This window comes from Arthrobacter sp. TJ-238 (genome assembly GCF_058269215.1).
Window position 1 is genome coordinate 1 of record NZ_JBZCNH010000012.1, and the last position, 56407, is coordinate 56407.

Sequence of the window (56407 nt, forward strand, 5' to 3'; positions counted from 1 at the left end):
CGGCGGCGGTCGCGGCGCGGGTGTGGAGGGGTTCGGGGTGCAGGCGGGTGCGCAGGGTGCGGGCTTTGGTCGCGGTCCGGCCGGGTGTGGTGTCCGCGGCGATGGGTAGGAGGTGTTCTTCGAGCAGGGCCGCGGCCGGTTGGGGCAGGCTGGAGCATTCGTGCACCAGGACGGCCGCGTGGGTCCAGGAGATGGTCCCGGCGTGCAGGGCCGCGAGGGTTCTGGGTTGGTGGTTGACCAGGACCCTCGCGTGCTGGACGAGGCGGTGGGCGGTGCGTTCGGGGATCCGCAGCAGGCACGCGAGTTCGGTGGCGGTGGCGGTGTCGGCGAGATTCGTCCGCCGCCGCACGCCCGCTCTTCCACCAGGTTGGTTGCCCGCTCGCCCACCGGGGTGCTCACCGAAACGCCCGCCGGGGTGTGGGCCGGGGTGTGCGCCGGCCTGGTAGTCGAAGAACTCGTCCTCCAGGAGTGTCCGCAGCTCCTCGGTGGCCACCGCCAGGTCCGCGTCGATGCGGGCTTTCTGCGCGGCGAGGGACAGGATACGGGCGTCGATCCGCTCGCATTCCTCCCGGTACTGCGCATTCGTCCTCATACCCGTTATTCTCCCGCCCGCCACCGACACGATAAGGGCCCCCCATATTGCCGCGACACTATGTGGATAACTTGCCGATCAGCAGATCAGGGAACAAAGAAAAGAACTATTCATCGGTAACCGGTCGGCCTCCTTCTCCGGCGGACTTGTCGACGAAAGGATTCGCCGACTCCCTGTGACGGAGGCGCCCGGGCGATAGACTGGAACCATGACTATGCCCGCAGATCCCTTCGCAAACGATCCCCTCGACGCCGGCACGGGGGGCTCCACGGCGACCATCGAGCGTGAGGAACTCCGCCAGGAGGTGGAGCCCGGCGACGCCGAGCGCTTCGCCCACTACGTCCGCAAGGAGAAGATCATGGAGTCCGCCTTCAGCGGCGAACCTGTGATCGCACTCTGCGGCAAGGTGTGGACTCCCGGCCGCGACCCGGAGAAGTTCCCCGTCTGCCCCGAGTGCAAGGAGGTCTACAACGGTCTCCGCCCGGGCAACGACAAGCCCAAGGACTGACGGCAGGCCGACTGACGGCAAGTCCGACGGATGGTAGACCCGACTGACGGTAGACACGGCCAGAGGCAGACCCGACTGACGCTAGACCCGGCCGGCGGCGGAGCCGACGTCATCGAGACGCCGGGGTGAACACCGACTCCGTGTACGACAGGCCGGGCTGACACCGGAGCAACAGCACGTGCGATGCCGTGGGCACACGCCCGGTTACCCGGCGTTCACCGTTCGAGTTCGATGCCCGCCGGCACAGCCGCACGCTCGTCGTCGCAGGCCTGGCTCCGGCCAGGCCCGCGCCGGATCCCACCAGCACCCGCTGATCCAGCAGTCCGGAACACCGTGCGCCGCCATGCGCGATACGCAGCAGAACCATGCGCGATACGCAGCAGAACCATGCGCGATATGCCGAAGAACCACGCCCGATACCCAGCAGAACACAGGTGACATGAGCAAGACCTCCGACAGGGCAGGAGCCGGGACAGCCGGCGCGATGTCGCCCGAGCTGCGCCCACTCACGATCGGCATCCTCGCCATCATCACCTGTGCGGCCTTCGAGGCGATGGCCGTCATCACCGCCATGCCCTCGGTGGCGAAGGAACTTTCCGGCGAGTCGAGCTATGGCCTGGCGTTCTCCATGTACCTGACGGCATCGCTGCTCGGGACCGTCGTCGCCGGTTCCTGGTGCGACCGCAAGGGGCCCCGCCCCGCCCTCGCCGTCGGGCTGGCCCTCATGATCCTCGGGCTCCTCCTGGCGGGAGCCGCCCCGGATTTCTGGCTCGTCACGGTCGGCCGCGCCGTCTCCGGCCTGGGCGGTGGTTCCATGATCGTGGCGGTGTACGTGGTGATCGGGCGGTCCTTCCCGCTTTCGGCCCAGCCGGTCGTGTTCGGATGGCTGGCCGCCGCGTGGGTGCTGCCGGCGCTGATCGGACCCGTGGTCGCGGGGTTCGTCACGCAGAGCGTGGGCTGGCGCTGGGTGTTCCTCGGGGTGGTGCCCGTGGTGATCGCGGCCGTCGTCATCGTGTGGCCGAAAACCCGGGAACTCGGCCCCATGGCAGCCGCCGAAGTCGGCCCGGCGAAGGGACGCGTCCTCCGCGGCGTCGCCCTGGCCGGCGGTGTCTTCGCCGCGCAGTGGGCCGTGGTCCGGCTCGCCGACACGCAGGACCCCGCTGCAGCGACCGTGACAGGCCTCGTGTTCCTTGCCGTCGTGGGCGTCGTCGTCGCCCTCCTCGTCCTGCCTCCGCTCCTGCCCAGGGGCACCCTGGTCCTCGCCCGCGGGCTGCCGAGCATCATCGCCACCCGTGGCATCGTGAACGTGGCCTTCTTCGGTACGGAGGCCTTCATCCCCCTGATGCTCGTCAGTTCCAGGGACATCGACCCCGGCACCGCCGGCCTCACGCTGAGCGCCGGCGCGCTCGGCTGGAGCGCGGGATCCTTAGTGCAGGCGCGCGTGACCTTCAACCGCCGCTGGCTGCTGGTCGCCGGGTCGTCGATCCTCTCGCTCTCACTCGGCGGGTTCGCCCTTGCGACCGCGACTGAAGCTCCGCTGTGGGTGCTCGCCGTGGTGTGGGGGCTGTCCGGATTCGCCATGGGGATGACGCTCTCGAGCACGTCGGTGCTGGTGCTGAAACTCTCACCGCCCACCGAGCAGGGACGCAATTCGGCCGCCCTGCAGATCTCCGACCAGCTCGGCGGCGTGGCCGGGACGGCCGGCGCAGGGGCCCTGTTCGCCCTCCTGCACGACCCCGCGGATCCCGGCCACGTGCCGACCTTTGTTGCGATCTGGCTGGCTCTATGGGTGTTCACGGCAGCGGGTATAGTTTCGGGTCTGAGAGGGGCCAGCTCATCCGATGACGCCCCCGGTCTCCCCAGCAAGTCAATGGAAGGTACTGTCCCGGCGTGAGTAGTGACACCCTGTTCGGTGCCGGCGCAGCCCTGCCCCCCGCATATCCGGAGCGCGCAGCCTGGGGGACCGCCCCCAAGCTGCGCCAGTGGCAGAGCGAAGCGCTGGAGAAGTATTTCCAGGAATCCCCGAGCGATTTCCTCGCGGTAGCCACCCCCGGAGCAGGCAAGACGACCTTCGCCCTCCGTGTGGCGACCGAGCTCGTCGACCGCGGCGTGGTCAACCGGGTCACGATCGTCGCCCCCACGGACCACCTCAAGCGGCAGTGGGCCGACGCCGCCGCGAAGGTCGGGCTCGCGATCGACCCCAACTTCAAGAACGCTGACGGCCGCCACGGTGGAGCCTTCATCGGCGTCGCCGTGACGTACGCGCAGGTGGCCAGCAAGCCCATGCTGCACCGCGCGAAGACGGAGGCCGCGCGTACCCTCGTGATCCTCGACGAGATCCACCACGGCGGCGACGCGCTGTCCTGGGGCGACGGCATCCGTGAGGCCTTCGAACCGGCCGCACGGCGCCTTGCCCTCACCGGCACGCCCTTCCGGTCCGACACCGCGGCGATCCCGTTCGTCGAGTACGCCGAGGACCGCGACGGCATCCGCCGGTCCCGCGCCGACTACACCTACGGCTATGGCCAGGCCCTCCGCGACCACGTCGTGCGTCCGGTCATGTTCATGGCGTACTCCGGCCAGATGCGCTGGCGCACCAGCGGGGGCGAGGAGATGGCCGCGTCGCTCGGCGAGGCCGCCGTGACCAAGGACATCACCGCGCAGGCCTGGCGGACGGCGCTCAACCCGGCCGGCGAATGGATCCCGGCCGTCCTCGCCGCCGCGGACAAGCGGCTCACCGAGGTGCGGCGCACGGTGCACGACGCCGGCGGACTCGTCATCGCCACGGACCACGACGACGCGCGTGCCTATGCGGGACAGCTCAAGCGGATCACGGGGGAGTCCCCGACCGTGATCCTGTCCGACGACGCGAAGGCGTCCTCGAAGATCGAGGAGTTCTCCGCGGGCGAGAAGCGGTGGATGGTCGCCGTGCGCATGGTGTCCGAGGGCGTTGACGTCCCGCGTCTCGCCGTCGGCGTGTACGCCACCTCCACGGCCACCCCGCTGTTCTTCGCGCAGGCCGTCGGACGCTACGTGCGTGCCCGGCGGCGCGGCGAGACCGCGTCGATCTTCCTGCCGTCGGTGCCGAACCTCATGGCGCTGGCCAACCAGCTCGAGCTCGAACGCGACCACGCCCTCGACCGGCCCGAGAAGGACGACGAGGGGTTCGGCCTCGAGGACGGGCTCATGGAGGCCGCGAACCGCGAGGACAAGGCGTCGGACTCCCTGACCAAGCAGAAGTTCGAGGCGCTGGAATCGCAGGCGTCCTTCGACCGCGTCCTGTTCGACGGCGGCGAGTTCGGCACCGGCGGCGAGATGGGCAGCGAGGAGGAGCTCGACTTCCTCGGCATCCCCGGGCTGCTCGACGCCGACCAGGTGGGCCAGCTGCTGCGCCAGCGCCAGCAGGAGCAGCAGACACGCCGCAAGGCGAGGCCTGCGGCGGCGCCTGCCGAACCGCTCGTGGTGGACCACCGCCAGCTCACCGAGCTGCGCGGCCAGCTCGCCAAGAACGTCTCCGCCTGGGCCGCCCGCACGGGCATGCCGCACGGCCAGGTGCACACCGAGCTGCGGAAGCAGTGCGGCGGACCCGCCGTCGCGCAGGCCAACGAGGACCAGCTCCAGCGCCGCCTGCAGAAACTGCAGGACTGGTTCATCGGCAAGAAGTAGGAAGGGTACCGATTCGCTGGGGAGACGGTACCGATACGGAGAAGGCCGGGCTGGTTCGACCAGCCCGGCCTTCGTGCGTCAGAGGACTAGCCCGCCAGCTCGACGCCGGCGGCCTCCAGTTCCTCGAGCACCTGCTCGGCCTTGTCGTCGTGCACGCCCCGGACGAGGTCGACCAGCACCGTGACGCCGTATCCGGCCTGGATCGCGTCGAGCGCGGTCGCCCGCACGCAGTAGTCGGTGGCGAGGCCCGCGATCACGACGTCGTCCACCTCGTGGTCCTGCAGCCAGTCGTCGAGCGTCATCGGGTCCTCGTCGACCTCCGCGGCGCCGCCGCCGAGCTTCTGGTCGCCCGTGGGGACCTCGTCGTCGGGCGCCTTGACACCTTCGAAGCCCGAGTACGCGGCCTCGAACTGGCCCTTCCGGAACACAGCGTCGATGCTCTCGGTGTCGAGGTCGCGGTGGAACTCCGAACCCTTCGTGTCGGCGACGCAGTGCACCGGCCACGAGTCCTTGAAGTCGGGGGCCTCCGAGAAGTGGGCGCCCGGATCGATGTGCCAGTCCTGGGTGGCGACGATGTAGTCGTACGAGGCGGCCTGCTCGTCGATGTGGTCGCTGATGTCGGCTGCGACCTGCGCACCGCCCCTCACGGCGAGCGAACCGCCCTCGCAGAAGTCGTTCTGCACGTCCACGATGATCAATGCGCGCGTCATGATGCTGCCTCCTCGTATTCGGTGGGGATCACGGGTTCGCCGCGCTGCAGGCGCCGCACGGCCCCGGGCAGCTCGGCGATGGAACGGGTGTGCTGCTCGGCGGCGCGGACGACGGCTTCCGGCCCGGTCCAGCCGTCGAGGACGACGCCGTCCTTCACGAACTGCTGCACGAGCGGACGGTCGTCGCCGTCGTTGGCCGGGCTGATGCCGATGCCGACGACCTCGGCCCGGGCGACGCCGTGCTCGTCGAGCCGCCGCATGGCCTGCTTCAGCCCACCGACGGACGCCTTGTTCTTGGCCGCCTTGGCCACGGAGATGAAGGCGCCTTCGTCGTCCTGCCGGCTCACGAGCTTGTAGACCATGCCCGCGGTCGGGGCGCCGGACCCGGTGACGAGGGACGTGCCGACGCCGTAGGAGTCCACCGGGGCCGAGGCGAGCAGCCCGATGGCGAACTCGTCGAGGTCGGAGGTCACCACGATCTTCGTGGTGTGGTTCCCGAGGTCGTCCAGGAGCTGCCGCACCCAGCGGGCCTGCGCGACGAGGTCGCCGGAGTCCAGGCGGACGGCTCCCAGCTCGGGGCCCGCCACCTCCACGGCGGTGCGGACGCCCTGCTCGACGTCGTACGTGTCCACGAGGAGCGAGGTGCCCCGGCCGAGCGCGGCGACCTGCGCCTCGAACGCCGCCCGCTCGGAATCGTGCAGGAGCGTGAAGGAGTGCGCCGCCGTGCCCACCGTCGGGAGGCCGTACCGGCGGCCCGCCTCCAGGTTCGACGTGCTCGCGAAACCGCCGATGATGGCGGCACGGGCCGCGGCGACGGCGGCCTCCTCATGCGTGCGGCGCGAACCCATCTCGATGCAGGGTCGCCCGGCGGCAGCACCGGTCATGCGTGACGCCGCGGAGGCGATGGCGCTGTCGTGGTTGAGGATCGAGAGGATGAGCGTCTCGAGGATGCACGCCTCGGCGAAGGTGGACTCGACCGTCAGGATGGGCGAGTTGGGGAAGTAGGCCTCACCCTCCGCGTAGCCCGAGATGGAGCCGGTGAAGCGGAACCCCGCGAGCCAGGAGAGCGTGGTGTCGTCCACGATGTGGTGATCGCTGAGGAACGCGAGTTGCGCGTCGTCGAACCGGAAGGTGGCCAGTGCCTCCAGCAGCCGTCCCGTCCCGGCGACGACGCCGTAGCGCCGCCCTGCCGGGAGGCGGCGGGCGAAGGCCTCGAAGACCGACCGGCGATGGGCCGCGCCCGAGTGCAGCGAGGCCTGCAGCATCGTGAGCTCGTACTGGTCGGTGAAGAGCGCGCTGTTCGGCGTGTTCGCGGCGGGAGGCGCCGCACCGGCGGCGGGCGGGTCGGTGGTGAGGGCGTTGGTCACCCTTGAAACGATAGCGGGACGTGCGGGGTGTGAGTACCCGGCCAGCAGGCGGGGTGGATGCCACCTAGAATGAGGGGATGACCGTAGGCTTTGCAACCGGCACCGACACCCTGGAAGAGGTGCGGACGGCCGAGAAGACCGATCTGGACCAGCCCTGGGTCGTGGTGGTCTGGAACGACCCCGTGAACCTCATGAGCTACGTGAGCTACGTCTTCCAGACGTACTTCGGGTACAGCGAGGCGAAGGCGCGCACCCTGATGCTCGAGGTCCATGAGCAGGGCCGTTCCGCCGTCGTCTCCGGCAGCCGCGAGAAGGTGGAGCAGGACACCGTCGCGCTGCACTCCTACGGACTGTGGGCCACCTTCGAGAAAAGCGGAAGCGAGTAAGCCCTCCCCATGGCAAAACCGTTCAAATCGACGCGCCGCGGTATCACCGGGGCACTGGAGCCGGGCGAGGCACGCCTCCTCGGCGCCCTGCTCGACGACGTCATCTCGATGCTCGAACCCGAGACGGGCCCCAGCGAGGACCCCCTGGCCGCGATCGTCGGCATGTCCGGCGCGGACGCGGAGTCGACGGCTCCCGACGACTCGGCCGTCCGGCGCCTCCTGCCCGACGCCGTGCGCGGGGACGACGACGAGGCGCTCGCCTTCCGGCGCCTCACCGAACGGTCCCTGCGGGAGCAGAAGATCGGCGCCCTGCGCAGCAGCGCCCTGGCGATCGAGTCGAATCCCATCACGCTGGGCGACGAGCAGGCGCGCCTCCTCGCACAGGCGCTCAACGACGTGCGGCTGGTCCTCGCCGACCGCCTCGGCATCGAGACGGAGGACGACGCCGAACGGCTGCACGACGTCGCGGACTCCAAGGACGTGGACGACGTCGAGTCCTACCTCGCGCTCGTGTACAACTTCGTCACGTGGCTCCAGGAATCGCTCGTGCAGGCCATGCTGAAGGCCGCGCGGCTGCAGCGCTGAGGCACGACGGCGCCCGCTCACGACCGACGGGCGCCGGGCTGTGACAAAACCCACGGATCGGCGAATAGTTTTCGCGGGCGTCAGGTCATATTCTCGGAGGATCATGAGCCCAGAGCCAGCGAACCCCGACCGCAGCGAGGCGCCCATCGGCATCTTCGACTCCGGTGTCGGGGGACTGACCGTCGCCCGAGCCGTCATCGACCAGCTCCCGCACGAGTCCATAATGTACGTCGGTGACACGGCGAACGGCCCGTACGGACCGCTCCCCATCGCCCGCGTGCGCGCCCACGCGCTCGGCGTGATGGACGAACTGGTCGATTCCGGCGTGAAGCTTCTCGTCATCGCCTGCAACTCGGCCTCCGCCGCCGTCCTCCGGGACGCCCGCGAGCGCTACACGGCCCGCTACGGCATCCCCGTGATCGAGGTCATCCAGCCGGCCGTCCGCCGGGCAGTAGCGTCCACCCGCTCGGGCCGGATCGGCGTCATCGGCACGAGCGCCACCGTGGGCTCCCGCGCCTACGACGACACCTTCGCCGCCGCCCCCCACCTCGAGCTCACCTCCGTGGCCTGCCCGGCGTTCGTGGAGTTCGTGGAGGCCGGCATCACCGGCGGTCCGGCGCTCCTGAGGACGGCGGAGGAGTACCTCGCACCGCTGAAGGACGCGGACGTGGACACCCTCGTGCTCGGGTGCACGCACTACCCGCTGCTCACCGGCGTCATCTCCTACGTCATGGGCGACGCCGTGACGCTCGTGTCCAGCGCGGAGGAGACCGCCAAGGACGTGTACCGGGCGCTCGTCTCGCACGACCTCGAGCGGGACACCACGGCGCCCGGCGTGCACCGCTTCATCGCCACGGGGGACGCCGAGGGCTTCGAGGTGCTCGCCCGGCGCTTCCTCGGGCCCGAGGTCCTCAGCGTCCAACACGTCGACCACGTCGCCGCCCAGTACCCGACCGGCAGCCTCGCGCGGATCACGCCCGAGATGATCGCCGCCGGATTCCCACCCGCATGAAACTCACCATCGTCGGCTGCAGCGGGTCCTTCCCCGGCCCCCAGTCACCGGCGTCCTGCTACCTGCTGAGCGCCGAGTGGGAGGGCCGCACCTGGCGCATCCTCCTCGATCTCGGCAACGGCTCCCTCGGGGCGCTGCAGCGCTACATGGACCTGCGCGAGATCGACGCGGTGTTCCTGTCCCATCTGCACCCCGACCACTGCATGGATCTGTGCGGGCTCCACGTCGCCGTCCACTGGGATCCCTCGGGGTGGGGCCTGCCGCGCATCCCCGTCTGGGGTCCTGCAGCGACCGCGGACCGGATGGCCAGCGCCTACGGCCTCGATCTTGATCCGGGGATGCACGAGGACTTCGACTTCCGCTCGTGGGAGGACCGCTCCGGGGTGTCGGTGGGCCCGTTCACCATCACGCCGTATCGCGTGCTGCACCCCATCGAGGAGGCGTACGCGCTACGCGTCGAGGTGACCGAGGCGGACGGGCAGGGAGGCTTCCGTCCCCACGTCCTCACGTACTCGGGGGACACCGACGCGTGCGACGGACTGGTGGACGCGGCCAAGGACGCCGACGTCTTCCTGTGTGAGGCCGCCTTCCACGAGGGCCGCGACGATGCCATCACCGGTGTGCACCTCACGGGCAAGCGGGCCGGCGACGTCGCCACCCGCGCGTCCGCCAAGCGGCTGCTGCTGACCCACCTCCCGGTTTGGAACGATGCGAACGTCGCCGTCAGCGAGGCCAAGGAGAGCTACGACGGCCACCTCGCGGTCGCCGTCGCCGGGGTCTCGTACACGGTGTGACCCGGGGCGGCACTCGCTCCGTGCGCCGGTGCCTCCCGATGGCCGGCATCCCGGCCCCGTCTAGACTGGAAATCATGACCTCCGCGAAATCCACGCCCGTGCCGCCCGCCGACAGTGCCCAGAGTCCCGTGCTGCGCGCGGACGGCAGGACGCCCGACCAGCTGCGCAACATCAGCATCACGCGCGGCTGGTCCAAGCAGGCCGAGGGCTCGGCGCTCATCGAGTTCGGGAACACGCGCGTCCTCTGCACCGCGAGCCTGACGAGCGGTGTGCCCCGCTGGCTCAAGGGCGAGGGCAGGGGCTGGGTGACCGCCGAGTACGCCATGCTCCCGCGCGCCACGAACACCCGCTCCGACCGTGAGTCCGTCAAGGGCAGGATCGGCGGCCGGACGCACGAGATCTCGCGCCTGATCGGCCGTTCCCTGCGGTCGATCATCGACACCAAGGCGCTCGGGGAGAACACGATCGTGCTCGACTGCGACGTCCTCCAGGCCGACGGCGGCACGCGGACCGCCGCGATCACCGGAGCCTACGTGGCCCTCGCCGACGCCATCCGGTACGCCAAGGACAAGAAGCTCATCCCCGCCTCGGCGTCCCCGCTCACCGACACCGTCGCGGCCATCAGCGTGGGCATCATCGACGGCGTCCCGATGCTCGACCTGCCCTACGTGGAGGACGTCCGCGCGGAGACGGACATGAACGTCGTCGTCACGGGTTCCGGGAAGTTCGTCGAGGTGCAGGGCACGGCCGAGGGCGCGCCCTTCGACCGCGCCGAACTCGACGCCCTGCTGGACCTCGCCCTGCTGGGCACCGCGCAGCTCGCGCAGATCCAGGTCGACACGCTCCGGGACTCGCACGGTGGCTGACGCGCCCCGGCTCGTCCTCGCCACCCGCAACCCCGGCAAGCTGCGGGAGCTGCGGGAGCTGCTGCGCGGCCAGGTGCCCGGGCTCGACGTCGACACGCAGGTGGTCGACGCCGCGACCGCCGGGGCCCCGGACGTCGTCGAGAGTGGCGTGACGTTCGAGGAGAACGCGTTGCTCAAGGCGGAGCAGGTGGCCCAGGCCACCGGGCTGCTCGCCGTCGCCGACGACTCGGGCCTCGCCGTCGACGTGCTCGGTGGAGCCCCCGGGATCTTCTCGGCGCGGTGGGCCGGCCGGCACGGGGACGACGCCGCGAACCTCGAGCTCCTCCTGGCACAGCTCGAGGACATCCCGCAGGAGCGGCGCGGCGCCGCCTTCGTCTGCGCCGCGGCCCTCGCGCACCCCGGCGCCTCCGCCGGGAGCCACACCGAGCGCGGGGAACTGCGGGGGTCGTTGCTGACCGTGCCCCGCGGTACGGGAGGCTTCGGCTACGACCCCGTCCTCGTGCCCGCAGGGCTGGACCGCAGCTGCGCCGAGCTCGCGCCGGAGGAGAAGAACGCCATCAGCCACCGCGGTATCGCCTTCCGGGCGCTGCTGCCGCACCTCATCGACGCGCTGCGCTGAGCCCGAGCGGACCACCGCAGGCCATGACCACCTTCCGCCGGCACCCCACGCGCCCCGTCCTCGAGGACGGACCGGTCGGACCACTTGCACCAGACAAGGGACGGACACCACCGTGAGCATCACCCAGACAGCCCAGGCCGCCCAGGCACTCCAGGCCGCGACGGCGACCACATCGTCGGACGGATCGGCGCTCGGCGCCGTCACCGACTGGGCCGTGAGCCTCATGGAGACCATCGGCGCGCCCGGCGCAGGGCTCGCGATCGCCCTGGAGAACCTCTTCCCGCCCCTGCCGAGCGAGGTGATCCTGCCGCTGGCGGGCTTCACCGCGAGCAGGGGGAACTTCTCGCTCTTCGAGGCCATCCTCTGGACCACCCTCGGCTCGGTGGTCGGCGCCTACGCGCTCTACTCGCTCGGGGCCTGGCTGGGACGCGACCGCATGCGGCGGCTCGTGGGGAAGGTCCCGCTCGTCGACATCGAGGACGTCGACCGGGTGGAGGCCTGGTTCGAGCGCCACGGGTACCGGGCCGTGTTCTTCGGCAGGATGATTCCGATCTTCCGCAGCCTCGTCTCGATCCCGGCCGGGATCGAGCGCATGCCCCTGGGCAAGTTCCTGCTGCTCACCACCGCGGGCAGCCTGATCTGGAACACGATCTTCGTCATGGCCGGGTTCTACCTGGGCGAGAACTGGCACATCGTCGAGCAGTACGCGAACACGTTCCAGAAGATCGTGATCGTCGCCGTCGTGCTGTTCGCCGTGTACTTCGTCGTCTCGAAGGTGCGCAAGCACCGGGCGGCCAGGCGCGCGCAGTGACCCACGGGCCGCCGCACGACGGCGCGGACCCGCTGGTGCGCGTGTGGCCGCTGTTCGGGCTCGTCATCGCGACACCCCGCCTCGTCCTGACGCCGGTGCGGGACGAGCACCTGCCGGACCTCGTGGACGCCGTCCTCGCCGGCATCCACGACCCCGCCGAGATGCCGTTCAGCGTTCCCTGGACCGACGCACCGCGGGACGTCCTCATCACCGAGACGGCACGGCACCAGTGGACCACCCGCGCCGGCGTCACACCGGACGACTGGACCCTCAACCTCGCCGTGCTGCACCGCGACCGTATCATCGGCGTGCAGGACCTCAGGGCGCGGCGGTTCCCACTGCTGCGCCAGGTGGGGTCCGGGTCCTGGTTGACGCGATCGATGCAGGGGCAGGGGTTCGGTACCGAGATGAGAGCCGGCGTGCTGCAGTTCGCGTTCGACCACCTCGGTGCTACGTCGGCCGTGTCGGAGGCGGCCGACTGGAACGGCGCGTCGCTCGGCGTGTCCAGACGCCTCGGCTACGCCCCGAACGGCACCGGGCTCGTCGAGGCCCGCCGGGACGAGGTGCAGACGCAGCAGAACCTGCTGCTGGCCAGGAAGGACTTCATCCGGCCGGACTGGACCGCCGAGGTCCACGGGGTGCAGCCGGCACTCGACTTCCTCAGTCCCGGACCGGTTCCCGCCCCAGCAGGCTGACGTCCGCCGCGGCCGGCGTTCGCGCGTCGCCCGTTCCCGGGCCGGCCAGCACCCGCGACAGGTCCGCCGAGGGTTCGAACAGCCGGGCGTCGATCCCGAGCGCCCGGGCGGCCGCGATGTTGGCGGGCGCGTCGTCGACGAACGTGACCTGCGCCGCGTCGGCGGCGAGCTCGGCGAGGACATGCTCGAAGATCGCGGGGGAGGGCTTCACGAGCCTGAGCGGGGAACTGAAGAAGAGGTGCTGGAACAGCCGGGTCCATGGTGCCTGGGAGAGCTGCGACACCATGGCGGCCGGCATGTTCGAGAGCAATGCCAGCTGCTCGCCCCGGGCTTCCATGTCCTCGAGGACGTCGAGGGTGTCGAGGTTCGGGTGTGACCACTGGTTGCCGTCCAGGACGTCGAGCCACGCGGACCTGACCTGCTCCACGCGCTCGCCGCACACCAGCGACCAGTACTCCTCCGACGTGAGGGCGCCGGCGTCGTAGGCGTACCGGTGCTGCCAGTACGCCGAGGTGGAGTCCTGCAGGTCCTGGGTGCCGGTCGCCTCGGCGAGCAGCTCCCAGTCCTGCGGGGTGGGTGCGGTGGAGATCACGTTTCCGTAGTCGATCAGGTACCACCTGCGGGGGGTGTCGATGCGGGCCATGGTTCAGGGTAGGGCCGTAACCCTGCGGACGTGTCGGACCTGCGGTGAACGTTACGTGAACGTGCGGCCGGTGGCGGCGGTAAACTCGTCCCGTGGGAATCGCATTCACGGCCATCGACTTCGAGACGGCGAATGGCTTCCGCGGGTCTCCCTGCGCCGTCGGGCTGACCAAGGTCAGGGACGGCCGGATCGTCGAGGAGGCGTCCTGGCTGATGCGCCCGCCGGTCGGCCACGACTCCTTCGATTCCCGGAACATCGCGATCCACGGCATCACCTCGGCCACGGTCGCCGACGCCCCCCGGTTCGGCGACCTGTTCCCGGAGATCGGCGGCTTCATCGGCTCCGACGTCCTCGTGGCCCATAACGCGGCCTTCGACCTCGGCGTGATCCGCTCGGCCCTCGAGGTGTCCGCCCTTCCGGGGCCGGCCTGGGACTACGCCTGCACCGTCGTCCTCTCGCGGAAGAGCTACTCGCTGCCCTCCTACTCCCTGCCGTTCGTCGCGGAGGCCGCCGGCGTCCCGCTGGTCAACCATCACGACGCCGTCGAGGACGCGCGTGCTTGCGCCGGCATCATGATCGACATCGCCCGCCGGTTCGGCGCGCCGACGGTCGAGGAGGTGCTCGGCCACCACAACCTCCCGCTGTCCCGCGCCGAGCCGTACGCGCCGGGCGTGGACGAGCTGTCGAAGGCCACCCGCACCGCCCTCGAGCGCGGCACGTCGCCCACCAGGTGGGCGGGCTGGCCGGAGGAGGGGGAGAACCCGCACGCCAACGCGCAGGCCGATCCGCGGCACCCGCTCTACGGGCAGACCGTCGTGTTCACCGGGAACCTCGGCATCCCGCGGCCGCAGGCGAAGGAGCGTGCGGCCCGCCTCGGGGCGCAGCCGGCCAGTTCCGTCACCCGCAGGACCACCGTGCTGGTGGTCGGTGACGGGTTCGTCGCCTCGGACCTGCGCAACGGGCGCGTGACCGGCAAGGCGCGGCGCGTGCTCGAACTGCACGAGCGGGGCCAGGCCATCGAAGTGCTGTCGGAGGCCGAGTTCCTGCAGATGACCGGCGGACGGTGGCCGGCGCAGAGCCAGTAAGCCGCGAGCAGTCGCGAGGGCCGATCAGAAGTGCAGGCCGATCCCCGTGAGCGCGGCGGAGAGGTCGATGAGCTTCGACGCGGCATTGCTCTCGCGGGCCCGCGGCTTCGCGGGTACCAGGGCCGGCCTGCCCTTGAGCTGGAACCAGCCGTCGGGTCCGCAGTAGGCGCCGTTCGGGATGCCGGCGTCGACCGTGGCCCGCACGAGCGGCCACGCGCCGTCGTCCTTGCCCTGCGCGACGGGCCCCATGATGCGTTGCCGCCAGGCGGCGGCAGGCTCGTGGACCTCGACGCCGGGCCGGGCGGGGGTGAGCATGCCGAGGGCCAGGCCCGGATGGGCCACGACGCTCGTCGCAGCACTGCCGGTCAGCTCGAGGCGGCGCGCCAGTTCGAAGCCGAACGCCATGACGGCCAGCTTCGACGTCGCATAGGCGCTCGCGTTGCGGTACGACGACGGCTGCAGGGACGACGGCGTGAGCCGTGCCCAGCGGTGGCTGATGCTGCCGAGGTGGACGATCCGGGTGCCGGCGGCGGAGAGCGCCGGCAGCAGCGAGGCGATCAGGGCGTAGTGCCCGAGGTGGTTGGTGCCGAACTGCAACTCGAAACCGTCCGCCGTGGTGCGCCGCTCAGGTGAGCCGACCACGCCTGCGTTCGCGAGCAGACCGGCCAGCGGAGGACCCGCCGCGATGGCCGCCGCGGCAGCCCGCACCGAGGACAGATCGGCCAGGTCCAGGGGCTGGAAGGAGACGTCGGCGCCGGGATGCAGGCCGCGGATGGCGCCGATGGCGCGGCCGGCCCTGTCCCTGCTGCGCGACGCGAGGACCACGCTCGCGCCGGCGGCCGCGAGCTGCTCGCACGCGAAGTATCCGAGGCCCGCATTGCCGCCGGTGACGAGGACCCGCCGGCCTGTCAGTGAGGGAAGGGCCGCCGGGTCCCAGTCCGCCCCGCCCCGCCCGGCGCCCGGTGCGCCGTCCAGCGGGCCCATCCCGTCAGGACCCCGTGGTCGCGGCGAGCAGGGTGCCGGCCATCGTCCGGACGACGGCGGGCATGCCGGGGGCGTCGAGGTAGGCGGGAGGCAGGGCGCCCGTCCCGTGGAGGGCGCCGAGGATCGCCCCCGCCACGGACGCCGCGACCGTCGGGGAGGCATCGGGCCTGCCCGATGCCGCCGCATGGGCCAGTGCGGCCGCCAGCTGTTCCCGGGGCGAGCCCGTCACCGCCGCACCCTCGAGGCTGGCCTGCAGGGCAGCCTCGAAGGTCCCCGCCGCCGTCGGCCTGCCGGTCGGATTGCCCTGTCCTGCGGCATCGCGCTCGGCGGACTCCTCGGGCTGGGCGGCGTCGGGGGCGAGCCTGCGCTCCTCGTCGCGGACCGCACGGACCGCCTCCGGAAGGCCGAGGCCCTCGATGGCCAGGGCCCGGACGATGGTGCTGAAGAGGGCTGCGGTGCCCCTCGCGGCGCCCGAGCCGTGCGTGAGCGCCGCGCCGTCGACCGTCAGCCGCTCCACCATGCTCGCGGGGATGCGGGGCACCAGTCCGAAGGGCGCGGAGCGCATCAGCGCACCGGGGCCTTCGGCCAGCGGATTGAGCGGCCGCGCCCGCGTGCCCATCTCGCCGCTGAGAAGTGCGCGGACGGTGTCGGTATCGGCGTCGTGGACGGGCAGCAGATCGTCCTGGCGGTCGAGCCACCGTGCGGGCGGCGCCGGCGCGCCGGCCGGGAGGTGTTCGCCCTGCCGGCGCAGCCAGCGGAGATAGGCGAGCCACAGGCAGGCCGTCTCGTCCGCGGCCACGCCGTCGTTGGCCCACTCCAGGGCGTCGACCAGGCCGTCCACGGTGTACAGGGTCAGCTGCGTCGCCTCCGAGACGGTCAGCGCCGCGGGGTCGTCGAGGGCGGCGGCCGGATCGTCGCCTGCCACGAAGAGGACGCCGTACGCGTCACCCGCCATCGTCCCGAGGAGGCAGCCGAGCACGCGGTCCCCGTAGCCGGGCGCTCCGTCGTCGGGGGTGGTCGGGGTGGCCGGGGTGGTCGGAGTGGCGGTACTGCGGTCCGCGGTGCTGTCGGTCGTCACCCGTCCAGTCTAGGGAGCCCGCCCGATCCGGGCGCGCTCCCGCTCCCGGCCGACCGGCAGGGCTCCCAGCCACCACGCAGACTAGGATGGAAGGCTCGTCCGCGGTCCGGTGCAGCACCGGACAGTCCCCCCGCAGGCACGACCGAAGGTATCCGCTTCCATGACCCATCCCACGACACCGGCCGCGACGACACCGCCCGGAGCGACGTCAGGCGCCTCCTCCGCCGGCCGCACGTCCGACGACGCGGTGCAGGCTCCCGGCCTCGTGGCCCGCTCCATCGCCGAAGGCGCCGGCTCCTTCCTCGTCGTCCTCGCCGGTCTCGGCGCGACGATGCTCGCCACGGAGACCGCGCTGCAGCCCGTCCTCGTGTTCGGTTTCGCCGTCGTGGCCGCGATGATCGCATTCGGGTACGTGTCCGGCGGGCACTTCAACCCGGCCGTCACCATCGGTTCCGCCGTGGCCGGCCGGACCGACTGGAGGTCCGTGGCCCCGTACGTCGTGGCGCAGGTGGTGGGCGCCGTCGCCGCGTCCGGGCTGATCTGGCTCGTCCTCAGTGCCAACGCGCAGCTCACCGACATCCGGGGCTTCTTCAGTTCGGCCTCGAACGGCTTCGACGAGCACTCCGCGGCACAGTTCCCCCTGACCAGCGCCTTCCTGCTCGAGATGGTCGCCACCGCAATGCTCGTGGCGGTCTTCCTCGGAGCGGGTTCACGACGCGCCCGGCGCGACCTCGCCCCGTTCGCCGTCGGCCTGACCTACGCGGGACTGCTCTCGTTCCTCCTGCCCGTGACGAACGGCGGCATCAATCCCGTCCGCTCGGCCGCATCGGCCGTCTTCGCCGAGCCCTGGGCCCTCCAGCAACTGTGGCTGTTCTGGGCCGCGCCGATCGTGGGCGGCCTGATCGCAGGACTCATCTTCCGCAGCATCGATTCCTCCGTGCCGGGCCGCAAGGACGCACCGGAGGGCGGGGCCCCGGCCGTCGCCCCGGCGACCGGACGTCAGGACCAGGACGACGACGCCGGTTCCGCGGGCGGCAGCCCCGACGGCGAGGGCACGGCCGAGGACGCGCGCCGTCCGTCCGGCGACGCGGCGTCCTTCTTCGACGCGCCCGCATCCGACGGGCCGCAGGCCCCCGGCGGGACTCCCGGGACCTCCGGGACCTCCGGACCGGGTCGCTAGCACCGTCCTGCAGCCCGCCGCATGCCGATCCGGACAATGTCGGCGTGTAGCGGTAGCGTGAAAATCATGAGGATCCTCCACACTTCCGACTGGCACCTGGGCCGTTCCTTCCACGGCACCGGGACGCTCGACGCCCAGCGGATCTTCCTCGACAGCCTCGAGAAGACCGTGCGCGAGGAAGGCGTCGACGTCGTCCTCGTCGCCGGCGACGTCTACGACCGCGCCCTGCCCGCCGTCGACGTCGTCGCACTCCTCGACGAGGCACTGGACCGCCTGACCGTCGCCGGCGCGCAGGTGGTCATCAGCAGCGGGAACCACGACTCCGCCACTCGGCTGGGATTCGGCGGTCGACTCCTCTCCCGCGGGGGAGTCCACCTCCGCACGCGCATCGAGGACATCGCCGTCCCGGTCACCTGGCCGCTCGGGCAGGACGCCGAGCTCGCCGTCTACGGCGTCCCCTACCTCGAACCGCGCGTCGTCGCGGACGGACTGGCTGCGGATGCCGGGACCCACACGGCCGTGACCGGCGCGGCCCTCGACCGCATCCGGGAGGACCTCGGACGGAGGGCGGAGGGCCGGCGCGTCGTGTCGATCGTCATGGCCCACACCTTCGCCGCGGGCGGCGCCCCCACCGACAGCGAACGCGACCTTGCCATCGGCGGACTCGGCGCCGTGCCGCTCTCCCTCTTCGACGGCTTCGACTACAGCGCGCTCGGCCATCTCCACGGCCGGCAGAAGCTCTCCGAGACCGTACGGTACTCGGGCTCCCCCCTCGCCTACTCCTTTTCGGAGGTCGACCACACCAAGGGAGCGTGGCTCCTGGACGTGGACGACACCGGCGTGCATGACATCCGCGCCGTCGACTGGCCCGCACCCCGGGACCTCGCCGTGCTCGAGGGCCGGCTGGACGACCTGCTCGGCCGGGCCGACCTCTACTGGGCGGAGACCGCCTACTGCCATGTCACCCTCACCGATCCCGAGCGGCCGGCGCGCGCCATGGAGCGCCTCCGGACACGCTTCCCCGACACCCTGGTGCTCGCCTTCGCCCCCGAGGGCGGAGCCGGCGCCGACACCCGGACCTACAGCGAACGCATCGCAGGGGCCAGGGACGACGCCGACATCTGCTGCGGTTTCCTCGAGCACGTGCGCGGCCGGAAGGCCTCGGCGGAGGAGCAGGCGCTGGTCCGCCGGACCGTCGATGCCGCCCTGAGCCTCGCCCACGAACGGTAGGAAGCACCCGTGAGACTGCACCACCTCGAGATCCAGGCGTTCGGGCCCTTCGCCGACCGCCAGAGCGTCGACTTCGACGCCCTGTCCGCGCAGGGCCTGTTCCTCCTCAACGGACCCACCGGCGCGGGCAAGTCGAGCGTGCTCGATGCCGTGTGCTTCGTGCTCTACGGCTCGGTCCCGGGCGCACGCCAGGCAGCCAAGCGACTGCGCAGCGACCACGCTGCCGAGTCCGTGGCCCCGGAGGTCTCCCTCGAGTTCTCCGTCGCCGATCGCCGCTTCCGTGTGGTGCGGTCACCGGCCTGGGAGCGGCCCGCACGGCGGGGCAGCGGGACGACGACCGAACAGGCCCGGACTCTCCTCAGCGAACGCGTCGGTGCCGACTGGGTGCAGAAATCGGCCCGCAACGACGAGGCCGGGCTCGAGCTGCAGGCGCTGCTCGGCATGGACAAGGAGCAGTTCACCAAGGTGGTGATGCTGCCCCAGGGCGAGTTCGCGGCCTTCCTCCGCGCGGACGCCAAGCCGCGGCGGGAACTGCTCCAGAAACTCTTCTCGACCACGCGCTTCGAGGATCTCGAGAGACTGTTCGGCGAGGAGAGCCAGCGGGTCGGGCGCGAGCTCGCCGAGCAGGAGGACCTGCAGCGGCATCTCCTCCTCCGTGCCATCGACGAGGCCCAGCGCCATGACGTCGGTGGCACCGGGGATGCCCTCGACGGGGGGACGGACGGGTCGGCGTCGATGCAGGCGATGACCGAGGCCCTCTCGAAGCAGCGGGGCGCGGCAGCGCTGGAGAGCCTCGACCTCGCCGAGCAGAGTGCCCTCGCCGACGGTGCGCTCGCGGACATCCGGCGACGGCGCGGCAGCTTCGCCTCCCTCGCGCAGCTCCGAGCCCAGCGGGAGGAGCACGAGGGCCGCGCCGGGACGATTGCGGATCTGGTCGGCGTCCTGCGGCAGCACGATCAGGCGCAGGGGCTGGCGGGCCTCCTCGGACTGGACGACGACGGAGTCGCCGCGGTCGAGCGCGCCCGTTCCCTGCACGGGAAAGCCCTCGACGGCGTGCGGGACGACACGACCGCCGGCGAGTACTTCGATCTCGAGCGACTCTCCGACGACGCCGTGCCCCGCGACGCACTGGCGGACGCCTGCGCGGCGTCGTCGTCCGCGCTGGGCATCCTGCGCGCCGCCCTGCCCGACGAGCGACGGCTGCTGGACGTCCGGACCGCGCTGCAGTCCGGGATGTCGGCGGTCGGCGACCTCGACCGGCGCATCGAGGAGGCGGTCGAGTCCGTGGCCCGGCTGCAGCGCACCCGCACGGAGGACACCGAACGCCTCGTCCCGCTTCGCCTCGCGGCCGACGGGCTGGAGCACCTCCGCACCGATCTCGCCGCGGCCGTCGCGGCCGAGGACGTCGTCCGGCAGTACCGTGCGGCCGCGGAGCGCCGCACCGCGGCGGACACCGCGCATGCGGCGGCGGCCGAGCGCTTCCTCCGGCTGAAGGAGGAGTGGCTCCACATGCTCGAGCTCCGGCTCGAGCAGTCCGCCGAGGAACTCGCCGAGCGGCTGGAGGATGGGCAGCCGTGCCCGGTCTGCGGCAGCCCCGAGCACCCGGCTCCCGTCACGTCACCCGGCGGGAGTCGGATCACCCTCGAGGAGGAGCAGTCCGCGCGCCGCCTGCAGACCGAGGCCGAAGGCGCCCAGGACGACGCCCGGGAGGTGCGGGACAGGGTGCGGCTCGAGGTCGCCGACCTCGCGGCCAGGGGCGGTGACATCCCGCCCGAGGACGCGGCCGCTGCGACGCGCGCAGCACGCACGACGCTCGATGCCGCGGAGGCGGCGTACAGGGAATGCTCGGCCGTCGAGGAACGGATGCGGGCCTCCGTCGAGGAGGAGGACCGGGCCGGCAGGCTGCGGGACGCGCTCCGGGAGGAACGGGCCGCCGCGGAGTCACGGAGGGCCTCGCTGCTGGACCAGGAGGACCTCCTCGTGCAGCGGCTCGCCGGTCTCCAGGCGGGGGCGCCGTCGCTGGCGGAGCGCATCGACGTGGTGCAGCGTGCCCAGGACCGCCTCGAAGCCGTCCGTGACACGTTCGACGACGTGATGCGCGCCGTCGCGCGCCAGGCGGACAACCGGAAGCGCCTCGACGAGGCCCTGCTCGCCACGTCGTTCGCCTCGGCCGAGGAGGCACGGACCGCGCTCATGCCCGACGACCGCCACGCGCAGGTGTCGCGGGAGGTCAGGGACCACGAGGTCCGTGGCCATCGCCTGGACGCGGCGTGGGACGACCCGGTGGTCCAGGAGGCCCTCCGTGAGGAACGGGACGGCATCGAGCCGCCCTCCGAGGAGGACGAGCAGCGCGCGGGTGCCGCTGCCGAGGACCTCAGGATCCGGGCGCACCGGGCAGGAATCCGGGCGGAGGTGCTCGGTCAGTCCGTGGCCCAGCTGGAGACGTACGCGCGGCAGCTCGAGGACCTCGAGCGGGACGTCGCACCCCTGCGTGAGCGCGCCCACCTGGTGGCAGCCGTCGCCGACACCGCCCGCGGGGGAGGGGAGAACCTCTACAAGATGTCCCTCGCCACCTACGTGCTGGCGTCACGGCTCGAGCAGGTGGCCGCCGCGGCCACCGAGCGGCTGCTCCAGATGTCCGACGGCCGGTACCAGCTGGTGCACAGTGACGCCACCGCCGGCAACAAGCGGTCGGGACTGGGCCTCAACGTGATCGACGGGTGGACCGGCAACCGGCGCGACACCTCCACGCTCTCGGGTGGCGAGTCTTTCATGGCATCCCTGGCGCTGGCGCTCGGGCTGGCGGATGTGGTGCAGCAGGAGGCGGGCGGACTCGACATCGAGACCCTCTTCGTGGACGAGGGATTCGGCTCCCTCGACGACCAGGCCCTCGAGCAGGTCATGGATGCGCTCGAAGGCCTGAGGAGCGGGGGGCGTGTGGTGGGGCTGGTAAGCCATGTGCCCGAACTCAAGCAGCGGGTGAGCGCGCAGCTGCAGGTCGTCAAAGGGCGGCAGGGCTCGATCCTGCGCCTCGTGGAGCAGCCCGCCAGCGTGTAAACTTGGTGGCGTTCACGGGTCGGGCGCATCGGGAGGGGGGACGATGCGCGTTCGACGCACCCGGAAAGCGCATGTACAAGAACCCGACGCCCGCCTCGGCGGACTCCCTCCCGTCCCCGACATCGTCCCCCGCACCACACCCCGACAGCCCTGAGCGGTCCCGCCTCGGCAGGTTCGGCGTGCTGCCGCGACTCTCGGGTACCTCCTTCCTCGTGCTCGGCCTCTTCGCCCGGCTTCCCCTCGCGATGCTCACCGTCGGAGCCCTGACGCTCGTGACCACCGCCAGCGGCTCCTACGCCGCCGGCGGATTCGCGGCCGGCGCCGTCGGCGTCGGCTCGGCTCTCGGCGCGCCCCTCCTCGGCGTCCTCGCGGACAGGCTCGGCCAGCGGATCGTGCTGCTCGTCTCGGCGGTCCTCAACACCCTGGCCATCGCGGCCCTGCTGGTCGTGACCCTCACGAGCGAACGCTTCACGGGAGGAGCCCTCGCCCTCGTGCTCGTCGCGGCCTTCGCGATGGGCTTCACGTGCCCGCAGATCGGGCCGCTCGCCAGGGTCCGCTGGATGGCGATGACCCGGGGTCGCGGCGCGGACCTCGACACTGCGCTGTCCTACGAGGGGACGGCCGACGAACTGACCTTCGTTCTCGGCCCCGCCCTCGTGGGCCTGCTTGCCGGCCTGATCGCGCCATGGCTCCCGCTGGCTCTGGCCGCCGCCCTCACCCTCACCCTCGTCAGCGCCTTCGCCGTGCACCGGACGGTGGCGTTCAGCGATGCGCCCCCCGCGCCCGCGGGCGAGGACGGCACCACCGGCGGGGACGCGCCCGGGTACCGGACGTGGCTCGTCCTGCTTCCCGTGGCGGGCATGATCGCCATGGGGACGTTCTTCGGGTCCACGCAGACGTTCCTCACGGCCTTCACCGGACACTTCGGCTCGCCCGAGTCCTCGGGGCTGCTGTACGCCGTGATGGGGCTCAGCTCCGCGCTCGCCGCCCTGTCAGTGGCCTATTGGCCCCGGCGTTTCGGCCACACGGCCCGCTGGATCGCGTCGGCCGCGGCGATGGCGGCCGCCGCCGTGGCGCTGGCCCTCCCGGACACGATCGGCGCCATGGTCCTGGTGCTGCTCGTCCTCGGCCTCTTCGTGGGACCCACCATGGTGACCATCTTCTCCATCGGCTCGGACGTCGCTCCGGCGAACAGGCTCGGCACGGTCATGACGCTGCTCGCCAGCGGGATCGTCGCAGGGACGGCGATCGGCTCGGCGCTCGCGGGGACGCTCGCCGAATCGGCCGGAGCCGCAGGCGCTGCGGCGGTCCCGGCATCGTCGGCAGCCGTCCTGCTGCTCCTCGGTGTCCTCTCCGCCGTCGCCCTGCGGCGCGCGAGGAGTGGACGGGGCATGTCCCCGAGTGCCTGCTGACGCGCCCCATAGCATGCCGGCCGTGACCGGTCGGCGCGCTGTCGCTTCCCCCTCGCCGCGCATAGGATCGTAGGACATCCGAGCTGCAGGAGGACTGACATGAGTACCGAAGGCACCGAACACGAAGGTACCGGACACGACGGCGCCGAGGACGCACAGGGCGTCGGCCCCGAGGGGACCATCCCCGCGAGCGAGGATGGCGTGGCGGCGGGATCGACCGACGAGCCGAGCAACTTCGAGCCGGAAGAGGACGACGGCGACGGGTCCTGACCCGGAACCGACACGGAAGGGCCCGGGTCATCGGCAGTGCCGGTGACCCGGGCCCTTCCGCGTCGATGCGCCGGTCGTCGGAGCAGGGGGCACGGAGCGGGACCTCCGGGTCAGGCGCCGGATGCAGTACTCAGGCGATGCTGGGAGCGCGCCGGGGCGGATCCGGCAGGCGGACGTTGCCGGCGAGGACACCGCCCGTGACGGATCCGCCGGTGACGAACCCGCCCGTGATCACGCCCCCGGTGGCGAGGCCGGCGTCGTCCGCGGCGCGAGCGCCCTGCGCGGTCCGCTGTCCCGGCACTGCCGGAGCCGGCACCCGCGGGTGGTCGCCGGTCCGGCTGCGCAGCTGGAGGGCGACATCGTGCGCGCGCGGTCGGCGGGCCGGGTCCCTCGACGTCATGCGGCGCAGCAGGTCCGCCCAGTCCGGTCCGAGCGAATCGGGCACTTCGGGGTCGCGGAGGAGCCGCGCCAGGGCCGCCTCGACCACCGGCCCCGGGAACGCCTTCTCACCGGTCAGGCATTCGAGGAGGACGAGGCCCAGCGAGTAGACATCGCTCCGATCGTCGACGGGGTCGCCCTTGGCCTGCTCCGGACTCAGGTAGTTCGCCGTGCCGATCGTCGCCCCGGCGGCCGTCGCCATGGTGGCCTCCACCATGCGGGCTATCCCGAAGTCCGTGAGCTTGGCGTACAGGCGCGTACTGTTGTCCGCGCTCTGGAAGAGCAGGATGTTGGCGGGCTTCACGTCACGGTGGACCACGCCCTCGGAGTGGACGTAGGCCAGGGCATCGGCCAGGTCCGCCCCGAGTTGAGCCACGTCCTCCGCGCTGAGCGCGCCGCGCTTGAGGCGGTGGCGAAGGTCCTCACCGTCCACGAGTTCCATGACCAGGAAGCCGGTGGTCCGGCCGTCCTCGTCCACCTGCATCCCTGCGTCATGCAGGGCCACGAGACCGGGATGGTTGAGTGTGGAGAGCAGCATCGTCTCGGTGTGCTGGCGGCGGTAGTCGTCGTCGTCGGACGTCGCGGGATTGAAGATCTTGATCGCGACCGTCCGGCCGAGGGTGCGGTCGACCGCACGGTACACCGAGGCGGCTCCTCCGACTCCGAGCAGTTCCGTGGTCTCGTACCGGTCGGCAAGGACCCGCATGCGTGTCCTCCCGCGACAGTTCGTGATGATCGGTTCGCACGGCCGTAAGGGTGCTGATCAATTGTCAGTATAACGTCCGTGGATTCCGCCCCTGCGCGCCCGATGAGGCGTTACCGAATCTTGATCAGCGTCCTCCGTCGAGGAATCCGAGGGCCGCGTCCTTGAAGAGTCGCGAGGTGATGGCATTCGAGTGGTTCCGTCCCGGAAGCATCGCCACGGCGGCATCCGGTGCCCACTCCCTGAGGTCCTCGATGCCGCCGGCGTAGTCGTCCTGGTCGCCGGCGACCAGGAGCAGCGGCATGCGGGGCACGGCGCCCTGCGGGTCGAACGGCTCCGTCTTGATGGCCGTGACCATCGCCAGGAGCGCGGGGACGTCCGCGTGATCGCCCGCCTGGGCCATGCGCAGGAGGTCGGCGGTGGTCGGGTCCTCCGGGGGCGCGCCCCCGGCGAGGAAGCGCTCCGCGCCCTCGAGGTCGAAGGAGGCGAGGGGGTCGGCCGTCCCCGGCCCACCCAGCACCATGCGCCGGACGATCTCCGGCTGTGTGGCACCGAACTCCCAGGCGAGGCGGGATCCCAGGGAGTAGCCGACGACGTCCACGCCGGATGCCGGGTCGCCCTCGCGGAGCGGCATCACACGCTCGTCGAACAGCGCCTGCAGGATGTCCGCGCGCATGCGGCTCGGCGTGTAGGCGCCGCCGTCGTCCGGCGCCGCGCTGTCGCCGTGCGCAGGGAGGTCCACCATGATGACGCTGCGGCCGGCGTCGTTGAGGAAGCGGACCCAGCCCGTGTCCGTCCAGTTCTGCCGCGACGAGGAGCCGAAGCCGTGCAGCAGGAGGATCGGCGGCAGGGGGAGCGGGGATGCCGCAGCGCTGCGCGTGATGGACAGGTGGGGGTCGATGCCCTCGACGTCGTGTACGGCGTGGTGGTCCATGTACCCCATCGTAAGGGCGGCAGGGACGTGTGCTCCGTCGAACACATCCCCGCCGGCGGCCCGGAGGCCGACGCCTGAGACTTTAGACACTTCCCGCCGGGGGTTTGACCCGGCGCCGCGAGGCGCCCGGCCGGCGGGACGACGGAGCCTTCCGTGACCCCCATCGATGAGTTATAGTCATTTCGACCCTAAGTGGCGTCGCGCCTCATCGGACGGAAGGACCGGGTATGTACGGCTCGGCCAACGTCTCGGAGCGCCAGGCCCAGGCACCGGCGCTCGCCATCTCGACGGTGATCTTCGCCCTGCGCTCCGATCCCGTGTCCGGTCGGTCGGAGATCTGGCTTCCACTCGTCCGCAGGATCCGACAGCCGCATCTCGGCCGGTGGGCGCTTCCCGGCGGACCGCTCGGCGGGAGCGAATCCCTGCAGGACGCCGCGGCGAGGAACCTGCGGGAGACGACGGATCTCGAGCCCACGTACCTCGAGCAGCTCTACGCGTTCGGAGGGCTCGATCGTGCGGCCGCGCAGCGCCTGGTGTCCATCGTGTACTGGGCGCTCGTCCGTCCGGACCAGGCCGATCTCGCACGGGAGTCGGAGAACGTCCGGTGGTTCCGCGCATCCGAGGCGGAGGGCCTCGCCTTCGACCACGACGAGATCGTCGCGTACGCCCTCGAACGGCTGCGCGGCAAGATCGAGTACGGCTCCGTCGCCTATCACTTCCTGGGCGACCGGTTCACGCTCGCGCAGCTGCGCCGGGTCTACGAGGCCGTCCTCGGCCGGCAGCTCGACCCGGCGAACTTCCGGCGCCAGTTCCGGTCGGCCAAGGACATCGCCGCCACCGACGACGTGCTGCAGGGTGTGCGCAACCGCCCGCCCAGGCTCTACCGCTACAGCGGACAGCCCGCGCCCGCAGCCCCGACCGACCCCGGGCAGACAGCCGTCCGGCCCTGACCCGTCCCGATCCGTCCCGATTCCGCCGCCGCCCGTCCGCCGGTCGGCCCCACTGCAGGGAGAAGCCCATGTCCGTCACCACCGCCATCCAGCTCGTCAGCCGAGGAGAGGCAGCGGCCGCCGCAGGAGCCGGGACCTGCTCGCCCGACCTCGTCCGCGACCCCTGGGCGTTCGATGCCCTCCCCATGCCGAGCTACGGCCCCGGCGCCTCCGTGCACGACCAGGCCCCACCCGCCACGCCCCGGCAGGGCGAACTCCCGGAGGACTACAGGACCGCATCGCCCGAGGACCTCGACCGCCGCATCCTCGCCGCCAAGGACGCGCTCGGGGAATCGGCGGTCATCCTCGGCCACTTCTACCAGCGCGACGAGGTGGTCCGGTACGCCGATTTCGTGGGCGACAGCTACCAACTCGCCCGTGCCGCCACGGAACGCTCGGCCGCGCGATCCATCATCTTCTGCGGCGTGCACTTCATGGCGGAGACGGCGGACATGCTGTCGACGCCCGAGCAGTCCGTCATCCTGCCCAACCTCGCAGCGGGCTGTTCGATGGCCGACATGGCGGACATCGACTCCGTCACCGAATGCTGGGAGCAGCTGACAGCGCTCTTCCGGAGCGAGCGGGACACCGATGGCCGCCAGCCCGTCATCCCCGTGACGTACATGAACTCCTCGGCCGCGCTGAAGGGGTTCTGCGGCGAGAACGGGGGGATCGTCTGCACGTCGTCGAACGCCGAGGCAGTGCTCCAGTGGGCCTTCGAACGCGGTCGGCGCGTCCTGTTCTTCCCTGACCAGCACCTCGGCCGCAATACCGCCAAGGCCATGGGAGTGCCCCTCGAGCAGATGCCGATGTGGAACCCGCGCAGGCCCTGGGGAGGGACCGACGAGCAGACGCTGCGCGACGCCCGCGTGATCCTCTGGCACGGTTTCTGCTCCGTGCACCGGCGCTTCACCGTCGCGCAGATCGAGAAGGCGCGCGCTGAGCACCCCGGTGTCCGGGTGATCGTGCACCCGGAGTGCCCCATGCCCGTGGTGGATGCCGCGGACGAATCGGGCTCCACCGACTACATCCGCAAGGCCGTCGCTGCGGCTGCGCCCGGCAGCACCTTCGCGATCGGCACGGAGATCAACATGGTGAACCGGCTCGCCGCGCAGTACCCCGAGCACACCATCTTCTGCCTCGACCCCGTCATCTGCCCCTGCTCCACGATGTACCGGATCCACCCGGGGTACCTCGCCTGGGTGCTCGAAGGGCTCGTGCAGGGGCGGGTGGTCAACCGGATCACGGTGCCCGACAGCGTCGCCGTCCCGGCGCGGGTGGCCCTGAACCGCATGCTCGCGGTCCAGCCGTGACGCCGCCCGCCGGCGCCGCGCCGTCGACCGATGGCGGGCGCACCCGGGCGGTCGTCGTGGGTGCCGGCGTCGCGGGCCTGCAGACCGCGCTGGTGCTGCGCCGCCTCGATCCGCGCCGCGAGGTCGTCCTGCTCGCCAAGGCGGCGCTCGCCGAGAGCAACACCCGGTACGCGCAGGGCGGGATCGCCGCCGTCGTGCCGGCCCGCCCCGACGAGCGGGCGGCCACCACGAAGGCGAGCGCCCCGGATTCGGTGGCGGCGCACATCGCCGACACGCTCGCTGCGGGTGCCGGGCTGGCCGACCCGGATGCCGTCGCCGTCCTCTGCCGCGGAGCCGAGGCCGGCATCGAAGCCCTCGAGCAGGCAGGGGTCGTCTTCGACAGCGCAGACCGTGCAGACACCGCAGACCGTGCAGACTCAGCGGATACCGGCACCGCGGCGTCGCTGGCCCGCGGCCGCGAAGCCGCCCATTCCGCGCCGCGGATCCTGCATATCGGCGGTGACGCTACCGGAGCCGGGCTGGTGGAGGCGCTGACCGCCGCCGTCCGGGCCGACGGCGACATCCGCGTGCTCGAGAGCGCCTTCGTCACGCGGGTGCTGCTCGACGGCGCACCAGGCGGCGTGCGGCGGGCCGAGGGCGTCGAGGTGCTCACGGAGCGGGGCTCGCAGCAGGTCCGGGCCGACGCCGTCGTCCTGGCGACAGGAGGCGCCGGCCAGCTCTTCGAGCACACCACCAACCCGGGCATCAGCACGGGCGACGGCGTGGCCCTGGCCTGGCGCGCAGGTGCCACGGTCGCGGACCTCGAGTTCTTCCAGTTCCATCCCACGTCGCTCGACGTCCCCGGGAACCCGCTCATCTCGGAGGCCGTGCGCGGCGAGGGGGCCCGGCTCGTCGACGCCGACGAGCGCGCCTTCATGACCGATGTCCACCCCGCCGGCGACCTCGCGCCGCGCGATGTCGTAGCCCGCGGTATCGCCCGGCAGATCGCCCGACATCCTGCTCCGGGCCGCGTCCCGGACCCCGCCCGGCATCCCCGCCCGGCCGGCCCGCGGCCGGGGGTCCGGCTCGATGCGACCGCGCTCGGAGCGGCGTTCCTCGCCCGCCGGTTCCCGTCCCTCACCGCGCTCACCGCACGGCACGGATTCGACTGGGCGGCGGACCCGGTGCCCGTCGTCCCCGCCGCCCATTACTGGATGGGCGGCGTCCGGACGGACACCGACGGGCGGACCACGGTGCCGGGCCTCTTCGCCGTCGGGGAGGTGGCGTGCACCGGGGTGCATGGTGCCAACAGGCTCGCCTCGAACAGCCTGCTCGAAGGGGTGGTATTCGGAGCGCGCTGCGCGGCCACGATCTCCGCGGGAGGGGGAGAGGTGCCCCGGTTCGACGCCGAGCCGCTGGACCTCGAGGCCGGCGGGACCCCCACGCAGTCCTTCACGCGGCGCGACCTGCAGGCGCTGATGTCCGACCACGCCGGGATCCTGCGCACGCAGGACGGACTCGATCTCGCCCGGAAACACCTGGCCTCCTACCGCTCCGATAACGCGCCCGAGGACGCCAACCTCCTGCTGTGTGCACGGCTCCTCGTCCACGCGGCCGCCTCCAGGGCCGATTCGTGCGGAGCCCACTTCCGCGCCGACCAGCCCGACACCCTGCCCGGGCCTCCCGCCCCGAGCCGGTCCTACGTCCGGGCCGTACGAGCCACCGAAGGAACAACACCATGACGAACACAGCCGCCACCCTGCCCGTCACCTCTTCGACTGCGTGGACCGCCCCGCCGCCGCAGCACCTCATCGACGCCGTCGTCGCCGCCGCACTCGCGGAGGACGCACCCTGGGGTGACATCACCTGCCAGGCGCTGATCCACCCCGAGCTGCGCGCGACGGCGTCCATCACCGCCCGCGAGCCCGGCATCCTCTGCGGGACCGCCGCCGTCGAGGCGGCGATGCGCCTCACCGACGCACGCATCCGCGTCGACTTCCCGCAGGCGGACGGCGCGCGGTTCGACGCAGGCACCGTCCTCGCCGAGATCAGCGGGCCGGCGGCGGGCATCCTCACAGCCGAACGGACCGCGCTGAACATCGCCCAGCGCCTGAGCGGGATCGCCACGCTGACGCGTGCGTTCGTGGACGCTGCGGGCGGCACCCGGGCACGCATCACCGACACCCGGAAGACGACGCCCGGCCTCCGTGTCCTGGAGCGGTGGGCGGTCCGCTGCGGCGGGGGCTCCAACCACCGGTCCGGGCTGTCCGACGCGGTCATGGTGAAGGACAACCACCTGGCGCTACTCGCGGTGGACGGCCCCGAGGCGCTCACCGAAGCGCTGCTCACCGTGCGGTCCAGGGTGCCGCACACCGTGCACGTCGAGGTGGAGGTGGACCGGCTGGACCAGCTCGACCCGGTCCTCGCCGCGGGCGTGGACACCATCATGCTCGACAACTTCGACCTCGACGACCTCGCTGCGGGTGTGCGCCTGATCGGCGGCCGCGCGCTGGTCGAGGCGAGCGGCAACGTCCGCCTCGACACGGTGGCCGGCATCGCTGCGACCGGCGTGGACATCATCTCCGCGGGGGCCCTGACCCACAGCGTCCGATCCCTGGATCTCGGGCTGGACTTCGGTCCGGGCGTCGGGCCCGGGGTGTACCCGGAGGTACGGGGCGGCCGGTCCGGTGGACGCCATGATGTATCTTGACGCCGCCGCGACCGCGCCCGCACGGCGTGAGGTCCTCGAAGAGATGTGGCCCTTCCTGACCACGACCTTCGGCAACCCCTCGAGCCACCACACCTACGGCGAGGCGGCCGCGGCCGAGTTCTCGCGGGCCCGCGCACGGATCGCGGCGCTGCTCGGCTGCCGTCCGGCGGAGATCGTCTTCACCTCGGGCGGCACCGAGGGGAACAACCTCGCGCTCAAGGGGATGGCCCTGGCGGCCCCGCGGGGACGCCACATCGTGACGAGCGCGATCGAGCACCCGGCGGTACTCGAGGTGCTCGGCTACCTCCGCCGCTTCCACGGCTTCCGCATCACGACCCTGCCCGTCTCAGGTACGGGCCTCGTCTCGCCGGACGCGCTCGCTTCGGTGGTCGACGACGCGACGACGCTCTGCACGGTGATGTATGCGAACAACGAGGTGGGCACCGTGCAGGACATCGAAGGACTCGCCGGCGTGTGCCGTCGTGCCGGGGTCCCGTTCCACACCGACGCCGTGCAGGCTGCGGGCTGGCTCCCCCTGGACGTCGGCGGCCTGGGCGTGACCGCCCTCACCCTGTCGGGCCACAAGCTCGGCACCCCGAAGGGCACCGGATTGATGTACCTCCGCGCCGGGACGCCCTGCGAGCCGGTTCTGCACGGCGGCGGGCAGGAGCGCGGGCGCAGGTCCGGGACGGAGAACGTGGCCGGCGCCGTGGGCCTCGCGCGGGCCCTCGAACTCGCGCAGGGCTCGTTGCCGGCGGCGGCGGTCACGGCGGCGACGGCGCGGGATGCCTTCATCTCCTCGGTCCTCGAGCGAGTACCCGGGGCGATCCTGACCGGTGACGCGGAGCAGCGGCTGCCCGGGCTCGCCTCGTTCTGCTTCCCGGGCGTGAACGGCGAGACGGTCCTCCTCGAACTCGAGCGCCGCGGCGTCGTCTGCTCCAGCGGATCGGCCTGCGCGGCGGGGTCCGCCGAGCCCTCGGCCGTCCTGCTGGCACTCGGCCTCGACGAGGAGACCGCCTCCACGGCGGTGCGGCTCTCGTGGACGCAGGGCACACCGTCCGGCGACCTCGAGGCCGCCGCCCGCGCCGTCGTCGCGTCCGTGCTCACCGTCCGGGCGCTCGGCGCGGCACACCCCGACGCCGCGCCCGCCGAAGCCTAGACTGGCGGCACCGGACGACACCAGCGATACGAGAGCACACGGGGCACTACGAGAGCGATACCGAAGCAACACACCTGAGCAGCACCTGAGCGACACCGGAGCGACACCGGAGGGGGAGACGTCATGATGCACACCGGGATCATCGGGCGGAAGGCCCGACCGACACCACGGCTGCGCCGCGCGGCCCTCGGTGCGGTGCTCGCCGGGCTCCTGCTCACGTCGTGCTCCGCGCTGCAGGGCGGCGCCGGCTCGGCCTCGCCGTCGCCCTCGGGGTCCGCCTCCGGTGCGGCCCAGCCGACGGCGGCGCCCCTGCGGGAGGCCCGGGAGGGGTGGAAGGTGTTCACGGACCCCGGGCGGCTCGTGAGCTTCGAGCTGCCCGAGGCGTGGCTGGTGCAGCCGCTCGAACCGGCCGCGGGCACCTATGCGCCGGGTTCGCTGCACTACGCGGTCCGCACGCCGGAGGGCGTCACGACCGCCGAGCTGCATACGGGCATCCTGACACCCGAGACCCCCTGCCCGGAGGCGGAGCGCACGCCGTACCACGTCATCGGCAGCGAGCCGCTGGACCTGACGGGAGGAGCCCGGGCGGTTACCGACATGGAACCCCGCTTCGTGGTCCGGCTCATCACGGGTTTCCGCTTCTTCGGCTCCTACGGCATCACCGACCAGGTCGGCGGAGCGGACGGGCTCGCGTGCTCGCTGCCCAATACGGTCCAGGGAAGCGAGGCCCTCGGCCGGTTCAGCTTCGGCGACCTCGAGGTGCTCGTGCCGAAGGTGCCGGCGGAGACGGGGCCCTCGACGGTCTCGTTCGGCACCATCGGTGAGGCCGAGGCCTATTACGCCGCCCCGGAGTTCGCCACGATCCGCGAGATGGTCCTCTCCCTGCGGTTCGGGGCCGGCCCGGCCGGCTAGGCACCGGACCGCATCACGCAGCGGGCTGGAGGGCTCCGTAGTCGACGCCGGTCAGTTCGACGCTGCGGTTCCAGAGCCGCACCGCGATGTCCCGGTCGAGTACCCGGGGCACGGGGGCGACGAGGCGGGGTGCGCCGCGGGTCTCGCCGGGACCGGACGGGCCGTAGTAGTCGCCGCCGCGCACCTCCGACGCGGTCGCCGCGTACAGCGTGGGCAAGGCACCAGCGGCGTCGGACTGACCCATGAGCCTGAGGAAGCCGCCGAAGGCGTCGAGCACGGGAGCCTGCATGCCTGCGGTCAGGTTGGTGTTGGCCAGCCCGGGGTGGGCCGCGACGGAGGTGAGGTCCCAGCCCGCGGCGCGTGCCCGCCGGTCGAGTTCCACCATGAAGTAGAGGTTCGCGATCTTGCTCTGGCCGTAGGCACTCCAGCGGCGGTAGCGGCGCTCCGACTGCAGGTCCGCGAAGTCGATGCGTCCCCGCTTGTGGGCGAGGCTCGAGAGGGTGACGACGCGGGGGGAGGCCGCCTCCCGGAGGTTCGGCAGCAGCAGGCCGGTGAGGGCGAAATGTCCGAGGTGGTTGGTGCCGAACTGCAGTTCGAAACCGTCCGCCGTCGTGGCCTTCGGCGTCGCCATGACGCCGGCGTTGTTCACGAGGAGGTGCACGGGGCCGTCGAGGTCCGCCGCGAACTCCCGCACGGAGGCGAGGTCCGCGAGGTCCAGCACGCGCGTCTCGACGCCCTCACTGCCGGTGAGGGAGCGGACGCGTCCTTCGGCCTGGCGTCCGCGCTGTTCGTCGCGGCATGCGAGGACGACGTCGGCGCCCTTCCGCGCGAGCGCGACGGCGGTCTGCAGCCCCAGCCCGCTGTTGGCGCCGGTGATGACCGCGCGCCTGCCCGTCTGGTCGCCGATCGCATCCGCTGTGAAGTCGCTCATGGTGGTGCCTCTCCTGCGTGGGTGCCTGCCCGGCCCGGGGTGCCCGTCCGGCGTCGAAGGTGCCGCTTCCGCCCCAGCATAGAGTTGGGGACGAACGAATCGCCTACCGGGAGCAACGAACCATGCAGCGTACTGTCTCCGCCGACCTCGGTGCCACGACGATCGCCGGGACGGAGGTGGTGCTGTCCGTCGCGGTAGCAGCCCCGGAGGGCTACGCATCGGTCGACGAGCAACTGACCGTGCTGGTGGACGGGGAGCCGACCGAGGTCCGCACGCGGCAGGACAGGGACGGCAGTCGCCTGCACCTTCTCACCACACCGCGGGCCGCCACGGTCGACGTGCACTACCGGGCCACCGTCACCGGGCAGGCTGACTCCGCGCCGCGGGACGACGTCGACCTCGTGCGGTACGTGCGCCCGAGCCGCTACTGCGAGTCCGACCGCATCCTGCCGACCGCCTACTCCCTGATGCCCGATGACCGGGGGAGGGACCTCGTGCAGGGCCTGCGGGACTGGGTGGAGGCGGAGCTGTCCTATGTCTCGGGCTCCTCCCGCTTCACCGACGGCGCGGTGGACACGCTCCTCGCCCGCAGGGGCGTGTGCCGCGACTACGCCCACCTCCTGATCGCGCTCCTGCGCGCGCGGGACGTCCCCGCGCGCCTGGCGTCCGTGTACGCGCCGGGGCTCAGCCCGATGGACTTCCACGCCGTCGTGGAGGCGTGGGTCGACGGCGCCTGGCACCTGCTGGATGCTACGCGCCTCGCCCCGCGGGCAGCGATGCTGCGCATCGCGACGGGCAGGGACGCCACGGACACGGCGTTCGTCTCGACCGTGGGGGGTGCGCTGCAGCTCACCCACCTGATGGTGACCGCGACGGTCGACGAACTGCCCGTCGACCGGCCGCACGAACCGCTGTCCCTCCGCTGATCCGGCGCTGATCCGGCGCTGATCCGGCGCTGATCCGGCGACACGGGGGTGGGGGTGAGCTCCGACGGGCTGCGCGGCCCCTACTGACCGAGGCCCGCGTTGATCTTGTCGGTCAGGGCCTTGAGCTGTTCCATCTGGGTCGCGTCCAGCACGGGTGCGAGGACGTCCTGGATGCGGTGCACGTGGGCCGACCCGATCCGTCGCTGGAGGGCCCTTCCCTCGTCCGTCAGCGCGAGTTCGACGCCTCGCTGGTCGGCCTCGGCAGGGCGCCTCCGCACGAGGTTCCTCGCCTCGAGGCGGTCCACCATGCGGCTGAGGCTGGGCTGGCTGATCAGGAGATGGTGGTTGAGCTCGTTCAGCCGGGTCCAGCCGCCGGGGCAGCGGCTCAGGTTGAAGAGGACGTCGTACTCGCCGATGGGCAGTTCCCGGAACACGGGGTCCTGGCGGATCCGGCGCATGACGCCCACCTGTGCACGGAAGAGAGATTCCCAGGTCTCGGACGCCTGGCGGACCGAGGCGCCGGCAGCGCCCTCGCCGTTCTCACGGACCGGCTCGGGGTGCCCCGCGGCGGTGCTCGACTGGCCCATGGCTGCTCCCCGGCTTCCCGCCGGGTCCACCGGCTATTGGATACGTTTGCATCCATCATACGCGCGCCGGATCATCCGCGGCCGACGTCACCGACGCTGGACAGGCGCCGCCCGGCGACGTCAGTCGGTGGCGGCAGCCGCGTGCAGCGACGTCCGGGAAGGGTCGACGGTGGCGGTGGCGGTGGCGGCGGCAGTAGCGGTCGCGGTCGAGGTCGAGGTCGCGGTCGCGGTCGCGCTCGCGGCCCGGCGCCGGGCGCGCTCCTCACGGCGCCCCTCGACGAGCCGGTACAGGACCGGGACGAGGACGAGCGTCAACGCCGTCGACGAGACGAGCCCGCCGATCACGACGACGGCCAGCGGCTGCGAGATGAAACCCCCTTCGCCAGTGAGGCCGAGGGCCATCGGCGTGAGCGCGAAGATCGTGGCCAGGGCCGTCATGAGGATCGGCCGGAGGCGCTGCCGGGCCCCCTCGCGGATCGCGTCCGCCACGGGCAGGCCCGGCACGCCGTTCCGCGGGAGCCGATACTGGTTGATGAGGTCGATCAGCACGATCGCATTGGTGACGACGATGCCCACGAGCATCAGCATGCCGATGAGCGAGGGCAGTCCGAGCGGGATCCCCGTGATCAGGAGCAGCGCGATGGCGCCCGTGGCCGCGAAGGGGATGGAGACGAGCAGGATCAGGGGCTGCACGAGGCTCTTGAACGTCGCGACCATGATCACGTACACGATGGCGACGGCCGCCCAGAGCGCCAGGAACAGCTGGTCGAAGGACTCCGCCTGCTGGCTCGACGCGCCGCCGACGGTCGCGGTCGCGCCCGCGGGCAAGTCGATGCCGGCCAGTCGCTCGTTCACGGCGGTCGTCAGGCTTCCGAGGTCGTCGCCGGAAGGCGTGATGGACACGCGTGCCGTCCGCTCGCCGTTGGAGCTCGTGACCGTGAGCGGCACCTGCACCTCCTCGACGGACGCGACGTCGGTGAGGGGGATCGGTCCCCGGGCCGTCGGGATCCGGAGGGTGCGGAGCTGATCGAGGCTCGTGATCGGGGTGCCCTCGCCGATCAGGACCGGGAAGTCGTCCGCGTCGAAGCGCACGGACCCGGCCGGCACGGCGCTGATGCTGCCGCCGAGGAGGCCTGCGATCTGCCCCTCGCTGAGCCCGGCCCTGACGGCGGCCGCACGGTCCACGTCGATCTGCACCTGGGGCTGCGCGGCCGACAGGTTGCTCGTGACCTCCCCTGCGCCCTCGAGGCCCCGCATGCCGTCGAGGACCGCGACGTTGGCGGCCTCGAGGTCCTCGGGAACGGGAGCGGTGATGTCGACGTCGATGGTGCTCGACGTCCCGAAGCCGCCCTGCTGACTCGATAGCGAGAAGGTCCCTGCGTCCTGCATGCCCTCGAGGTCCCGGCGGACCGACTCCTGGAGCGCCTCCTGGTCCGCCTCCTCGTCGGTGATGACGGTGAAGGTCGCGACCGATGCCCCGCCGGAGAACTGGGCGGCGAAGCCGCCCTCCGCATTGCCGACGGTGAGCTGTACGTCCCGGATCTCCGGGTTCTCGGCGAGGAGGTCCTCGGTACGGCCGGCGGCCTCCGCCGTCGTCGCGAGACTGGACCCGGGCGCCAGTGTCTGAGTCAGCGAGAAGCTGTTCTGGCCCGAGCCGCCGAGGAGGTTGGTCGGCAGGAACGGGACCATGGCCGCCGTCGCGCCGAGCACGATGAGCCCGCCGACGAGCGTGACCACGGGGTGCCGTTGCGTGCCGCTCAGGATCGGCAGGTAGCCGCGCTGCAGCAGGGACGGCCGCTCGGGTGTCGGAGCGTCCTCGGTGTCGGACGATGCTGCGGCGGTGTGGCGTGCGGCGCGGCGCGAGGGCGTGGTCGCGGGGAGGAACCAGTAGGCCAGCACCGGGATGATGGTCAGCGACACGGCGAGGGACGCCAGCAGCGCGATACCCGTCGTGACGGCGAAGGGACGGAACAGTTCACCCGCCAGACCGCCGACGAACCCGATCGGCGCGAAGACGGCGACCGTGGTCAGGGTCGAGGCCGTGATGGCGCCTGCGACCTCCCGGACGGCCGTCAGGATGGCCTCGCGCTTCTCCTCCCCGTAGCCGAGGTGCCGCTTGATGTTCTCGATCACGACGATCGAATCGTCCACCACGCGTCCGATGGCGATGGTCAGCGCGCCGAGGGTTAGCAGGTTCAGCGAGTAGCCCGCGGCGTAGAGCCCGATGAACGTGATGAGCAGCGAGAGGGGGATGGAGATGGCCGTGACCAGCGTGGAGCGGACCGAGAGCAGGAAGACGAGGATGATGAGGACGGCGAAGCCGAGACCGAGGATGCCCTCGGTGGTGAGGTCGTCGATGCTGCTCTCGATGAAGGGTGCCTGGTCGAACACGACGGTGATGTCGGCGGCGTTGCCGAGCTCGGCCTCGAGCTCGGGCACGAGGGCGACGATCTGCTGGGAGATCTCCACGGTGTCGCCGTCGGGCACCTTGGTCACGGCGAGGGCGAGGGTCTCCACCCCGTTGGTGCGCGTGATGGAGGTGGCCTCGTCGTCGGCCAGGCTGACGTCGGCGACACCGCCGATGGTGACGACTCCGCGCGGAGCGGGCGACGGGGACGGCGACGAGGACGAGGACGACGGGAGGACCGGGAGAGCCTCGATGTCCTCGAGCGACCCGATCTGGCTGCCCGCCTGGATGGTCAGCGACCGCGGGTCCTCCTCGAGGGTCCCGACCGGCAGCAGCGCGCCGTTGTCCTCGAGCGTGCTGGTGAGGTCACCGACGGTCAGCCCTGCGGCTTCGAGGGCGCCGGCCCGCGGCAGGATCGCGACGTGCTGCGTGGCTCCACCGGAGACGTCCGCGGTCCGCACGCCGTCGATCTTCTGGAGCCTCGGGACGGTGAGGCGGGCGAGGTCGCCGTTGAGTTCGCTGAGGGACTGGTCCGAGGACACCGCCATGAAGACGATGGGCAGGTCGCTGATGCTGCCCGCGAGGGCCTGCGGCTCCACATCCTCCGGGAGGGTGGGGCGCACCGTGGAGATGGCGCGGTCCACCTGTGCCCTCGCGCGGTCGAGATCGGTCCCGTACACGAACACGAGGCTCACGGTCGAGACGCCCGTGCGTGAGGTGGAGGACGACGACTCGAGGCCCTCGACGCCGCTGAGCGCGGCTTCGAGGGGTTCGCTCACCTGCTGGTCGAGGTACGCCGGGGACGCGCCGGGCACGGTGGACAGCACCGTGATCTGGGGGAACTCGAGGGACGGGATGAGTTCCTGCTTGAGGGAGCCGAGGGTGATGACCCCGAACACCGACGCGAGGATGGTGATGAGCGCGATGAGCGCACGGTTGCCGAGGGAGAGATGGGCCAGACGGAACAAGGAACCTGCCTTCGCTGCTGGCGGGCGCCCGGTCGTCCGGCACCGCCGTCGTTATTTGAGCTTGAGCACCCGATCGGTGAGCGTCTGCACCTCGCCGGCCAGGGCGGGGGTCTCGTTGAGACGGACCCCGTACCCGGGCAGCATCTCCTTGAGCTTCGGCTCCCAGCCGGTCATGCGGTCGGGGAAGCACCGCTTGAGCAGTTCCACCATGATCGGAGCGGCCGTGGACGCACCGGGGGAGGCGCCGAGCAGGGCGCCGACGGTGCCGTCCGCCGAGGTGATGACCTCGGTGCCGAACTGCAGCACGCCGCCCTTCTTGGGAGCCTTCTTGATGACCTGTACACGCTGGCCCGCCGAGATCAGTTCCCAGCTGCCGCCGTCGGCGGAGGGGAGGAAATCGGTGAGCGCCTCGTTCTTGGCGTCGCGGTTCTTCAGCACCTCGGTGACGAGGTACTTGGTCAGGGACATGTTGTCCTTGGCGACCGCCAGCATCGGCACGAGGTTCGAGGTGCGGATGGAGGTGGGGAGGTCCAGGTAGGAGCCGCGCTTGAGGAACTTGGTGGAGAACCCGGCGTACGGGCCGAAGAGGAGCGAGCGCTCGCCCTTGACGAAGCGCGTGTCGAGGTGCGGCACGGACATGGGCGGTGCGCCCACCGACGCCTGGCCGTAGACCTTGGCGTTGTGCTGGCCGACGACGTCGGGATCGGTGCAGCGGAGGAACTGGCCCGAGACGGGGAAGCCGGCGAAGCCCTTGCCCTCCGGGATGCCGCTGCGCTGCAGCAGGTGCAGGGCGCCGCCTCCGGCACCGATGAAGACGAACTTCGTGGTGACGGTGCTGGTCTGGCCGGTTGCCCTGTTCCTGACCTTGACGTCCCAGCGGCCATCGGTGGCGCGGGCGACGTCGAGCACGTCGAAGCCGTAGTGGAGGTCGACCCCCGTGCCCTCCAGGTACTCGGTGAGCTGGCGCGTCAGGGCGCCGAAGTCGACGTCGGTGCCACCCTCGACCCTGGAGGCGGCGACGGGCTGCGAGGGGTTGCGGCCCTTCATCACGAGCGGGGTCCAGCCGGCGATCGTGTCGTGGTCCTCGCTGTGCTGCATCGTCTGGAACAGCGGCTGCGCGCTGAGCGCCTCGTAGCGCCGGCGCAGGTACTCGGCGTTCGCCTGCCCCCAGACGAAGCTCATGTGCGGCACGGGGTTGATGAAGGTGCGGGGATCGCCGATGTGACCCTCGGACACCATGTGCGACCAGAACTGCCGCGACACCTGGAACTGCTCGTTGATCGCGACGGCCTTGGCCGGGTCCACGGAGCCGTCCTTGCCCGCGGGGGAGTAGTTCAGTTCGCACAGGGCGGAGTGGCCGGTGCCGGCGTTGTTCCAGGGGTCGGAGCTCTCGAGTCCGGCGACGTCGAGCCGCTCGAAGAGGGAGATGTCCCACTCGGGCTGGAGCTGCCGGAGGAACGCGCCGAGCGTTGCGCTCATGATCCCACCGCCGATCAGCACGACGTCGGTGGTCCTGGCGGGGGTGCCCAGATTACTAGTGGTCAACGTTGTCTCCAGTCACGAGGTCGTAGCAGGGAAATCCTAGCCGCTGACAGCGACACTCCCTAAATCCGCGGGGTCCGGTGGAGCGGGAAGCGCCGCGCCTTCGGCCGCCCGTCCGTCCGGCGGGTCCGCCCGGCCCGCCCGCTCAGTCCGTGGGCTCGGGCAGGAGCTCGACGTCCGCGAGGTCGATCCGGTTGAAGACCTCCCGCATCACCGGGCTGACGGGGTAGGACGTCACGCGGGCGCTCATGGCCAGGGCCGAGATGGGGAAGGCCAGGGGCACGGCGGGGATCCGTCCCGAGATCTGGGAGCTGATGCTCGCGTAGGCCTCCGACCGGTCCTCGCCGTCCGGCAGTCCGCGGGCCCGGTTGATCTTGCTGAACAGCTGCGGGTCGTCGTAGCCGAATTCGTCGGTGCGGTTGCCGAAGAGCGCGCCGACGAAGTTGTCGGGGTCCTCGTAGCTCCCGCTCCAGCCGAGGAGATGGAAGGCCCGGTCGCCGGGTGCCTGCACCGTCTCCACGTAGCCGTCGCTCCACTCGACGGGCATGGGCTTGATGTTGAAGCCCGCCTCCGTCAGCTGGCGGCTGAGTTCGGCGTACGCCTTCTCGGGGGAGGGCAGGTAGGCCCGCGAGACGTTCCGGGGGTAGTAGAAGGGGAGCTCACGCCCGTCGTACCCGGACTCCTCCAGCAGCTCCTTGGCGCGGTCCAGGTCGTGCCCGTAGTTCTGCACGGAGTCGTTGCTCACCCCGAGCTTCTCGGGTATGAACTGTCGCGCCGGCTTGGTCCCGTTGAGGAAGCGGCCGTCGATGAGGGCGTCCTTGTCCACGGCGTGCGCCACCGCCCGGCGGAAGAGGGCGTCGTCGACCCCCGGGAACGCCTGGTTCAAGCCGAGGTACAGCACGGAGTACGGGTCACGCTGGAGGAACTGGAGTCCGTTGCGGGCCAGGTCGACGGCGCTGTCCACGCTGACGAAGTCGTAGCCGTCGATCCGCCCCGACGTGAGGGCCCGTGCCCGGGAGTCGGGGTTCGGAATGGTGGTGAACGCCACCTTCCGGACCTCGCCGCGTTCCCCCCAGTACTCCCCGAAGGCGTCGAGGTCGACCGCGCCGGGCAGCCAGGAGACCAGGCGGAAGGGCCCGGTGCCCACCGGGGCCAGGCCGTACCGGGAGATGGCCGTCCCGTCCCGGATCTCGCCGAGCTCGTCCGCCGCCCCCGCCTGGAGCGCTGCGGGGGAGGACATCGCGAACGCCGGGGCGGCGAGGGCCGGGATGAGGTCGGTGATCCTCCCCTGCAGCCGCAGGTCCACCGTGTACCGGGACGTCGCGGTGCAGCCCTCGTAGAGGCTGACGTCCGGCCGGTCCGAGAACGCCTTGAACACGTTCTCGAACGGCAGGCGGGAGGTGCCGGCGCGGGTCGCGGCGGGCAGGTTGTACCAGCGGTCGAAGTTGGCGCACACGGCCTCGGCGTCGAAGGGCCGGCCGTCGTGGAAGACGACGTCCTTCCGGAGCGTGAACTCGTACGCCCGGCCGTCGTCCTGTTCCTCCCACGCCTCGGCCAGGAGCGGCGTCGGTTCGGACGTCAGGGGGTCGACGCCCACGAGGCCCTCGAGGATCTGCTGTGACACGCGGTAGGACTCCGTGTCGTTGGCGAGCGCCGGATCGAGGGTGCGGGGGTCGGCCGCCGTGCCGAACGTGAACGTCGACGCGTCCTCGGCAGGGGCCGTCGTCGCGGTCGCGGAGGGCTGGGGAGGGGAGACCTCGCCCGCCGTGCAGGAGACCAGGGAGACCGCCGCCGCGAGGCCGGCCGCCAGGGGCAGAGCGCCGCGGCGGACGCGTCCGTGGCGGATGCGACGCGGGGCAGGGGTCTTCACAGTCAGGGTCTCCGAAGGGCGGTGGATCCCGGTCCCACACGGTCCGGGTTTCTGAGCCTCAAGTCTAGGCGATGGTGCTGCCCGCCCGGCCCGGGACCCCCGAGCGGGCCGGAGACACGGACGGACCCCCTCACGAGGTGAGGGGGTCCGTCCGTTGCCCTGAGCACGTCAGAGGTGTGCGTCAGGGACGTGTTCGGTCCTTAGCCTGCGGGAGGCGTGAGGACACCGTCGACCAGGTAGACCACGGCGTTGGCGGTCTGGACGCCGCCGCAGACGACGTTGGCGTCATTGACCTTGAGCGCATCGCCGGAGCCGGTGACCTCGAGGGTGGCGCCCTGAGCGGTGGTCTGGGTGGTGCCCTCGAGCTCGGCCGGCTGGATCTTGCCGGGCACGACGTGGTAGGTGAGGATGCTCGAGAGCATCGCCGAGTCGGTCTTCAGGGTCTCGACCGTTGCGGGGTCCAGGGCCTTGAAGGCGTCGTCGACCGGCGCGAAGACCGTGAAGTCACCGCTGTTGAGGGTGTCCACCAGGTCGACGTCGGGGTTCAGTCCGCCCGTCACCGCAGCGGTCAGCTGCGTGAGGATGGGGTTGTTCGAGGCAGCCGTGGTGACCGGATCGAGGGCCATGCCCTCGACCGAACCGGCGCCGGAGGGCACCGTCTCGGCGTAGCCCGCGCAGCCGGGACCGACGAGGTTCGCTGCCGGGTCCATGGCCGCGTCGGCCGAGGCGGACGGGCTCATGCTGGCCTCCGGCGTCGCGGACTCGCTGGCCATGCTGCTCTCGCCGGCCATGCTGCTCTCGGTGGCGGAGCTGCTCGCCGGGGACTCGGACGCTGCCTCCTCGCCGCCGCCGCAGGCCGCCAGGCTCATCATCGAGATTGCTGCGATGCCGAGGATCGAGAGGTTCCTGCGCTTGGTGATTTCCATGAGATGTCCTCCGTACGGGGCACCCTGGAAGGGCGCCTGTGGTCTGTGGTTTTCGGTGAAACACATCGTGTCGATGTCTCGGAGGTACTTCGGATGCCCCGGAGGGACGGATGGGTGCGATCTTGGCGGGAAGCCTGCCCGGGCACGCAGGAGCCCCGCCGGGTCGGGCGCCCGGCGGGGCTCTTGGGATGGTGCTGCTACTACCGATGGTGCGCAAGAGGGGACTTGAACCCCTACGTCCGAAGACACTGGAACCTAAATCCAGCGCGTCTGCCAATTCCGCCACTCGCGCGCGGCGGCCCGAGGGCCGTTTCGTCTCCTCCACTGTATCGCCGATGGAGGGCTGGATCACTGCCCTCCATCGGCGGTCGCGGGCGCCTAGCCGTCGATGCCGAGATCCCGCCGCAGCTTCGCGACGTGACCGGTCGCCCGGACGTTGTACTGCGCGAGCGCGACCCTGCCCTCGCCGTCGACCACGACCGTCGACCGGATGAGGCCCTCGTAGGTCCTGCCGTAGTTCTTCTTCTCGCCCCAGGCGCCGTACGCCTCCGCGACGGCGTGGTCCTCGTCCGACAGCAGGGGGAAGGTCAGCGACTCCTGCTCGGAGAACGCGGCCAGCTTCCCCACCGGGTCCGGGGAGATGCCGAGTACCCGGTACCCGGCCGCACCCAGCGAGGCCAGGTTGTCCCGGAAGTCGCACGCCTCGGTGGTGCACCCGGGCGTGGCCGCCGCCGGATAGAAGTACACGACGACGTCCCCGCCCCTGAACGAGGAGAGCGTCACCTGGTTGCCTTCGGCATCCGAAAGCGTGAAGTCGGGGGCACGATCACCGGTGGCGAGTCGTTGCGTCATGCATACTCCTGAGGTTCGACGGGGTGGCGTGCCGACGGACGGCAGGAGGGGCGGACCAGCCTCCTGCAAGGACCGTCGTCGCCGGCCCGGATAATACGGGTGGCCGGCCTAGCTATCATAGGGTGAGATCCGGCGCAGAAGATGGCACCGGATCTGCGAGCGAGAGGAAGTGCACCGTCCATGCCCGATCTGGAGCAATGGCCCACGGGCCGCCTGCTGACCACGGCGGCGCGTCTCGTCGAGCATGCCTGGAACGAGCGGCTCGTCGGTATCGGCGTGACGCACGCGGGCGTGATCGCCCTCGGGGTCCTCGCGGACCAGGGGGCCATGACGCAGGCGAGTCTCGCCCAGATCGTCAGGGTGCAGGCGCAGACGATGGGCAAGACACTCTCACGCCTCGAGGTCCGGGGGCACGTGACGCGCGTGCGGAACGACCTCGACAGGCGCTCGCACACCGTGTCCATCTCCCCCGCGGGACGCCAGGTCCTCGACGCGGCGGCGGACATCGAGCGCACCCTCGTGGCCGGCGGCGGGCTCGTGTCGGAAGAGCTGCGCAACCACCTGCAGAGGGTCATCCGGGAACTCGGCGCGCCCCGCTTGAACTGGACCGCGGGAGGTGCCGGCGCCCAGGAGAGCGTGGCACTCGAGGGCCCGGGCGCCGGGGGCCCGGCAGCGACCCTGCTGACCTGACCCCTCCTAGCCGGAGCTGTTCTCCGAGCCCCTTGCCGTCCGGCAAGGGGCTCTTTCCGTTCCTGTCCGCCACCGATACCGAGGCGTTCTTGTACCTGTCCCGCCCGGGGATGGGAAGACCCCCCGCGAAAGCGACCGGGCCGAAGAAAGGGCTTGCGTACTAAGCAGACTGATGTTTTGTTGAGAGGCGTGAGTGTCCAACGCCTGACGGAGAACAGCATGCCCACTACCGCCGCCCCGCAGCCCGCGACCGACGGCGACGAGCCGGGCCATGCGTACCCCGGGCGTCCGCTCAAGGCGGCACTGCAGGACGACATCGCCCTGCGGCACATGGACATCGCCGAATCGGTCGCACGCTCCTTCGCGTCCTCGGGGCCGGAGGCCTCGGACATCCGGCAGGTCGCGTACCTCGGGCTCATCAAGGCCGTCCAGCGCTTCAACCCCGGACGGGGCGTTCCGTTCGCCTCCTTCGCCGTGCCGACCATCACCGGCGAGATCAAGCGCTACCTCAGGGACTCCTGCTGGGTGGTCCGCCCTCCCCGCGACGTCCAGGACCTCCGCACCGAGATCGCCCGGGCGGCTCCGGCCATGGCGCAGCGCCTCGGGCGCGATGCGACCGCGCGCGAGCTGGGACTGGAGCTCGGCTGGCCGGAGAGCAAGATCCTCGAGGCGCAGGCCTCCTCCTCGAGCCTGCGCCCGGACTCGCTCGACGCCCCCTTCGAGGGACGCAGCTGGGCCGACACGCTCGCGACCGACTCGAACGGCATGGAGCGCAGCGACGACATGATCTCCCTGCGCGGCGCAGTCAACGAACTCGACGCCGGCGAGAAGGAGCTCCTCTACCGCCGCTACTTCATGGAGCAGACCCAGCAGGGCATCGGCGACGAGCTCGGGATGTCGCAGATGCAGGTCTCGAGGACCCTCGCGCGCATCCTGGTCAAACTGCAGAAGCGGCTCCTCGGCGCGCCCGCCGCGCCGGAGCGGCGCGCCCCGCGTACCGGCATCGCCTGAGCCCCCGCCCTCGCCCGGGCCCTCCAGCGCGAGCGCCGTCCGGCGTCGCGCTCCGGCCGGGACCAGGAGATGCCGGCTAGGAGATCCCGTGGTCGGCGGCCGCCGCGAGCACCTGCTCCACCGTCACGGCCATCAGGGCAGGGTCCGGGGTGGGTGAGAACGTCTCGCCGACCCGGAGCGACTCGTCCGTGAGCACGGTGTGCGGACCGGGCGGCGGACCCCACTCGGACGCGGGGGCCGGCCCGAACAGCACCACGGACGGCCGCGCGTAGGCCGAGGCGAGGTGGGCTGCGCCCGTGTCGGCGGAGATGACGAGGGACGCACCGGAGATCAGGCCCGCGAACCGGTCCAGCGGCAGGTGCCCCGCCGCCACGGCCTCCTCGGGCAGGCCCGCCGCGTCGGCGACGGCGAGCGCCCGCGGACGCTCCTTCGCGCTGCCCGTGAACAGCACCTGGTGCCCGGCGGCGGCCAGCGTGCGCGCCACCTCGGCGAACCGCTCCACGGGCCAGAGACGGCTGCCATAGGCAGCCCCGACGTGGATGACCACGGCGTCGGGTGCCGGGCTCCCGCCATCGGGTACGCGGAGGCGACAGTCGAGCGGGTCCGCGGGGATGCCGTGCCAGGAGACGAGCGACGCCCAGCGTTCGCGTTCGAGGATGCCGTCCCGCCACTCGGGCCCGTCCCAGCCGGGGGAGCGGTGGCCCATCCGCCGTTTCGCGCCGATCTCCTCGAGGCGTCCCCGGCTCTCACCCCCGCTGCCGTGCAGGTTCACGGCCAGGTCGATCCGCCCGTGCTCGATGGGCAGGGGATCGTCGAGCCCGTGCGTGGGCAGCAGGTCGTCGATGGCGTCGGTGAGGCCGACGACGGGCCGGAGCCATTCCTGCGCGGCGTAGAGGATGCGGTGCTCCGGGAACGCGCGGCGCAGTCCCTTGAGTGCGGGCACCGCGACGAGGAGGTCGCCGAGCTTCAGGGCGCGGAGGGCCAGGATCTCGGGACGCCCGTCCGGTGCCGGCGTCGAGGCGGGGATCGCGATGGATGCGGCGGGCCGGGTGCCCGTGGCGGTGGTGCCCTCGGAAGTCATGCAAATCATCCTGCCAGAGGTTCAGGCATCACCCCGCGGCCGGCATCGCGGGGGGCCGAGGAGAAGAAGTTCGGCCTGAAGTGTTTAGTACTGCTTCTTCTCGGGCACTAAGCCTGTATGCATACTTCGGCCGGACTCCCGCGGACAGCCCCTCAGGCGGTCCTGTTCGACCGCGACGGGACCATCGTCGTGGACGTCCCGTACAACGGCGACCCCTCCCTCGTGCAACCGATGCCGGGTGCCCGTGAGGTGCTCGACGGCCTCCGCTCCCGCGGCATCCCGCTGGGCGTGGTCACCAACCAGTCGGGCATCGCCCGCGGCTACGTCACGCGGGAGCAGGTCGACGCGGTCAACGCCCGCGTCGAGGACCTGCTCGGCCCCTTCGCGGTGTGGGAGGTCTGCCCGCACGGTGCCGACGACGGCTGCGCGTGCCGCAAGCCCGGCCCGGGCATGGTCCTCTCCGCCAGTGCACGGCTGGGCCTCGACCCCACCGACGTCGCCGTGATCGGCGACATCGGGGCGGACATGGGCGCCGCCGCTGCCGCCGGTGCCCGCGGCGTGCTGGTGCCGACCGACATCACGCTCGAGGAGGAGATCCGGGACGCCCCCGCCGTCGCCCGGGACCTCGCGGAGGCCGTCGAGACCCTCTGGGCGGGCACCCCGTGAGGCGGCGCGTCCTCGTCGCCCGCCTCGACAGCGCCGGCGACGTCCTGCTCGCCGGGCCGGCCGTCCGCGCCGTCGCCGCCGGGGACCACGGCGACTCCCCGAACGACGTCGTCATGCTGTGCGGCCCGCAGGGCGCCGCCGCGGCCCGCCTCCTGCCGGGCGTCGTCGAGGTGCTCACGTGGTCCGCACCCTGGATCATCGACCCCGCGCCGGAGCCCACGCCGGAACTCGTGCGTGAGCTGCACGACGCCGTGGTGGCTCTCGGCGTCGACGAGGCGGTGCTGCTGACCTCGTTCCACCAGTCGCCCCTGCCCCTCGCCCTGCTGCTCCGGCTCGCGGGCGTCCGCCGGATCGCGGGTGCCTCGGTGGACTACGCCGGCTCGCTCCTCGACGTCCGGCTCAAGCCCGGCGAGGACTTCCCCGAGGACCAGCCCGAGGCCGAGCGCGCGCTCGGCATCGCGGAGGCCGCGGGCTACGCCCTGCCGGCCGACGACGACGGCCGGCTCCAGGTCACCGGTCTCACCGACGCGTCCGGACTCGTGGGCAAGGGGCCGTACGTCGTCGTCCATCCCGGTGCGTCGGTGCCCGCACGCGCGTGGCCGCCGCTCCACCACGCCGCCGCCGTCGAACTCCTCACCGCCGCCGGGTTCCGCGTCGTCGTCACGGGCGGGCCGGGAGAGACCGACCTGACCTCCACCGTCGCCGGCCCGGAGGCCCTCGACCTCGGCGGCCGGACCGACCTCGCGGCCCTGGGTTCCGTCCTCGCGGGAGCCTCGGTGGTGATCACGGGGAACACCGGCCCGGCGCACCTCGCCGCGGCGGTGGGGACCCCGGTGGTCTGCCTGTTCTCGCCGGTCGTGCCGGCGATCCGGTGGGCGCCGTACCGCGTCCCCGTCGAACTGCTCGGCGACCAGGACGCCGCCTGTGCGCTCAGCAGGGCCCGGATCTGCCCCGTCCAGGGGCATCCCTGCCTGTCCACCGTCTCGCCCGAGGACGTCGTCGACGCCGTGCTCCGGCTCAGCTCCGGAGTGTCGTCACTCGGCTCACGCCGCAGCATCGGCCGCACCGACGGCCGCAGAACAACGAGGGGAAACCGATGAGGATCCTGTTATGGCACGTCCACGGAGGGTGGACCGACGCCTTCGTCAGGGGTGAGCACACCTATGTGCTGCCCACCACGCCCGACGGCGGGGCCTGGGGACTGGGCCGGGCGGGCCGCGACTGGCCCGCGTCCGTCATCGAGGTGGCACCCCACGACCTCGCCGACGCCGGCATCGACGTGGTCGTGCTGCAGCGCATCGAGGAGATCGCGGAGTGCGAGCGCCTCCTCGGCCGCACGCCGGGACGCGACCTGCCGGCCGTCTTCCTCGAGCACAACACGCCGCGCCGCGACATCGTCGGCACGGTGCACCCCCTGGCCGAGCGGACGGACATCCCGGTGGTGCACGTGACGCACTTCAACGAGCTGTTCTGGGACAACGGCGTCGCGAGGACCACGGTGATCGAGCACGGCATCGTCGACCCCGGCTACCTCTACACGGGGGAACTCGAGCAGCTCGCCGCCGTCATCAACGAACCGGTCCGGCGCGGCCGGGTCACCGGCACGGACCTGCTCCCGCGCTTCGCTGGAGTGGCCCCGCTCGAGGTCTTCGGCATGGGCACGGACCGGCTCGCCGACGCCCTGGACCTCGGCCCGGGGGAGCTGCGGATCGGCGGCGACCTCCCCATGGCACACCTGCACGCCCGGCTCGGGCGCTCGCGGGCCTACGTGCACCCACTCCGGTGGACCTCCCTCGGACTCTCCCTCCTCGAGGCGATGCACGTGGGACTCCCCGTGCTGGCGCTCGCGACGACCGAGGCCGCCCGCGCCGTGCCACCCGAGGCCGGGGCGATCTCGACGAGCATCGACGACCTCGTCCGGATGGCCGCGCGCCTCATCGAGGACCCGGACGAGGCCAGGGCCCGGGGACTCGTCGCACGGGAAGCGGCACTCGCACGGTACGGACTCGCCCGGTTCCTCGCGGACTGGGACGACGTCCTGGCGCGGGTGCCCCAGCGGCACCGGGTCCTGGCCGCAACAGAAAGGAAAGCGCTGTGAGGATCTCGATGGTGTCCGAGCACGCCAGCCCGCTCGCAGCACTGGGCGGCGTCGATGCAGGAGGGCAGAACGTGCACGTGGCCGAGCTGTCCCTCGCACTGGCGCGGCGCGGCCACGACGTCACGGTGTACACGCGCCGGGACGACGCCGCCCTGCCCGACCGGGTGCGGACGCAACCCCGGTTGGAGGTCGTCCACGTCACGGCCGGTCCGGTCCGGAGCGTCCCCAAGGACATGCTGCTGCCCTACATGAGCGAACTCGCCGAGGGCATCGTCGAGGACTGGGGCGAGGACGCACCGGACATCGTCCACGGGCATTTCTGGATGTCCGGCATCGCTGCGCTCGACGCCGCCCGCCAGTCCCGCAGCGCCGGCCGCCCCGTGCAGGTGGTCCAGACGTTCCATGCGCTCGGAACTGTCAAGCGCCGCCACCAGGGCGGTGACGACACCAGTCCGTCCGAGCGGCTCATGCTCGAGGCGATGGTGGGCCGCAGCGCCGACCGGATCGTCGCTACCTGCTCCGACGAGGTCTTCGAGCTCAAGGCCATGGGGGTGCCCGGCAGCCGCGTCTCGATAGCCCCCTGCGGCGTGGACCTCGAGCTGTTCAGCCCGCAGGGCCCGGTCGAGGAGCGCGGGCGCGCCCACCGGATCGTCAGCGTGGGACGGCTCGTGCCGCGCAAGGGCATGGACCTCGTCATCCGCGCGATGGCCGACCTCTCCGCCCGGGGACGCGACGACGTCGAGCTCGTCATCGTGGGCGGCTCCGGCAACTCGGCGAGCCTCGAGGAGGATCCCGAGGCGCAGCGGCTCACCGCGCTCGCGGCCGAACTGGGCGTCGGCGACCGCGTGGTGCTGCGGGGGCAGGTCTCGCGGGCGGAGATGCCGGCGGTCCTGCGGAGCGCCGACGCCGTGGTTTGCGCTCCATGGTACGAACCGTTCGGGATCGTGCCGCTCGAGGCGATGGCGTGCGGCGTCCCCGTGATCGCCGCCGCCGTGGGTGGCCTCGTCGACACCGTGGTGGACGGCAAGACCGGCCTCCACGTCCCGCCGCAGGACCCGGCGGCCATCGCGGCGGCCGTCGGCGACGTGGTGTCGGACCCCGAGTGGGCCCGTGAACTCGGCGCCAACGGCTACCGCCGCGTGAAGGCCCGCTACTCGTGGAGCCGGATCGCCGCCGACACGGAGAAGGCATACCAGACGGCCCTGGGCGCGGCAGCGCCCGCACAGCCGGCCACAGCGCGGCGGAACGCCGCGCGTCGACTCGAAAGCACGGGAGGCAGGGCACTGTGACCACCACTCAGATCACCGACGTCAGCACCGTCAGCACCGTCAGCACCGACAGCACCGCGGATCCCGCGGTGCCCGTCCGCAGTCCGCACGCCGCAGGCGCGCAGGGGGGCCCGGCGCACCCCGATGCGGAGTCCCGCCGCATCGTGACCGACCACCTGCGGTCCGTCGCCCCCGCCATCGAGTCCCTCCTGCAGAACGTCGGCACCCTCGCCGGCTGGGGTGTCGAGATGGCGGACCGGCTGATGGCGGGCCGACGCCTGCTCGCCGCCGGTAATGGTGGATCCGCAGCCGAGGCCCAGCACCTCACCGCCGAACTCGTGGGCCGGTTCGACGGCGAACGCGAGCCGTTCTCCGCGATCGCCCTCCACGCGGAGAGCTCCGCCGTCACGGCGATCGCCAACGACTACGGGTTCGACCACATGTTCGCCCGCCAGGTGACCGCGCACGGGCGCCGGGGCGACATCCTCCTGCTGCTGAGCACGAGCGGCAAGAGCCCCAACCTGCTCCATGCGGTGGACGCGGCCCGGGCGGCCGGTGTCACCACGTGGGCGCTCACGGCTGCAGGCCCGAACCCGCTGACCGAGCGGGTGGACGACTTCGTGGCCATCGACGCGAAATCCGCCAACGCACAGGAGGGCCACCTGATCGCGCTCCACGCCATCTGCCGGGCCTTCGACGCCGAGGTGCGCCGCCGCCGCCAGGAGGAGCAGCGATGAGGATCGTGGTGGTCGGGGACGTCCTGCTCGACACGGACCTCTCGGGCGATGCAGGGCGCCTGTCACCGGACGCGCCCGTGCCGGTCGTGGACGTCGACGCCGTACGGCGCCGCGCCGGCGGTGCGGGGCTCGTGGCGCGCATGCTCGAGGCCGACGGCCACGAGGCGGTCCTCGTCACGGTGCTCGGGGAGGACGACGCCGCGGGACTGCTGCGCGCCGAACTCGAGGGCATCACCGTGGTGGCGGGCCCCTCCGGCGCCCCGACCCCCGTCAAGACCCGCGTGCGGGCGTCCGGACAGCCCGTCGTGCGGTTCGACGAGGGCTGCGCGACGCCCCCTGCCCCGGACTGCACGGAGGACATGCTGGCGGCGCTCGACGGCGCCGACGCCATCGTCGTCGCGGACTACGGGCGCGGGCTCCTCGCCAACGAGGCACTGCGTACGCGGCTCGAAGCACTTGCCGGGACCACCCCCGTGGTCTGGGACCCGCACCCGGCGGGTGTGCTGCCCGTCCCGGGTGTCGCCGCGGTGACCCCCAACATCGGCGAGGCGCTCCGGTTCGCGGACCTGCAGGGGTCGGGCACGCGTGCCGCCGCGGCCGCCGCCGACGTCCTCCTCGCCTCATGGCGCAGCCTTGCCGTACTCGTCACCATGGGGGAGCACGGGGCGCTCGTCGCCGCGGCGGGCCTCCTGCCGCAGGTGGTCCCCGCTCCGAAGGTCAACGCCACGGACCCCTGCGGCGCGGGTGACCGGTTCGCCTCGGCGCTCGCCGTCGGCCTCGCCGCAGGCGATCCCATCGACGCCGCAGCCCAGCAGGCCACGGAGGCCGCCGCGCGCTTCCTCGGCTCCGGGGGCGTGAGCGCGATGGGCCGTCGGCTGGAAACGCCGCAGCAGCTGCCCGTCGACGGGATCGACGCCCTGGACGTCGCGCGCCGCACGCGGGAGGCCGGCGGGACGGTCGTCGCGACGGGCGGCTGCTTCGACCTCCTCCACGCGGGGCATGCCCGCACCCTCGCGGCCGCCCGGCAGCTCGGTGACTGCCTGATCGTCCTCCTCAACTCCGACGAGTCCGTCCGGGGCCTGAAGGGCGAGAGCCGGCCCATCATCAAGCAGGAGGACCGGGCCGAACTGCTCTCCGCCCTCGAATGCGTGGACGCTGTGCTCGTCTTCGGCGAATCGACGCCGGAGAACGCGATCTCCCGCCTCCAGCCCGACATCTGGGTCAAGGGCGGGGACTACGCGGCCGAGGACCTGCCCGAGGCCGCCCTCGTGAGCAGCTGGGGCGGCAGGACGGTCACCGTCCCCTACATCCCGGCCCGCTCCACCACGAAACTTGCAGCCGCGCTCGCCCGAGTCGGCTGACGCGCTGCAGAGACGCCCTCGGCCCGATCCAGCCGGCCGGGAGCAACGCAACGAAAGGAACAGCATGACCGAGAACACGACAGCAAGCCCGGCAGGCAGCGGCTTCAACCCGGGACGCGTCCTGGTGACCGGCGGGGGCTCCGGCCTCGGCGCGGCCATCGTGCAGGGCGTCCTCGCTGCGGGCGGCACCCCCGTGGTGCTCGACCGCGACATCAGCCGCGTGACCGGCGTCAAGGCGTTCGAGGTCGACGTAGCCGACCGCGAGGCCGTCGAGGCGGCCGTCAGGGAGGCCGCGGAGACGATGGACGGGCTCGACGCCGTCGTCACCGCCGCCGGCATCGACCGCTGCGGGGCGCTCGACACCGTGCCCGCGGACCAGTGGGAGAAGGTGATCGGCGTGAACCTGATGGGCACCGCGTCGACCGCGCGCGCGGCCCTGCCGTACCTGAAGCAGACGCACGGGCGGGTGGTCACGATCGCCTCCACGCTCGGCATCAAGGCCGTGGGCGACGCGACGGCCTACTGCGCCTCGAAGTTCGGTGTCATGGGCTTCTCGCAGGCACTGGCCGCCGAGACCGCGGGACAGATCGGCGTCACCACGATCATCCCCGGCGGCATGAAGACCCGGTTCTTCGACGACCGCGACGAGCAGTACAAGCCGCAGGACGACTCACGCCTCAACGACCCCGAGCGCGTGGCCGAGGCGATCCTCTTCGCGCTCTCGCAGCCCAAGAGCTGCGAGATCCGCGAGATGGTCATCGCCCACGCAGAAGAAGGCTCGTGGCCCTGAGTTCGGCCACGTCCGCGTAGACGGCGCCGGGCTGGACGGTCGCAACGAACGAGTCGTCGTGCTCGCAGCGTTCGGCCGTCCAGCCCACCTGCGTGACGTCCACCCCGCACACGGGGCACTGCGTCACCCAGGAGAAATGCACCCGGTGGAGGCTGCGCCCCATCGCCCCGGCGTTGATCACGTTGCCGATCCAGTAGACGCCCACCGTCGGGGTGCCGACGGCCTGTGCCAGGTGCCGGGGTCCGCTGTCGTTGCCGACCATCACCGCGCTGCGTGCCAGCACCCCCGCCAGCTCGCCGAGGCTCAGCCGGCCGGCGAGCGAGCGGACGTCCGCCGTCGGATCCTGCTCGAGCGCCAGGCGCACGATCTCCTCGGCGGCCGGGACATCCGTGGAGTCCCCGACCACCACCACCTCGCAGCCGTCCGCCGCGGCGCGCACCGCGACCTCCGCGAACGACGACGACGGCCACCTCCTGCGCGGATCCGTGGCCCCGGGATGCAGGGCGACGACGGCGCCCCCGCCCGTGAGCTCCGCGGCCCGGGCGATCTCCGCCGGAGTGACCTCCACCCGCGGTTCGAGGTCCACCGGCACCGCACCGGCCAGCCCGACCACCTCCAGGGCACGGAACACCTCGTGCTGGTAGTAGACGTAGGGGATGGTCCGCTCCAGCGCCACGGCGTCGGGCGTGCGCGTGCCGATGGTGTGCCGGGCCCCGAGCCGCAGGAGGAACGGATTGGAGTTGCGGCCGCCGCCGTGGAGCTGCACGGCGAGATCGAAGGTCCCGCGGGTCGCGGCGAAGAACCCCTCGACGGCCTGCGGATTCTCGTCGCCGGGGCGGACACCGCGGGAGACGGGCAGCTCCAGGACCGTCGACACCGGGCCGGGCCTGCCCTCGAGGAGCGCTGCGTGGCCGGGCATGCCGAGGAGGGTGATCGCGGCCTCCGAGTAGCGCTTCTTCAGCGCCGCGATGGCGGGCAGGGCGAACATGAGATCGCCGAGGCCGCCGCCGCGCAGGACGGCGATCCTCCGGACGCCCTCGAACGGCGCGAGCACCGGACCCACCGCCCGCGCCGCATCCTGCCGCCCGCCGAAGTCCGCCGTCGTGTTCCCTTGCCCTGTCACGTTCTCCCCGTTCCCGTCGCTGATCGCGGTCCCTGCGCGGCGGGCCTTCCCGTAGCACGCCACCGGCAGGCGTGATCCGCGCTGTCAATGCCGCCGCCGGGAACAGGAGACCCGCTGCTCATCCTCGTGCCACCATATGCTAAGCGTGCTGATGACCGCACGGAGGCGGTGCAGAAATCGGCGGGGGCCCTGTGTGAAAGCACCGGAGGCGGGTACGGGACCAGTAGGCGTGCCGCCGGAGAACGCCGCGGCGGTACACGACACGACACCAAGGAGCGCAATGTCCATCAACTCCGAGGCACACCCCCTGCTCGACGTGCAGGACGAAGGCTCCCTCACCATCCTCGACCCGCGCGACGGGACCGAGGTGGGCACGCTGCCCTCCGCGATCCGGGACCAGGTGGCGCTCGCCGTCTCCCTGGCGCGGACCGTGCAGCCCGAGTGGGCAGCCACGAGCCCCGCCGACCGCGGGGCCGCCCTCAGGGCCGCTGCGGCGGCACTGCGCGCCGGTGCCCGCGAACTCGCCGAACTCAATACGCGGGAGACCGGCAAGCCGTTCGGCGACGCCCTCGGCGGCGTCGAGGCAGGGGTCGCCACGCTCGAGCAGTACGCGGAGCTCGGCCCCGTGCATCGCGGGCTCAGCCTGCGCGGAGCCGTCACCGCCACCGACTACACCGTCGCCGAGCCGCGCGGGGTCGCCGCACTCCTGACGCCGTGGAACGACCCCGTGGCCGTGGCCGCCGGGCTCATCGGCGCCGCTCTCGTCACCGGCAATACCGTTCTCCACAAGCCCAGCGAGCGGTGTCCCCACGTGGGGGAGCTGCTCGGGCGCCTGCTGCAGCCGGCCTTCCCCGACGGCGTGCTCACCACCCTGACCGGCGGTGCCGGCGTGGGCCAGATGATCACCATGGAGACGGGCGTGGACGTCTTCGCGCACGTCGGCTCGAGCGCCACCGGGGAGCGCATCGCCCGGGCGGCCTCGCTCACCGGGGCGCACGTCATCCGGGAGAACGGCGGTAACGACCCCCTGATCGTCGACGCCGACGTCGACCCGGTATGGGCCGCGGGCCAGGCTGCGCTCGGTGCCTTCGCCAACAGCGGGCAGATCTGCACGTCCGTGGAACGCATCTACGTGCACCGGGCCATCGCCGAGCCCTTCCTCGCCGCCCTCACCGAGGAGGCACGGCACCGCAACACGAACGGCGACTTCGCCCCGCTCGTGGACCGCCGCATGCGGGATCTCGTGGACGGGCAGGTGTCGGAGGCGCTCGGCCTCGGCGCGCAGTGCCTCGAGGGCGGGCACGTGCCGGACGGCCCGGGTGCCCACTACCCGGCCACCGTGCTCACCGGTTGCACCGACGCCATGACCGTCATGACCGAGGAGACCTTCGGCCCGGTGGCACCCGTGACCGTCGTCGACAGCTTCGAGGCGGGCCTGCGCCTCGCCGCAGCCGGCCCGTACGGTCTCGCGGCCTCCGTGCTGACCGGTGGCATCGCCCATGCGCAGCAGGCCATCGCCGGACTGTCGGTCGGCACGGTCAAGGTCAACGCCGTCTTCGGCGGCGCGCCCGGCGGATCGGCACAGCCCCGCGGCATCAGCGGAGCGGGCTTCGGCTACGGTCCCGAGCTGCTCGACGAGTTCGCCCTCGTGAAGGTGGTCCACATCAGCTCCCCTCCGCAGCAGGGCCTGTGATGGACGACGCGCTGCAGGACCACCCCGACCGGACGGGAGGCACCGCGCCCCGGGCCGACCACGCCGCGGACGACCTCGCGGAGGTCCGCGGCCTCGCCGCCTGGGTCCCCGCGGCCATCGCCGACCGCGCGCCGGCCGTCACGGTGATCGGCGACGCGATGCTGGACGGCTGGTGGAGCGGCACCATCGAGCG

Annotated in this window: 52 protein-coding genes and 1 tRNA gene (1 of these 53 cut by a window edge); 35 read left to right on the plus strand and 18 right to left on the minus strand. The window is 71.9% G+C overall.

Annotated features, from left to right (window positions below; genetic code table 11):
* A partial coding sequence (locus tag AC4D2O_RS18280) for a DUF222 domain-containing protein (protein WP_490908811.1) occupies window positions 1-592 on the minus strand: 592 nt, incomplete at its 3' end.
* Window positions 593-800: 208 nt separating this feature from the next.
* Between AC4D2O_RS18280 and AC4D2O_RS18285 the strand changes: the two genes are divergently transcribed.
* From AC4D2O_RS18285 to AC4D2O_RS18295, 3 genes are all read left to right on the plus strand, one after another.
* On the plus strand, window positions 801-1100 hold the full coding sequence (locus AC4D2O_RS18285; RefSeq protein WP_490908813.1) for a DUF3039 domain-containing protein: 300 nt from the start codon (window positions 801-803) through the stop codon (window positions 1098-1100).
* A 439-nt stretch (window positions 1101-1539) separates the two neighbouring features.
* Entirely contained in the window at window positions 1540-2994 is a 1455-nt protein-coding gene (locus AC4D2O_RS18290; protein WP_490908814.1) for an MFS transporter, read from the plus strand.
* Entirely contained in the window at window positions 2991-4766 is a 1776-nt protein-coding gene (locus AC4D2O_RS18295; RefSeq protein WP_334210360.1) for a DEAD/DEAH box helicase, read from the plus strand. Before AC4D2O_RS18290 ends, AC4D2O_RS18295 begins: the two co-directional genes overlap by 4 nt.
* A gap of 86 nt (window positions 4767-4852) precedes the next feature.
* Here the strand turns inward: AC4D2O_RS18295 and AC4D2O_RS18300 are convergent, their stop codons facing one another.
* Both AC4D2O_RS18300 and AC4D2O_RS18305 read right to left on the minus strand, forming a co-directional pair.
* Window positions 4853-5476: an isochorismatase family protein gene (locus AC4D2O_RS18300; protein WP_490908816.1), complete on the minus strand. Its 624-nt coding sequence runs from the start codon at window positions 5474-5476 to the stop codon at window positions 4853-4855.
* Complete coding sequence (locus AC4D2O_RS18305) at window positions 5473-6843, minus strand: nicotinate phosphoribosyltransferase (protein ID WP_490908817.1); 1371 nt, start codon at window positions 6841-6843, stop codon at window positions 5473-5475. Before AC4D2O_RS18305 ends, AC4D2O_RS18300 begins: the two co-directional genes overlap by 4 nt.
* Before the next feature lie 77 nt (window positions 6844-6920).
* Here AC4D2O_RS18305 and clpS point away from each other — a divergent pair, with 77 nt between their 5' ends.
* From clpS to AC4D2O_RS18345, 8 genes are all read left to right on the plus strand, one after another.
* Window positions 6921-7229: an ATP-dependent Clp protease adapter ClpS gene (clpS, locus tag AC4D2O_RS18310; protein WP_104051287.1), complete on the plus strand. Its 309-nt coding sequence runs from the start codon at window positions 6921-6923 to the stop codon at window positions 7227-7229.
* A gap of 9 nt (window positions 7230-7238) precedes the next feature.
* On the plus strand, window positions 7239-7814 hold the full coding sequence (locus AC4D2O_RS18315; protein WP_490908818.1) for a DUF2017 domain-containing protein: 576 nt from the start codon (window positions 7239-7241) through the stop codon (window positions 7812-7814).
* 103 nt (window positions 7815-7917) lie between these two features.
* Window positions 7918-8826 (plus strand): glutamate racemase, encoded by a 909-nt coding sequence (gene murI, locus AC4D2O_RS18320; RefSeq protein ID WP_490908819.1) that lies wholly within the window; start codon window positions 7918-7920, stop codon window positions 8824-8826.
* Entirely contained in the window at window positions 8823-9620 is a 798-nt protein-coding gene (locus AC4D2O_RS18325) for an MBL fold metallo-hydrolase (RefSeq protein ID WP_490908820.1), read from the plus strand. Before murI ends, AC4D2O_RS18325 begins: the two co-directional genes overlap by 4 nt.
* Before the next feature lie 74 nt (window positions 9621-9694).
* The gene (gene rph / locus AC4D2O_RS18330) at window positions 9695-10486 is read left to right on the plus strand and encodes a ribonuclease PH (RefSeq protein ID WP_490908821.1); all 792 of its coding nucleotides are present in this window, start codon (window positions 9695-9697) and stop codon (window positions 10484-10486) included.
* A complete protein-coding gene (gene rdgB, locus AC4D2O_RS18335) occupies window positions 10479-11105 on the plus strand; it encodes an RdgB/HAM1 family non-canonical purine NTP pyrophosphatase (protein WP_490908822.1) in 627 nt (208 codons plus the stop codon). The genes rph and rdgB overlap by 8 nt, the downstream gene beginning before the upstream one ends.
* Window positions 11106-11328: 223 nt before the next feature.
* Window positions 11329-11916, plus strand: coding sequence for a DedA family protein (locus AC4D2O_RS18340; protein ID WP_490908869.1), 588 nt, complete (start codon window positions 11329-11331; stop codon window positions 11914-11916).
* Window positions 11913-12611: a GNAT family N-acetyltransferase gene (locus tag AC4D2O_RS18345; protein WP_490908823.1), complete on the plus strand. Its 699-nt coding sequence runs from the start codon at window positions 11913-11915 to the stop codon at window positions 12609-12611. The genes AC4D2O_RS18340 and AC4D2O_RS18345 overlap by 4 nt, the downstream gene beginning before the upstream one ends.
* Here AC4D2O_RS18345 and AC4D2O_RS18350 read toward each other — a convergent pair.
* On the minus strand, window positions 12577-13254 hold the full coding sequence (locus tag AC4D2O_RS18350) for an HAD-IA family hydrolase (protein WP_490908824.1): 678 nt from the start codon (window positions 13252-13254) through the stop codon (window positions 12577-12579). The two genes, AC4D2O_RS18345 and AC4D2O_RS18350, sit on opposite strands and share 35 nt — an antisense overlap.
* Window positions 13255-13346: 92 nt before the next feature.
* On the opposite strand from AC4D2O_RS18350, the gene AC4D2O_RS18355 reads away from it, so the two are divergent.
* Window positions 13347-14339: an exonuclease domain-containing protein gene (locus tag AC4D2O_RS18355; RefSeq protein WP_490908825.1), complete on the plus strand. Its 993-nt coding sequence runs from the start codon at window positions 13347-13349 to the stop codon at window positions 14337-14339.
* Between the two features lie 24 nt (window positions 14340-14363).
* Here AC4D2O_RS18355 and AC4D2O_RS18360 read toward each other — a convergent pair whose 3' ends face one another.
* Both AC4D2O_RS18360 and AC4D2O_RS18365 read right to left on the minus strand, forming a co-directional pair.
* Entirely contained in the window at window positions 14364-15323 is a 960-nt protein-coding gene (locus AC4D2O_RS18360; RefSeq protein ID WP_490908826.1) for an SDR family NAD(P)-dependent oxidoreductase, read from the minus strand.
* Window positions 15324-15327: 4 nt separating this feature from the next.
* Window positions 15328-16401: an ADP-ribosylglycohydrolase family protein gene (locus tag AC4D2O_RS18365; RefSeq protein WP_490908827.1), complete on the minus strand. Its 1074-nt coding sequence runs from the start codon at window positions 16399-16401 to the stop codon at window positions 15328-15330.
* Between the two features lie 160 nt (window positions 16402-16561).
* Here AC4D2O_RS18365 and AC4D2O_RS18370 point away from each other — a divergent pair, with 160 nt between their 5' ends.
* The 5 genes from AC4D2O_RS18370 (at window position 16562) to AC4D2O_RS18390 (ending at window position 23550) form a co-directional block, all read left to right on the plus strand.
* The gene (locus tag AC4D2O_RS18370) at window positions 16562-17581 is read left to right on the plus strand and encodes an aquaporin (RefSeq protein ID WP_490908828.1); all 1020 of its coding nucleotides are present in this window, start codon (window positions 16562-16564) and stop codon (window positions 17579-17581) included.
* A gap of 66 nt (window positions 17582-17647) precedes the next feature.
* Entirely contained in the window at window positions 17648-18811 is a 1164-nt protein-coding gene (locus AC4D2O_RS18375) for an exonuclease SbcCD subunit D (protein WP_490908829.1), read from the plus strand.
* A 9-nt stretch (window positions 18812-18820) separates the two neighbouring features.
* On the plus strand, window positions 18821-21868 hold the full coding sequence (locus tag AC4D2O_RS18380) for an AAA family ATPase (RefSeq protein ID WP_490908830.1): 3048 nt from the start codon (window positions 18821-18823) through the stop codon (window positions 21866-21868).
* Between the two features lie 71 nt (window positions 21869-21939).
* Window positions 21940-23280 (plus strand): MFS transporter, encoded by a 1341-nt coding sequence (locus AC4D2O_RS18385; RefSeq protein WP_490908831.1) that lies wholly within the window; start codon window positions 21940-21942, stop codon window positions 23278-23280.
* Between the two features lie 99 nt (window positions 23281-23379).
* Complete coding sequence (locus AC4D2O_RS18390) at window positions 23380-23550, plus strand: hypothetical protein (protein ID WP_490908832.1); 171 nt, start codon at window positions 23380-23382, stop codon at window positions 23548-23550.
* A gap of 130 nt (window positions 23551-23680) precedes the next feature.
* Here AC4D2O_RS18390 and AC4D2O_RS18395 read toward each other — a convergent pair whose 3' ends face one another.
* Together AC4D2O_RS18395 and AC4D2O_RS18400 are read right to left on the minus strand one after the other, a co-directional pair.
* Window positions 23681-24694, minus strand: a complete 1014-nt coding sequence (locus tag AC4D2O_RS18395; protein WP_490908833.1) for a serine/threonine-protein kinase — start codon at window positions 24692-24694, stop codon at window positions 23681-23683.
* Window positions 24695-24818: 124 nt separating this feature from the next.
* Window positions 24819-25625 (minus strand): alpha/beta fold hydrolase, encoded by an 807-nt coding sequence (locus tag AC4D2O_RS18400; protein WP_490908835.1) that lies wholly within the window; start codon window positions 25623-25625, stop codon window positions 24819-24821.
* A 227-nt stretch (window positions 25626-25852) separates the two neighbouring features.
* Here AC4D2O_RS18400 and AC4D2O_RS18405 point away from each other — a divergent pair, with 227 nt between their 5' ends.
* The 6 genes from AC4D2O_RS18405 (at window position 25853) to AC4D2O_RS18430 (ending at window position 32687) form a co-directional block, all read left to right on the plus strand.
* On the plus strand, window positions 25853-26575 hold the full coding sequence (locus AC4D2O_RS18405) for an NUDIX hydrolase (protein WP_490908836.1): 723 nt from the start codon (window positions 25853-25855) through the stop codon (window positions 26573-26575).
* Window positions 26576-26643: 68 nt separating this feature from the next.
* Window positions 26644-27927, plus strand: coding sequence for a quinolinate synthase NadA (gene nadA / locus AC4D2O_RS18410; RefSeq protein WP_490908837.1), 1284 nt, complete (start codon window positions 26644-26646; stop codon window positions 27925-27927).
* Entirely contained in the window at window positions 27924-29648 is a 1725-nt protein-coding gene (gene nadB / locus AC4D2O_RS18415) for an L-aspartate oxidase (protein ID WP_490908838.1), read from the plus strand. Before nadA ends, nadB begins: the two co-directional genes overlap by 4 nt.
* Window positions 29645-30616 carry a carboxylating nicotinate-nucleotide diphosphorylase gene (gene nadC, locus AC4D2O_RS18420; RefSeq protein ID WP_490908839.1) on the plus strand — a complete coding sequence of 324 codons (972 nt, stop codon included), beginning with the start codon at window positions 29645-29647 and terminating at the stop codon, window positions 30614-30616. Before nadB ends, nadC begins: the two co-directional genes overlap by 4 nt.
* Window positions 30603-31775, plus strand: coding sequence for a cysteine desulfurase family protein (locus AC4D2O_RS18425; protein WP_490908840.1), 1173 nt, complete (start codon window positions 30603-30605; stop codon window positions 31773-31775). Before nadC ends, AC4D2O_RS18425 begins: the two co-directional genes overlap by 14 nt.
* A 123-nt stretch (window positions 31776-31898) precedes the next feature.
* On the plus strand, window positions 31899-32687 hold the full coding sequence (locus tag AC4D2O_RS18430) for a hypothetical protein (protein WP_490908841.1): 789 nt from the start codon (window positions 31899-31901) through the stop codon (window positions 32685-32687).
* 13 nt (window positions 32688-32700) lie between these two features.
* On the opposite strand, the gene AC4D2O_RS18435 is transcribed toward AC4D2O_RS18430, so the two are convergent.
* Complete coding sequence (locus AC4D2O_RS18435) at window positions 32701-33618, minus strand: oxidoreductase (protein WP_490908842.1); 918 nt, start codon at window positions 33616-33618, stop codon at window positions 32701-32703.
* A 122-nt stretch (window positions 33619-33740) separates the two neighbouring features.
* Between AC4D2O_RS18435 and AC4D2O_RS18440 the strand changes: the two genes are divergently transcribed.
* On the plus strand, window positions 33741-34544 hold the full coding sequence (locus AC4D2O_RS18440; protein ID WP_490908843.1) for a transglutaminase-like domain-containing protein: 804 nt from the start codon (window positions 33741-33743) through the stop codon (window positions 34542-34544).
* Window positions 34545-34624: 80 nt separating this feature from the next.
* Here the strand turns inward: AC4D2O_RS18440 and AC4D2O_RS18445 are convergent, their stop codons facing one another.
* The 7 genes from AC4D2O_RS18445 to bcp form a co-directional block, all read right to left on the minus strand.
* Entirely contained in the window at window positions 34625-35131 is a 507-nt protein-coding gene (locus AC4D2O_RS18445; protein WP_490908845.1) for a MarR family winged helix-turn-helix transcriptional regulator, read from the minus strand.
* Window positions 35132-35251: 120 nt separating this feature from the next.
* Window positions 35252-38506, minus strand: coding sequence for an efflux RND transporter permease subunit (locus AC4D2O_RS18450; protein WP_490908846.1), 3255 nt, complete (start codon window positions 38504-38506; stop codon window positions 35252-35254).
* Window positions 38507-38557: 51 nt separating this feature from the next.
* Window positions 38558-40036 carry a malate:quinone oxidoreductase gene (locus AC4D2O_RS18455; RefSeq protein ID WP_490908870.1) on the minus strand — a complete coding sequence of 493 codons (1479 nt, stop codon included), beginning with the start codon at window positions 40034-40036 and terminating at the stop codon, window positions 38558-38560.
* A 157-nt stretch (window positions 40037-40193) separates the two neighbouring features.
* Entirely contained in the window at window positions 40194-41918 is a 1725-nt protein-coding gene (locus AC4D2O_RS18460; protein ID WP_490908847.1) for an ABC transporter substrate-binding protein, read from the minus strand.
* A 200-nt stretch (window positions 41919-42118) separates the two neighbouring features.
* A complete protein-coding gene (locus AC4D2O_RS18465) occupies window positions 42119-42844 on the minus strand; it encodes a fasciclin domain-containing protein (protein ID WP_490908848.1) in 726 nt (241 codons plus the stop codon).
* Between the two features lie 207 nt (window positions 42845-43051).
* Window positions 43052-43136 (minus strand) — tRNA-Leu (locus AC4D2O_RS18470).
* 86 nt (window positions 43137-43222) lie between these two features.
* The gene (bcp, locus tag AC4D2O_RS18475; protein ID WP_490908850.1) at window positions 43223-43696 is read right to left on the minus strand and encodes a thioredoxin-dependent thiol peroxidase; all 474 of its coding nucleotides are present in this window, start codon (window positions 43694-43696) and stop codon (window positions 43223-43225) included.
* Window positions 43697-43876: 180 nt separating this feature from the next.
* Here bcp and AC4D2O_RS18480 point away from each other — a divergent pair, with 180 nt between their 5' ends.
* Both AC4D2O_RS18480 and AC4D2O_RS18485 read left to right on the plus strand, forming a co-directional pair.
* The gene (locus tag AC4D2O_RS18480; RefSeq protein ID WP_490908851.1) at window positions 43877-44386 is read left to right on the plus strand and encodes a MarR family winged helix-turn-helix transcriptional regulator; all 510 of its coding nucleotides are present in this window, start codon (window positions 43877-43879) and stop codon (window positions 44384-44386) included.
* Window positions 44387-44605: 219 nt separating this feature from the next.
* Window positions 44606-45397, plus strand: coding sequence for a sigma-70 family RNA polymerase sigma factor (locus tag AC4D2O_RS18485; RefSeq protein ID WP_490908852.1), 792 nt, complete (start codon window positions 44606-44608; stop codon window positions 45395-45397).
* A gap of 76 nt (window positions 45398-45473) precedes the next feature.
* Here the strand turns inward: AC4D2O_RS18485 and AC4D2O_RS18490 are convergent, their stop codons facing one another.
* Window positions 45474-46478 (minus strand): glycosyltransferase family 9 protein, encoded by a 1005-nt coding sequence (locus AC4D2O_RS18490; RefSeq protein WP_490908853.1) that lies wholly within the window; start codon window positions 46476-46478, stop codon window positions 45474-45476.
* 117 nt (window positions 46479-46595) lie between these two features.
* Between AC4D2O_RS18490 and AC4D2O_RS18495 the strand changes: the two genes are divergently transcribed.
* From AC4D2O_RS18495 to AC4D2O_RS18525, 7 genes are all read left to right on the plus strand, one after another.
* Window positions 46596-47144: a D-glycero-alpha-D-manno-heptose-1,7-bisphosphate 7-phosphatase gene (locus AC4D2O_RS18495; RefSeq protein ID WP_490908854.1), complete on the plus strand. Its 549-nt coding sequence runs from the start codon at window positions 46596-46598 to the stop codon at window positions 47142-47144.
* The gene (locus AC4D2O_RS18500; RefSeq protein WP_490908855.1) at window positions 47141-48244 is read left to right on the plus strand and encodes a glycosyltransferase family 9 protein; all 1104 of its coding nucleotides are present in this window, start codon (window positions 47141-47143) and stop codon (window positions 48242-48244) included. The genes AC4D2O_RS18495 and AC4D2O_RS18500 overlap by 4 nt, the downstream gene beginning before the upstream one ends.
* Window positions 48241-49242 (plus strand): glycosyltransferase, encoded by a 1002-nt coding sequence (locus AC4D2O_RS18505; protein WP_490908856.1) that lies wholly within the window; start codon window positions 48241-48243, stop codon window positions 49240-49242. The genes AC4D2O_RS18500 and AC4D2O_RS18505 overlap by 4 nt, the downstream gene beginning before the upstream one ends.
* Window positions 49239-50531 carry a glycosyltransferase gene (locus AC4D2O_RS18510; RefSeq protein WP_490908857.1) on the plus strand — a complete coding sequence of 431 codons (1293 nt, stop codon included), beginning with the start codon at window positions 49239-49241 and terminating at the stop codon, window positions 50529-50531. Before AC4D2O_RS18505 ends, AC4D2O_RS18510 begins: the two co-directional genes overlap by 4 nt.
* Window positions 50528-51247 carry a D-sedoheptulose-7-phosphate isomerase gene (locus tag AC4D2O_RS18515; RefSeq protein ID WP_490908858.1) on the plus strand — a complete coding sequence of 240 codons (720 nt, stop codon included), beginning with the start codon at window positions 50528-50530 and terminating at the stop codon, window positions 51245-51247. Before AC4D2O_RS18510 ends, AC4D2O_RS18515 begins: the two co-directional genes overlap by 4 nt.
* Window positions 51244-52608, plus strand: coding sequence for a PfkB family carbohydrate kinase (locus AC4D2O_RS18520; RefSeq protein ID WP_490908859.1), 1365 nt, complete (start codon window positions 51244-51246; stop codon window positions 52606-52608). The genes AC4D2O_RS18515 and AC4D2O_RS18520 overlap by 4 nt, the downstream gene beginning before the upstream one ends.
* Window positions 52609-52672: 64 nt before the next feature.
* Window positions 52673-53398 carry an SDR family oxidoreductase gene (locus AC4D2O_RS18525; RefSeq protein WP_490908860.1) on the plus strand — a complete coding sequence of 242 codons (726 nt, stop codon included), beginning with the start codon at window positions 52673-52675 and terminating at the stop codon, window positions 53396-53398.
* On the opposite strand, the gene AC4D2O_RS18530 is transcribed toward AC4D2O_RS18525, so the two are convergent.
* A complete protein-coding gene (locus AC4D2O_RS18530) occupies window positions 53364-54521 on the minus strand; it encodes a glycosyltransferase family 9 protein (RefSeq protein WP_490908861.1) in 1158 nt (385 codons plus the stop codon). The two genes, AC4D2O_RS18525 and AC4D2O_RS18530, sit on opposite strands and share 35 nt — an antisense overlap.
* A 280-nt stretch (window positions 54522-54801) precedes the next feature.
* Between AC4D2O_RS18530 and AC4D2O_RS18535 the strand changes: the two genes are divergently transcribed.
* Both AC4D2O_RS18535 and AC4D2O_RS18540 read left to right on the plus strand, forming a co-directional pair.
* Entirely contained in the window at window positions 54802-56214 is a 1413-nt protein-coding gene (locus AC4D2O_RS18535; RefSeq protein WP_490908863.1) for an aldehyde dehydrogenase family protein, read from the plus strand.
* Window positions 56214-56407, plus strand: partial view of a PfkB family carbohydrate kinase gene (locus AC4D2O_RS18540; protein WP_490908865.1) — the 5' portion only. It continues 1375 nt past the right edge of the window; only the first 194 of its 1569 coding nucleotides appear in the window; it begins with the start codon at window positions 56214-56216; its stop codon lies off the right edge, out of view. The genes AC4D2O_RS18535 and AC4D2O_RS18540 overlap by 1 nt, the downstream gene beginning before the upstream one ends.

What these genes read in the sequence shown, in the direction of transcription:
- AC4D2O_RS18285 (WP_490908813.1), top strand. Translation starts at nt 801, where the DNA reads ATGACTATGCCCGCAGATCCCTTCGCAAACGATCCCCTCGACGCCGGC.
- AC4D2O_RS18290 (WP_490908814.1), top strand. Translation starts at nt 1,540, where the DNA reads ATGAGCAAGACCTCCGACAGGGCAGGAGCCGGGACAGCCGGCGCGATG.
- AC4D2O_RS18300 (WP_490908816.1), bottom strand. Translation starts at nt 5,476, where the DNA reads ATGACGCGCGCATTGATCATCGTGGACGTGCAGAACGACTTCTGCGAG.
- clpS (WP_104051287.1), top strand. Translation starts at nt 6,921, where the DNA reads ATGACCGTAGGCTTTGCAACCGGCACCGACACCCTGGAAGAGGTGCGG.
- AC4D2O_RS18315 (WP_490908818.1), top strand. Translation starts at nt 7,239, where the DNA reads ATGGCAAAACCGTTCAAATCGACGCGCCGCGGTATCACCGGGGCACTG.
- murI (WP_490908819.1), top strand. Translation starts at nt 7,918, where the DNA reads ATGAGCCCAGAGCCAGCGAACCCCGACCGCAGCGAGGCGCCCATCGGC.
- AC4D2O_RS18325 (WP_490908820.1), top strand. Translation starts at nt 8,823, where the DNA reads ATGAAACTCACCATCGTCGGCTGCAGCGGGTCCTTCCCCGGCCCCCAG.
- rph (WP_490908821.1), top strand. Translation starts at nt 9,695, where the DNA reads ATGACCTCCGCGAAATCCACGCCCGTGCCGCCCGCCGACAGTGCCCAG.
- AC4D2O_RS18340 (WP_490908869.1), top strand. Translation starts at nt 11,329, where the DNA reads ATGGAGACCATCGGCGCGCCCGGCGCAGGGCTCGCGATCGCCCTGGAG.
- AC4D2O_RS18350 (WP_490908824.1), bottom strand. Translation starts at nt 13,254, where the DNA reads ATGGCCCGCATCGACACCCCCCGCAGGTGGTACCTGATCGACTACGGA.
- AC4D2O_RS18360 (WP_490908826.1), bottom strand. Translation starts at nt 15,323, where the DNA reads ATGGGCCCGCTGGACGGCGCACCGGGCGCCGGGCGGGGCGGGGCGGAC.
- AC4D2O_RS18370 (WP_490908828.1), top strand. Translation starts at nt 16,562, where the DNA reads ATGACCCATCCCACGACACCGGCCGCGACGACACCGCCCGGAGCGACG.
- AC4D2O_RS18375 (WP_490908829.1), top strand. Translation starts at nt 17,648, where the DNA reads ATGAGGATCCTCCACACTTCCGACTGGCACCTGGGCCGTTCCTTCCAC.
- AC4D2O_RS18385 (WP_490908831.1), top strand. Translation starts at nt 21,940, where the DNA reads ATGTACAAGAACCCGACGCCCGCCTCGGCGGACTCCCTCCCGTCCCCG.
- AC4D2O_RS18390 (WP_490908832.1), top strand. Translation starts at nt 23,380, where the DNA reads ATGAGTACCGAAGGCACCGAACACGAAGGTACCGGACACGACGGCGCC.
- AC4D2O_RS18395 (WP_490908833.1), bottom strand. Translation starts at nt 24,694, where the DNA reads ATGCGGGTCCTTGCCGACCGGTACGAGACCACGGAACTGCTCGGAGTC.
- AC4D2O_RS18400 (WP_490908835.1), bottom strand. Translation starts at nt 25,625, where the DNA reads ATGGACCACCACGCCGTACACGACGTCGAGGGCATCGACCCCCACCTG.
- AC4D2O_RS18405 (WP_490908836.1), top strand. Translation starts at nt 25,853, where the DNA reads ATGTACGGCTCGGCCAACGTCTCGGAGCGCCAGGCCCAGGCACCGGCG.
- nadA (WP_490908837.1), top strand. Translation starts at nt 26,644, where the DNA reads ATGTCCGTCACCACCGCCATCCAGCTCGTCAGCCGAGGAGAGGCAGCG.
- nadC (WP_490908839.1), top strand. Translation starts at nt 29,645, where the DNA reads ATGACGAACACAGCCGCCACCCTGCCCGTCACCTCTTCGACTGCGTGG.
- AC4D2O_RS18425 (WP_490908840.1), top strand. Translation starts at nt 30,603, where the DNA reads ATGATGTATCTTGACGCCGCCGCGACCGCGCCCGCACGGCGTGAGGTC.
- AC4D2O_RS18430 (WP_490908841.1), top strand. Translation starts at nt 31,899, where the DNA reads ATGATGCACACCGGGATCATCGGGCGGAAGGCCCGACCGACACCACGG.
- AC4D2O_RS18435 (WP_490908842.1), bottom strand. Translation starts at nt 33,618, where the DNA reads ATGAGCGACTTCACAGCGGATGCGATCGGCGACCAGACGGGCAGGCGC.
- AC4D2O_RS18440 (WP_490908843.1), top strand. Translation starts at nt 33,741, where the DNA reads ATGCAGCGTACTGTCTCCGCCGACCTCGGTGCCACGACGATCGCCGGG.
- AC4D2O_RS18445 (WP_490908845.1), bottom strand. Translation starts at nt 35,131, where the DNA reads ATGGGCCAGTCGAGCACCGCCGCGGGGCACCCCGAGCCGGTCCGTGAG.
- AC4D2O_RS18465 (WP_490908848.1), bottom strand. Translation starts at nt 42,844, where the DNA reads ATGGAAATCACCAAGCGCAGGAACCTCTCGATCCTCGGCATCGCAGCA.
- bcp (WP_490908850.1), bottom strand. Translation starts at nt 43,696, where the DNA reads ATGACGCAACGACTCGCCACCGGTGATCGTGCCCCCGACTTCACGCTT.
- AC4D2O_RS18480 (WP_490908851.1), top strand. Translation starts at nt 43,877, where the DNA reads ATGCCCGATCTGGAGCAATGGCCCACGGGCCGCCTGCTGACCACGGCG.
- AC4D2O_RS18485 (WP_490908852.1), top strand. Translation starts at nt 44,606, where the DNA reads ATGCCCACTACCGCCGCCCCGCAGCCCGCGACCGACGGCGACGAGCCG.
- AC4D2O_RS18490 (WP_490908853.1), bottom strand. Translation starts at nt 46,478, where the DNA reads ATGACTTCCGAGGGCACCACCGCCACGGGCACCCGGCCCGCCGCATCC.
- AC4D2O_RS18495 (WP_490908854.1), top strand. Translation starts at nt 46,596, where the DNA reads ATGCATACTTCGGCCGGACTCCCGCGGACAGCCCCTCAGGCGGTCCTG.
- AC4D2O_RS18505 (WP_490908856.1), top strand. Translation starts at nt 48,241, where the DNA reads ATGAGGATCCTGTTATGGCACGTCCACGGAGGGTGGACCGACGCCTTC.
- AC4D2O_RS18520 (WP_490908859.1), top strand. Translation starts at nt 51,244, where the DNA reads ATGAGGATCGTGGTGGTCGGGGACGTCCTGCTCGACACGGACCTCTCG.
- AC4D2O_RS18525 (WP_490908860.1), top strand. Translation starts at nt 52,673, where the DNA reads ATGACCGAGAACACGACAGCAAGCCCGGCAGGCAGCGGCTTCAACCCG.
- AC4D2O_RS18535 (WP_490908863.1), top strand. Translation starts at nt 54,802, where the DNA reads ATGTCCATCAACTCCGAGGCACACCCCCTGCTCGACGTGCAGGACGAA.